The following is a 57,671-nucleotide window of genomic DNA, read 5'->3' as shown; positions in this document are numbered from 1 at the left end:
CGTCCTCTGCACCATCTAAGCTTGGCATAGATGCGATTAAGCCCCATGTGTATGGATGTTTTGGATTGTAGAAAATTTCATCAACAGTTCCAATTTCAACAACTTTACCAGCGTACATAACCGCAACTCGGTCTGCAACGTTTGCCACTACACCTAAGTCATGCGTAATGAAAATGATTGCTGCTTCTGTTTTTTGCTGAATGTCCTTCATAAGTTCTAAAATTTGCGCCTGAATTGTAACGTCTAGCGCTGTTGTCGGCTCATCGGCAATTAATAATTTCGGGTTACAAGCTAACGCCATCGCAATAACTACACGCTGTCTCATACCACCTGAGAATTGGTGAGGATATTGTTTTAAGCGCGCTTCTGGATTCGGAATACCTACAAGGTCGATTAATTCTAACGCAACTTTACGTGCATCTGCTTTACTCATCCCTTGGTGTTTAATAAGGCCTTCCATAATTTGATTTCCAATTGTCATCGTTGGGTTTAATGATGTCATTGGATCTTGGAAAATCATCGCAATATCTTTACCGCGTACTTGTTGCATTTCTTTTTCTGTTAGTTTCGTTAAGTCACGACCTTCAAATACGATTTCACCGTTTTTAATACGCCCTGGAGGATTCGGAATTAATCCCATTAACGCTTTAGAAGTAACTGATTTACCAGAACCAGATTCTCCTACAATCGCTAATGTTTCTCCTTTTTTCAAATCAAAAGTAACACCGCGTACAGCTTGTACTTCACCTGCATGTGTATCAAAGGAGACTTGCAAATCTTTTACCTCTAGCAATGTTTTCATTTTTACTTCTCCCCTCTTTTACTTACGCATTTTTGGATCTAACGCGTCGCGTAATCCGTCTGCAATTAAGTTGAATGCTAAGATTAACATACTGATGACAACCGCTGGGATGAACATCATATGTGGATACGTTTGAATTGATTTATAACCATCATTTACAAGAGAACCAAGTGATGCGAATGGTGGCTGAATACCTAGTCCGATGAAGCTTAAGAATGCTTCACCAAATACCGCTGTTGGAATTGTAAACATTGTCATTACGATAATTGGTCCCATTACGTTCGGAATTAAGTGCTTCACAATTAACTGTGTATTCGTTGCCCCTAATGTACGAGATGCTAATACATATTCTTGGTTTTTTAATTTTAGGATCTGTCCACGAACGATACGCGACATCCCTATCCAACCTGTAATTGCCATCGCAAGTGTAATTGACCAAATACCTGATCCCATAATGATTACCATTAAAATAACGATGATTAAGTATGGAATACCGTTAATGATCTCCATAATACGTTGCATAATATTATCTACTCTGCCGCCATAGAAGGCTGAAACACCTCCATATGCAACCCCAATTACTAAGTCAATCGCTGCTGCTAAAAGAGCGATATATAATGATACTCGTGTACCTTCCCATGTTCTTGTCCATAAATCACGGCCAAGATCATCTGTACCAAACCAGAAGTACTCTTTAATATCACGTTTTTCATATTGGTCAACACCATATTGATCTGTACCGTCAAATGGTAGCCAATGAACATTTTCAATCACTGGAATTTTCGGTGGCATTTTCGCACGACCTAAATCCTGCTCTTTATAAGAATGCTTACTTACCATCGGTCCTAAAATTGCTAGTAGTACAATAAGCATTAATAATACGAAACCAAACATTGCACCTTTATGTTGGAACAAACGTCTTCTTACATCTTGCCAAAACGTTAAGCTTGGACGGGCAATGACTTCATTATCAACATTACTCTGATTGGCTGGTTGAAATAAATCTGGAGATAATTTTTGTACATCTTTCATCATTTTTTCCCTCCCGCTAAACGAATACGAGGATCAATAATTCCGTATAAAATATCGACAATGAAAATAACTAAGATGAAGATCGCACTATAGAAAATTGTAGTTCCCATAATAACTGTATAGTCATTCACTGTAATCGATTTAACGAATTGTTCCCCAAGTCCAGGTACAGCGTAAATTTGCTCAATAACTAGTGTCCCTGTAATTAATCCTGCAACCATTGGTCCTAAAATTGTTACAACTGGAATTAATGCGTTACGCAGTGCGTGCTTGATAATGATAACGCCTTGGCTAATTCCTTTCGCTTTCGCTGTTAAAATGTAGTCTGCTTGCATAACCTCAATTAACTCTGCACGAGCGAAACGTGCAATTGTTGCGATAACTGCCATCGATAAGGCAATTGTAGGCATTACTGTAAACTCCGGTCCTTTCCAGAATGCTACTGGGAACCAACCAAGTTTTACCCCTACGAAATATTGTAGTAATGCGGCGAATACGAATGAGGGTACCGACATCCCGAGTACGGAAATAATTGTCGCCCCATAATCGACCCACGTATTGTTACGAAGCGCCGCAACGATTCCTAAAATTAAACCGATAAATGTTCCTAATATAATCGCTTGTAAACCAAGTTGTGCTGATGGTCCAATACGATCCACAATCATATCTGTTACTGGGCGGTTATCATATTGGAATGATACCCCTAAATCACCTTTTGCTAAGTTACCTAAGTAACGTGCATATTGAACTGGTACTGGATCATTTAATCCATATTTTTCAAGAATGATTTCTTTTTGTGCCGGTGATAGCTTCTCCTGGTTTTTAAGCGGAGAACCCGGTAGTAATTTCATCAAAAAGAAAGTCAGTGTAGTAATTAAAAATAATGTCAAAGCCATGTACACGAAACGTTTTAATACATAACGTCCCATAGTCAAGCACCTCCCCGTTTTTCTCAAAAGCAATAAGATAGTTTAAAATATTCTTACTTTTATTTTTTTAAAATAAGAGCATATGCCCATCATAGGCATATACCCTTGTAAACGATGGAAAAAAGATTATTTTTGTTCAACAGATGCCCATTTGTAAGTTAATCTACCACCATAGTTAATTGGGATAATATCTTTTACGGCACCTTTTACCACATATGCTGAACCTTTTTGGAAGATCGGAGTAATAACTGCATCCTCTTTAATTAATATTTTCTCTACTTCTAAAAGGTTGTTCCAGCGAGCTTGTAAATCTTTTGTATCTGTTTTTGCTTTTAGAATTAGCTCATCATATTTCGGATTAGAATATCCTGTTTTATTTTGTGAACCATTCGTAACAAACATATCTAAATATGAGACTGGATCTGGGAAGTCTGGACCCCAAATACCAAACGCCATATCATATTCTTGAGAGTCTTCTAACTTATTTTTTTGTGCGAATGGCTGCTGTTTAATTTTGATCGTTAAACCAGGTAAGTTCTTTTCCATCTCACCTTTTAAGAATTCGCCAATTTTTTTCGCATCTTCATTATCGAAGCTTAAGAATTCTAGTTCAATTTTATCAGTGCCAAGCTCTTTCTTTGCTGTTTCCCAAAGTTTTTTCGCTTCTTTTGAATCCGTTTCAACTAGATTTCCATTTTCAGCACGGAAGTCTTTTTTATTCGGACCTTCAGCGAAATCTTTTCCAACAAATCCGTAAGCACCGATTGCGCCGTTGTTTAAAATAACTTTTGCAATGTTATCACGGTCAAAGGACATTGAAATTGCTTTTCTTAAGTTTTTATTACTCAAATACTTATTATTTTGATTAAATCTTAAGTAGGCAACTCCAGCTTCTTTTCGTGTTTGGAACTCTGGAGTTTGTCTAAATTTATCAACAAATTCCGATGTTAGAGCCGCACGATCAATCGAATTTGTCTCATATAAATTTACATCAGTCGATGTATTTTTCACAATATTGAAATTTATCTCTTCGATTTTAACCGTCTTGTTATCCCAATATGATGGGTTCTTCTTAAATTGGAAGCTTTGTTCATGTTTCCAATCACTCATAACGAATGGCCCGTTATATAATGTTGTATTTGCCTCTAAACCAAACTTATCACCTTGTGATTTCACAAAGTTCTCATTTAGTGGGTAGAACACCGGATAAACCGTTAAATCAATAAAGTAAGGAACGGGATTGTCTAATTCCACTTCTAATGTATAATCATCAATCGCCTTTACACCTAATTGGTCAGCAGGTAATTCTTTTTTATGAATTTTTTCTGCATTTTTAATATCGAACATAATGTATGAATACGTCGCTTTTGTATCTGGATTTACTGCTCTTTTCCATGAATACACAAAGTCTTTCGCTGTTACAGGTTCCCCATTCGACCATTTCGCATCTTTTCTTAACTTAAATATGTATTTCTTCCCATCATCTAGCTTTTGGACATCTTCAGCAATCCCAGGCATTCTCTTTTGATCTTTGCCAGTACGATATAAACCTTCCATCGTATTATTTAATGCTGTTGAAGATGCAGAATCTGATGCTAACGATGCATCCATTGATGGAATTTCAGATAACTCTGTTAAATTAAGAATCTGTTTTCCGTTACTACTACTAGTAGTGTTTTCTTTTCCTTTTGCTTTAGCGTCCTCTTTCTGGTAGCTACACGCGCCAAGCAACATACTTGCCGTTAAAGTTGATGCAAGTAATAACGGTATCTTTTTCTTCATGTTGTGTTGCCTCCCCTAATTGCACTTACTGTACCCTCACTTGTAGAAAAGTAGAATTGAAAGAATAATCTCCAAGTTTCTACAATTTTCATTATACATATAATATGACGATTGTGAATATAGTTTTTTGTTTTTTTGTTAAAATTTTTAATAAAATGTTTATATTTTAAATTTTTTGTAAAGGGATACGGTAACATTGCTACCATCATCTTGAAATTAGAACCTCAATTGCGTATAATTTTCAAAAAATTATTTATATTACTTATTATAACTTTTATAGTATAATAATTCTAGTAATATTTTGACGGAGGGGAATATTTTGAATAAAGTTTTTTTTCATACTTGTATACTATTTTTGGTTGCGATAATCGCTTCTAGTGTGGGCGCATTCCTCGTTTCATCTCATTTTTTGTTGAATTTTGTCAACATCTCATTCTATATTGCATTGTTTTTTATTCTTATAGGTGGTTTTTTATTCATATTTCAAAACGGATTTTTTAACGTAACAATTTACGCATTCCAAAGAGTATTTGGTACGAATAAAAAAATTGACTCTTTAATTGAAGAAGCAGAGGAACCTATCGATAAGAAAGAACGTATTTATAAAACATATTCATTCAAATGGACGTATCCGATTTGTATTACCGGTATCGTACTTGGGTTGTTCTCGATCCTCATTAGCTTTACTATTTTGATGTAGTTTGCAAACACTATTCCATATGATATAATAATCAGCAAAACATTTTGTTATAAAACTTTAGTCCTTTCATATAAAAGGGCTCAGTTAACAATAAATAAATTTATATGTATGCGATGATAAAGAAGAGTACATATTGGAGCAATTTCAGAGAGCTTGTGGCTGGTGTGAACAAGTAATTGTACAGTATGGAATGGGCTTTTGAGCACCAAACCGAACCGAAAGTAGTAGGCTTTGGCGTTATATCCAGACGTTATTATGGATCTTGAGAGATTTCACAGCTGTGAAATAATTAGGGTGGTACCGCGGTCCATTCGTCCCTATGTAATTTGGGATGAATGGGCTTTTTTGTATGCCTTCTCTTCCCCATCGCACATTCAATTTTAGGAGGAATTACTTATGTCAGTTATCTTTTCTGGTATTCAGCCAAGCGGAACAATTACACTTGGAAACTATTTAGGAGCTATGAAGCAATTTACAGAGCTTCAAAATGAACACGACTGTTATTTCTGTATTGTAAACCAACATGCGATTACAGTACCTCAAGATCCCGTACAACTTCGTAAAAACATTCGCAGTCTTGCTGCACTTTATGTAGCATGTGGCATCGATCCTGAAAAAGCTACTTTATTTGTACAATCAGAAGTACCAGCACACGCTCAACTAGGATGGATTATGCAATCAGTTGCTTACGTTGGAGAATTAGAGCGTATGACGCAATATAAAGATAAATCTTCTGGTAGAGATTCAGTTCCAGCTGGATTACTAACGTATCCACCATTAATGGCTGCTGATATTTTACTTTACAACACTGAAATCGTACCTGTTGGTGATGATCAAAAACAACATATGGAATTAACACGCGACCTAGCAGAGCGTTTCAACAAACGCTTCCGTGAAGTGTTCACTGTTCCTGAGATTCGTATTCCAAAAGTAGGAGCTCGCGTTATGTCATTAACAGAACCTACGAAAAAAATGAGTAAATCTGATCCGAATCCAAAAGCAATGATCAGTATGCTTGATGAACCAAAAACAATTGAAAAGAAAATTAAAAGTGCTGTAACTGATTCTGAAGGTATCGTGAAATTTGATAAAGAAAACAAACCTGGAATCTCTAACTTATTAACAATCTACTCTTCATTCTCTGGAAAAACAGTTGAAGAGATAGAAGCAATGTACGAAGGAAAAGGATACGGAGACTTCAAAGGCGACCTAGCACAAGTAGTCGTAGAAGCAATTCGTCCAATCCAAGAAAAATATAACGAACTAATCAACTCACCAGAACTAGACGAAATTCTAGACAAAGGTGCAGAAAAAGCAAACCGCGTTGCATTCAAACAACTACGCAAAGTAGAAAACGCAATGGGATTAAGTAGAAAACGTAGGTAACTTATAAAGCGGAGGCAGCTCGTTCAGCTCTGACTGGCTAAGGTTCTTTCGCATAGAAGACGCTTTTTGTCTTCTTATGCGGAAGGTTCTTAGACACGAAGAGCTTGCTGCCAGAGCTGGATTACTACATAAAGCGGAAGCGGCTCGTTCAGAATGTGAGGAGGATGGAGTTCCTGACGCAGAGGCGTTTTTTGCCTCGCAGGAAGGCGCGAAGCCACCGAACATTCTTGGTCACCTCCATAAAAAAAACCGCCAATTGGCGGTTTTTTTAATTTACCTTCTGCTCATTTTCCATTTCCCATAACTTTTCAAAAAACGGCTGTCCTTTTACAAGGCGCTCACATAATTGCTCGTGCTTCTCAGACCATCCAGTTTTCGCTTCATCATAAAGTTTAGCCCAAACATCTTCAAACTCCATATGTTGGACCATTCCGTACGCTGATGGATCCCACTCTGTGAACCAATAGCGAATTTCAGCTGGATTTTTCGTTGTATGTAATTGATCTAATGCCATAAATAATAATTGTTTTAACTGTCTTTCTTTACGAGTTAGGCCGTTCATAATGAAAGGCGACGGCGATAAAATATGATGTTCTTTTTCAATCTCTTCCACTTGGAACTCATACTTTTCTGCTTGCACATTCTCTACCATCTCATATACCATCTGTTCTTGACGCGGTATAAGCCTACTTTTTCTAATTGGCACATTATAGCCGATTGAATCAATCGCAATAATTCCTTTTCCATCTGTAACTACAAAACAATATTCTTGTTGCAAACGTTCGTGATTTTTACGAATATAAGCCTTATGATATACGTCTTCCAATAATTTTTGCGGAAGCTCTAATAATTCGTTCTCGATGTAATGATATAATGTGGCATCTACTTTTAATAATGGCACTTGATCTAATAGCTCAATCGTATCATCTTTCCGCCATTCGTAAAAATGACAAACGTTATACCCATTCTCTTCACCTTCAAACCAATTTACCCATACATCATGTAGATATAACATTCACTACCCCTCACTTCACTACTGTTTGTACCAATCATTATGTTCAGTTTTGCTTAACTTTATTCCACTTGAGGAAATATATTCTAATTATTATTTTTTCTTCTATAATATTAAAAAAACAGGAGATAGCTCCCCTGTTTTTCATGAAACATGAAATGTATTTGCTTTATTCAATATTTCTTTCGCATCTATAGATAATAAAGAAAGTGTATTTTCTCCTTCAAATGCTACACAATCTTTCACAATATGAAATCCAAGTGCATAGCCAAGCATTTTCGGATACGAGTGCAGTCCATTTAATAAAACATCATGCTCCCTCGTACCTCTCTTTACGCCTATTCGTTCTTGTATTGAATTCCTCCAATAATAAATAGCATCTTCTTTTGAAATGTAAGTAGTCCACGGTGCACATCTTTTTTCTGTATACCTTTCATACACAGCTTGCTCAGCTAACCCTTCCATAATCATCGTATCAAGTAATGTATACTCTGTTTCTTTCGTCTCAATTTGATGTAACCTACATATATGATGGTATTCATGCGTTAATAAAGCTTTTAGTTCCTCTACTGAATTACGTCCACATACGAATAAGAAAATAACGTGACGCATAGATAAGCCAGCCTTCCCGTTATATTCCTCTTGTACAGTTCGATTGTATGAATCTGATAATAAAATAAAGATAGGGACATCTGGACCTTTTAGCCAACCTTTCAATTTTTCATACTCCATGCTAAGTTCTTTCCAAATTTCTTTCTTCTCTAACTCTTTAATTTCCTGCTCCCCCCGCATTACTGGGCGATACATACCTTTAGAGATTAAAAAGCGATACAGCCTCTCTTTTGGCAATGGAATATACTTTGTAAATTTCTCACAAAGCTTCTCTGGACGTCCATAATACAGATGTAACCATTCTGCCGTTTCAACAACCCCCACCTTCATCCCTCCTTTTCTTATGTATATGCAAAAAAGAAAGGAACGTAAAGGTGATTAAAAATAAATAAGGTGTCTTTTCGTAATACTTTACGAAAAGACACCTTATTGTACATATTATTTATATGCTTTAAATACTAATACTGCGTTATGACCACCGAATCCTAATGAATTACTTAATACAGCTCGCACTTCTTGATGCCTCGCTGTATTTGGTACGTAATCTAAATCACATTCTGGATCTGGTGTTTCATAGTTAATCGTCGGAGGAATTACTCCGTCTGTAATTGATTTAATAGAGAAGATCGCTTCAACAGCACCAGCTGCTCCTAATAAATGACCTGTCATTGATTTCGTTGAGCTAATCGCTACTTTATATGCATGCTCACCGAAAGTTTCTTTAATTGCCATCGTTTCATACTTTTCATTTGCATCTGTACTTGTACCATGTGCATTAATGTAATCAATATCTTTTGGCTCTAGACCTGCATCAGCTAAAGCTTGACGCATCGCACGAACTCCGCCTTCACCGCCAGGAGCAGGCATTGTAATATGGAACGCATCACCAGTTGCACCGTAACCAGCAATTTCCGCATAAATGTGAGCACCACGTGCTAATGCGTGCTCTAATTCTTCAAGAATAAGAATTCCTGATCCTTCACCCATTACGAAACCGCTACGATTTTTATCGAATGGGCGGCAAGCCGTTGCTGGATCTTCATTGAATGTTAATGCTTTCGCTGAGCTAAACCCAGCGAATGCCATACTTGTTAATGGCGCTTCTGCTCCGCCTGTTATCATCGCATCAGCATCACCGCGCTGGATTACTTTAAACGCATCACCAATTGAGTTTGCTCCAGATGCACAAGCTGTTACAGAGCAAGTATTAATTCCTTTCGCTCCTGTAGCGATTGACACTTGACCTGCTGCCATATCTGGAATCATCATTGGTACGAAGAATGGGCTCACGCGGCGCGGACCTTTTTCAGTAAAAATCTTAAATTGTTCTTCGTATGTTTCCATACCACCAATACCAGAACCAACCCATACACCAATGCGTGGTGCATTTTCTTCTGTAATTTCAAGCTTCGCATCCGCAACTGCCATTTTCGCTGCTGCTACTGCATATTGCGTAAAGCGGTCCATACGGCGCGCTTCTTTTTTATCTATATATTTTTCGACTTCAAAGTCGTTAATTTCTGCTGCTACTTTTGCAGGAATTTGTTCTGAATCTATTCTTGTAAGTCGTCCGATTCCGGATACACCGTTTTTAATGTTTTCCCAAGCTGTTTCAACATCTGTTCCGATCGGTGTAACAGCTCCTAGCCCTGTAATTACGACCCTCTTTTTTTCCATACAAAATACACTCCTTTTTTTCTCTCAGTCCTTATTTACCCCAACGAAGAGCTACTGCTCCCCATGTTAACCCGCCGCCAAAACCGACTAGTATAATTAAATCACCATCTTGAATACGTCCATTTTGCAATTCCTCTACCATTGCAATTGGAATTGAAGAAGCCGATGTATTACCGAACTTTTCAATTGTCATACTCATTTTTTCTTTCGGTAAATTTAATCTTTCTCTTGCAGATTCCATAATACGAATATTCGCTTGATGTGGTACTAAGAAGTCCACATCCTCTTTCGTAAGTCCCGCTTTTTCTAACACGCGAAGACAGGAATCACCAAGTTGGCGAACAGCAAATTTAAAGACTTCTCTGCCGTTCATCATAACATACTCGTCTTGATAAAGATGCTTACCGCCACTTCCGTCCGCTCCTAATTCAAAAGAAAGTACACCTTTTCCTTCCGAAACAGCTCCCATTACGATAGCACCTGCTCCGTCCCCAAATAGTACTGCTGTATTTCGATCGTTCCAGTCTACAATTTTAGATAGTTTGTCACTACCAACTACTAATACATTTTTATAAGTTCCCGTTTGAATAAATTGCTGCGCTGTAATCATTCCGTACATAAAGCCAGCACATGCTGCACTTAAATCCATTGCTGCTGCGTGTTTTGCGCCAATTGCTTCTTGGATTACACAAGCTACTGCTGGGAATGCGCGATCTGGCGTTACTGTTGCCACTAAAATAAGATCGATATCCTCTCCGCTAATCCCGGCATCTTCAAGTGCTTTTTTAGAAGCCTCTACCGCCATATATGAAGTATCTATTGTATCATCGGCAATGCGTCTTTCTGCAATTCCCGTTCTCGTACGAATCCATTCATCAGATGTATCTACGATTTTCTCTAAATCGTGATTTGTGACTACTTTTTCTGGCACATATCTTCCGATCCCTAAAATGCCCACGTTCACATCGCAGCCCTCCGTTTTATATCAATTATTATGACTTGGTACTAATTTTAAAACATAAATGTACTTTTGTCTAGAATATATTTCAGCTAAAAAAATAAGACAGCGTATTACTAACTTTATTTTTCATTAAAAGAAACAGAAAAATCCCTATCCTTTCAAAAGATAAACTTCCCAATACTTTTGACCTTACTCCGCTCGCAACAAAAAAAGCCCTTACCGCTTCTATCCACAGCTCGAGCCTCTCTCCCATCAAAAAAGAAGGATTTGGTTTTATTCTTTATCTGCTTTCCCTTCAAAACTAAGACCTTCTCCTCATAACCTTTCCCTTTAACCTCATCATCTCTCTGGTATTACCTCGCTCGAAATAAAAAAAGGCCCTTACCGCTTCTATCCACGGTTCGAGCCTCTCTTCCATCAAAAAAGAAGGGTTTGGTTTTATTCTTTATCTGCTTTCCTTCAAAACTAAGACGTTCTCCTCATAACCTTTCCCTTTAACCTCATCATCTCTCTGGTATTACCTCGCTCGAAATAAAAAAAGGCCCTTACCGCTTCTATCCACGGTTCGAGCCTCTCTTCCATCAAAAAAGAAGGGTTTGGTTTTATTCTTTATCTGCTTTCCCAAGCTCATATGCTTCGCCCATTACTTTCATCAATAGCTCTAACACCGGCTGTGCTTTCTCCATATCAAGTGCAATTCCATTAGAATCTAAAATTGCCTTTGCTTCTGGTAAATGCTTCATTGCGATTTGTAAAAATTGCATACTTTTTTCGTTCATGTAATCTCTTCCTCTCCATTAAAGCTTTTCAATCAATTATCCATACAATAGTGTAACATGCATGCTACCCTTCGTATAACTCTTTATATTTTTTCATATGTGCCAATTGTTTATTTAAACCGAATTCTACTGGTGTATTTTTTTGAATAGAAATAACCTCTACAGCTTCATCCCTTACTTCCACATTTTTGTTATTTACTTTATCATCTGCATGTAAAAGACTCATACCTTTTTCCCATAACTCTTCTTTTCCACTAAGTAAATTATATATACCGAGGTGTTTTACATTCATTCCATTTTCCCATAAATATTCACATACATCTTCAACGTAAAGTAAATCACTTCCTTTTTCTCCATTTATACAACGGCACTCTTTTTCATCAAGTTCTGATAAAATAAGCTGATGATACATCATAAACGACGGTTGCCACGGCCCATATAATGTAGGAACTCGATATGCACTATATTGTAATTCGCCTTTTTTCAACCCTTCTTCCACTTTCGAAAATAGATGTTTGTTTTCGGATTCTTCAGTGCTTCCTATTTCAATAGAAGAAATTAGATTTAACTTTACTTTATTTTTTTCACACATCCTTACGATTCGTTTTAAATATTGTAATATGACCCTTTCATTCCGAAATCCACTTTGCTGATTCGGCTCATACAAGCAAAAATAAACTGTATCGAAACTCTCTTCCTCTACCGATCGCCATCCGTCTTCATCCCTTATAGAATAGTACGTAAATAACGCATTCCGCCCAATCAACAATAATTTCTCTTCATTAATTTTTGTCATACTATCAAATTCATCAAAATCAAGACCATATACTTCTACTTCTTCTGCAATCATTTTATTCACAAGGTGATAACCTACAAACGTAAGTGCACCTATAATCAGCACGCGTTTCATACCACCAACCCTTTCCCCTTGAAACAAATAGCTCCTCATTTATGTATATGGGAGCTTCACAATTCTTCTTCATATTTTTTAAAGAAATCAGTCGTTTGTCTAACCATTTTATATTTCACATCTTGCAGATGGAATAAAACAGAAGTATCGCATTGATTGAATTGCCTCATTTTCTCGTATTTACGTAACAATTGTTTTCTTCCTCTTTTTTCCTGTGTTGAGACAAAAACTTTAACAGGTACACAAGACGGCAGAAGCGCAAATGATTTCTTATTTATTTTTGATTCTAATTCTTCTTCTTTGGAATCATACGCCAAACTTAATTCCTTCACTAATCTTTTGTAAAAAAACTTATGCTCTTTCTCAAAATCCACATATTCTGGTAAATCTAAACACGGATTTAACATAACGACAGAACGTATACATTCAGGGTATTTGTTCATCATCTCCAGTGCTACAAGCGCTCCCATACCATCTGCCATAATGTGCATTTTCGCATTCAACGTCTCTTTTCTTAGAACGACATCATACAAACGTTTTGCAAGACGAACAGCTCGATCGTTTCCCCAATGCCTTCCGTATAAGTTAGATGAAAAGACCGTATAGCCTTTTTCAATAAGGCCCTGTAAAAAATAAGCTCTCCCTGCATGCTGTGTCCATAAACTTGTACCATTCTCAATAAAATAGTTATAATCTCCTAGGAGCATAACAGAAAATCCATTTGGCTTTTCCGGTAAATAAATTACACATGGTTCTTTTTCTAAGTAAAAAAAACGTTCCGTAATACTCATTTTTCCCCCGCCTTATTTTCTAAACGTATAAAAGTACTCTTTTATAATGTATGAACAGAATGCAAATTTGCGTTGAAAAATCTACAAATATTTTTCTATATTCTTTTTTCAATTGTGTTACAATAAGGACAGATTGAACGAATAGAGGTGTAAAATATGCGTTTCATTTGGGCATTAATTTGGTCGTTCGCACTTGTACATATGATGAGCTATGTAATCGGCTCTATGACTGGCGGTACATACGATTTTAACCAAGCGTCTATTTTCTCAGTTGTTCTTGCGGTATTAGTATTAGCGATTGCAGCTGCGATTCCAAACGAGCCAGTAGAACAACACTAAAAAAAGAGTCCGGATTTTATCCGAACTCTTTTTTTACTTTACATGAACGACTAATTCGTTATTTTCTACATCAACCACTACGTGACTATTGTCAGTAATCACTCCTGCAATTAATTCTCTCGCTAATTTCGTCTCAACTTGACGCTGTACGTATCGTTTTAACGGACGAGCTCCGTACAGCGGATCGAATCCAGCTTCTACAACAAATTCTTTTGCAGATTCCGTCAATTCTAATGATATGTGGCGATCTGCTAAACGCCCTTGTAATTCTTGTACAATCTTATCAACAATATCTTTAATTTCATTCCTTGTAAGAGGTTTGAATAAAATAATTTCATCGACACGGTTTAAGAATTCTGGTCGGAAATGTCCTCTTAATTGTCCCATTACAAGTTCTCTTGACTCTTCTTTAATAGAACCATCTTCTTCTAGCCCTTCTAATAAGTGAGCAGATCCAATATTTGAAGTCATAATAATAACCGTATTTTTAAAGTCTACTGTACGTCCTTGTGAATCTGTAATGCGTCCATCGTCTAACATTTGTAATAAAATGTTGAATACTTCTGGATGTGCTTTTTCGATTTCATCTAACAAAATAACAGAATACGGTTTACGTCTTACTGCTTCTGTTAATTGACCACCTTCTTCATATCCAACATATCCAGGAGGCGCTCCAATTAAGCGTGACACCGCGTGTTTCTCCATATACTCAGACATATCGATACGAATCATTTGCTCTTCACTGTCAAATAATGTTTGCGCTAACGTTTTTGCAAGCTCAGTTTTACCAACACCTGTAGGGCCTAAGAAAATAAATGAACCAATTGGACGATTCGGATCTTTAATACCAGCGCGAGCACGAAGTACTGCGTCTGATACAAGGCTTACCGCTTCCTCTTGACCGATAACACGCTCTGATAAAATTTGTTCAAGACGTAATAATTTCTCACGTTCACCTTCAACAAGTTTTGCGACAGGAATACCAGTCCACCTTGAAACAATGTCTGCAATTTCTTCTTCACTTACTTCCTCGCGTAATAAACGATTCTCTTGTTTATTATGTGCACCCATCTCTTCCGCTTCTTTTAACTCTTTTTCGATAGCTGGAATTTTCCCGTGGCGAAGCTCAGCCGCTTTATTTAAATCGTAATTTCCTTCTGCTTCTTCTAACTCACGGCGCAAGCGCTCTAAATGTTCACGTAAGTCACGCACTTTATGAATGTCTTCTTTTTCTTTCTCCCATTTCGCTCTCATACTACTTGCAACTTCTTTTAAATCCGATAATTCACGTTGCAATGTTTTTAGGCGCTCTTGACTACCTAAGTCCTTTTCTTTCCCAAGAGCAGCTTCTTCAATTTCCAGCTGCATAATGCGGCGCGTTACTTCATCTAGTTCTGTTGGCATAGAATCAATTTCTGTTCGAATTGTTGCACAAGCTTCATCAACAAGATCAATTGCTTTATCGGGCAAGAAACGATCCGAAATATATCGATCTGATAAAACAGATGCCGCTACAATCGCGCGATCATGAATATTTACACCGTGATAAATTTCAAAACGCTCTTTTAAACCACGTAAAATGGAAATTGTATCCTCAACAGTTGGCTCTTCTGCTAACACTTGTTGGAAACGTCTTTCTAACGCTGGATCTTTCTCAATATATTTACGGTATTCATCTAATGTCGTTGCCCCGATACAATGCAGTTCACCACGCGCTAGCATTGGTTTTAACATATTTCCCGCATCCATCGCTCCTTCTGTTTTACCAGCGCCGACGATTGTATGAAGTTCATCAATGAATAATAAAATGCGACCTTCACTCTTTTTAATTTCATTTAATACAGCTTGCAGACGTTCTTCAAACTCACCGCGGAATTTTGCTCCGGCCACAAGTGCACTCATATCTAAAGCGAAAATTGTTCTATCTTTTAATCCTTCTGGGACATCTTTTTTCACAATACGCTGCGCTAATCCTTCAACGATTGCTGTTTTACCAACACCTGGCTCTCCGATTAAAACGGGGTTATTTTTCGTTTTGCGTGAAAGAATGCGGATCACGCGGCGAATTTCACTATCTCTGCCAATTACAGGATCAATTTTCCCCGCTCTTACTTCAGCCACTAAATCACGGCCATATTTTTCTAACGCTTCATAAGTTGCTTCTGGATTTTGACTAGTCACTCTTTGATTCCCCCGAACTGTCATTAAAGACTGTAATAAGTTATCTTTCGTAATATAAAATTTTGCGAATAATTGATTTATATCGCCTTTTTCTTCAGAAAAAGCAAGTAATACATGTTCGATTGAAATGTAGTCATCTCGCAATTTCTCCGCTTCTTTTCCTGCTCTTACAAGCAGTTGTTGCAAAGCACCTGTTACATATAATTTCCCTGCCTCTGCCCCGCTTCCAGTTACAGAAGGCTTTTTCTTAATTAAACTTTCTACACCTTGCTTTAACGCTTCTATATCGACATTCATTTTTTGAAAAATACGTACCGTTAATCCGTCTTGTTGCTCTAATAACGTAAGCAATAGATGAACAGTATCTACTTCTTGATGATGATGAGATACCGCTAAAGATTGAGCACTCATAATCGCTTCCTGTGTTTTCGTTGTCATTTGATTTAAGTCCATCTTTACAGCCCTCCAAATGTTTGACTTTCTTTGACCTTTGATTTGATTATACGCCAACTGACTTTTTTATACAATAATTTTGCTTATGTAGTTCAAACTTATTATCGGAAAAAGAAAAAAGTAACATTCATTTTCCTAATCAAAAAAGCCGCAATAACGATTGCGGCTTCTGTTACGGTTTTCTTTTATATGTCCACTGACGGTTATGATTTGCGTTCTCTGGAAACTTTTCACCGGCAGTTAATTGTACCATTTGCGGATTTTTCACCATACTTCCCGTTTCACCAATTTCTACGTAAATGCCATCATTTGGCGCTTTTTGCCCTGAACGAAACCTGCGATTTTGTCCCATTTCCATTCTCCTTCCATGACGTCTTGCCTCATTAGTATATCCATTTTAAAAGAAAGCTTTTCTGTCATGTTTAGGAAACAAGTACTACGGTTTACCCATGTACATATATATAATTACACAAGCTTAAGCAGGAATTATTGGCATATTTGTTGAAAAAAAAGAAACCAACCTACTTTAGGCCAGTTTCAAAGGAGAGTCAAACATATACGAGAAGATTACATGTTCATTATAAGTCGCATCATTCAAACAATGTAACCCTTTTCACAAATTGTACATAATGAAAGAAACATTGTTTGAACTTTCTAAAAAGATATTGACTTTTCCTAATTTCCAACGAGAAATAGTAGACACCACAGCGCTTCGCGACGTAAGATGGATATATAGTGAAACTTTCATCTACAGTAGTTTCACCCAGTCTAACCTCTTATTTCTGCATATTAAAAACGGAAATACAGATAGAATCAAAAAAATTATTATAAGAGGTGAAATTATGAACAAACAACATTTAATCGCATTAGACTTAGACGGAACTTTATTAACAGACAACAAAATAATTTCTCCAAGAACGAAAAACACAATTGCAAAAGCAAAAGAACAAGGACATATTGTCGTTATTTCAACAGGGCGTCCATTCCGCGCTAGTTACGATTATTATAAAGAACTTAGCCTTAACACACCAATCGTAAACTTTAATGGAGCTTACGTGCATCACCCTCTTGATTCAAGTTGGGGAACACATCACTCTCCTCTTGAACTTTCAACAGCGCAAGAAATCGTCCGAGCTTGCTTTGATTTCGGCGTGAAAAATGTCTATGCTGAAGTCATCGATGATGTGTATGTCCGTGAAATTGATGAAGATAAAAAACATATTTTTGAATTCGGTTCTCCAAAGATATTCACAGGAGATTTATTAAATATTTTAAACGACCATCCAACTTGCTTATTAATCGATGCACATGACGAGCATTCTGCTGCAATTCGCCAACATTTAACAGATATGCATGCTGAAGTCATCGACCATAGAAAATGGGGTGCGCCTTGGCCAATTATTGAAATCGTAAAAAGCGGATTAAATAAAGCTGTCGGATTACAAAAAATTTCAGGCCATTATAATATTCCTAAAGAGCGAATTATCGCTTTTGGTGATGAGGATAACGACTTTGAAATGATCGAATTTGCTGGTCATGGAATCGCAATGGGTAATGCGATTCCTGAATTAAAATCACTTGCAAATCATACGACATTAACGAATGAAGAAGATGGTATCGCTCTATATTTAGAAGAGGTTCTTGGATTGTAATCTAAAAATTCCCTGCTTATAGTTTCTCGCCAAACGCTCATACTATTATTAGACGCAAGAGAAAGCGCGTCAATTGTTTTCAGCTAAATAAAGGGGGTTTTTCGAATGGGTAAAAAGAACAAATCAAAGCGTTTTATCCAGCAAGGAGCCGATGCTGTTATGAAGCATGATGCAAGATTCCCGTACAGAGGTACATTAGCTGAGGCAGAAAAAGCGAGAAGTAACTCTTCATTTGGAGGGGTTTAAATGGGGAACTTACTATTCCAACAAGCTAGAGACGCTGTTTCAAGTGCCGTTTCTTGTTCAAGTGGCGCTGAACAACAGGAACTCGTTTATAGAGCAAAAAACTCTTTGCACTCTGCTTATGCAAACTCTTCAACTGCTGAAAAAGTTCAGCTACGTGAAATGCAGGAGCAATTGCAAAACATTACGAATTCGCATTAAAAAAGGAGGACCAGCTTTGGTCCTCCTTAATCTTTTCTAAACAATCCAAACACACCGACCGTTTGCAGTATATTTGTAAATGCACCTGGGTCCACTTGTTTAATAACCCTCTCTAATTCGTACAACTCGTAACGAGTAATAACAATCATTAACATTTCTTTATTTTCATTTGTATAAGCACCTGTTGCTGGTATAGTTGTAATCCCCCTCACTAAGCGAGAGTGAATCGCTTTTCGCACATCTGCCCCGTTCTTTGTAACAATTAATGCCGTAATCTTCACATGACGGGTATGAATCGCATCAATAATTCTCGTTGATACATACAAAGTGACTAAAGTATATAATGCCTTTTCCCATCCATACACGTAGCCAGCAGCGATAATGATAAGTGCATTAAAGAAGAAAAAATACGTGCCGACAGGCTTATCTTTTATTTTTGATAAAATCATAGCAATAATATCTAGACCACCTGTAGAAGCCCCCCACTTTAAAGCAACCCCTACCCCAATCGCTGAAATAATCCCACCAAAAATCGCATTCAATATAATATCGTGCGAAACCGCTCTAACTGGGATAATTTCTAAAAACAAAGTCATAAATACAACACAAAGAAAACTAAAAAATGTAAAGGCCTTCCCAACCTTTTTCCACGCTAAAATAACGACAGGAATATTAAACAAACTAAACAATACCCCCGTAGATATATGAATAGATAAAAAGTCACCTAATATTTGTGACAATAATTGAGACAATCCAGCAAAACCACTCGCATACACTTTCGCTGGTGTTAAAAATAAATTCATCCCAATCGCATTTAATAAACCCGCAATAATTACAACGACTAACTTCTTAATAAGTTCAGTATAATTCAGCTTCAAATCCATTTCTAATCCACCTTTAGTATTCATGAATGCACCGCTATACATAGTCTTTACGAAAAAGGAAATGATAAACATACAACGTTTAGAAATGGAGTTGATACATATGCCACATACTAGCGATAACGACAAAAAAGCACGCGACAATAATGCAAAGCGCACTCAAAAAAATGAACAAGAGCAAAAAAATATTCAGCAAGGAAAACGTGCATATTCTAAGAAAACCGATCACCTTTGATTACATCGTACATCAACGTTAATGTTGATGTACTTTTTTTACATTTTACAGGGAAAAAACATTAAAAATTCACTTCATGTTCACTTCTATATTCTACAATAGCGATAACATATTCGGATGAGGTGTTAGCATGAAAGGAAAAAGTACATTCATTATCACTGCACTAATAAGTATATTAATGCTATCTGCTTGCGGACAAAAAAATGACTCGGCCACAATCGCTACAACAACAAACTCAACCATTACAAAGAGCGATTTCGAAAAACAATTGAAAGATCGATACGGAAAAGACACGCTATACGAAATGGTAGCACAAGATGTTATTACTAAAAAATATAAAGTATCTGATGATGCAGTAGATAAAGAAGTAGAAAAAGCAAAAGATCAATATGGAGAACAATTCAAAGCAACACTAGAAAATAATCGTTTAAAAGATGAAGAAGATTTCAAAAATCAAATTAAATTCAAACTTGCATTGAATGAAGCGATTAAACAAAGCGTTACAGAAAAAGATGTGAAAGACCACTATAAACCAGAAATTAAAGCTAGTCACATTTTAGTAAGTAACGAAAATGAAGCAAAAGAGATAAAGAAGAAATTAGATACCGGCACTTCATTTGAAGAATTAGCAAAACAAGAATCTCAAGATTTAGCATCAAAAGATAATGGCGGAGACCTCGGATACTTCGGGGCAGGAAAAATGACACCTGAATTTGAAAAAGCTGCCTACAAATTAAAGCCCGGCCAAATTAGCAATCCCGTAAAATCACCAAACGGCTATCACATTATTAAACTAACTGATAAAAAAGATTTACAACCTTACGATAAAGTGAAAGACTCTATACGTAAAGACTTAGAAGAAGAACGTCTTGCCGACCCTTCCTTCGGTCAAAAATTATTACAAGGTGAATTAAAAAAGGCGGATATTAAAATAAACGATAGTGACTTGAAAGATACATTTTCTCATCTTTTTGGGAAAGAGAACTAAAATAAAGCACGATCTTATTGAAAAAATAAGATCGTGCTTTTTTAATCTTCTATCAACATTTTTAACTTTTTCTTCAAGATTTTATAATGCCAAGTGATATGATCTAATTCTACCTCCATTTTAATTCGATGCTTATACCTCTTTCTCTAACAAGTTATATGCATTTCAAAATTAACCACGGATACCACAATACCTCTTCTGCCTCAATTTCCCCATCATCAATTAAATGGATAATCTGCTTTGCATCTTCATACTTATCAACAAATGATAATTCATTTAATTTCTTACCAAAATCCTCTTGTAAATTATTATGAATAAAAGAATAAAAATTATTGTTACTAAAACCACATATATCAAATCCTAATATTTCATCGTTCTCAACATCAGCAGGTAATGCACTTTCGATAAAATCATATATAGAAACTTCAAAATCATTTTCTTCTCGCTCATTCATTAAGAAATCCGTCCGATACTCTTCTGAAAGATGCAAACTAATAATCTCTAAATTTTCTATCCCTTTTAAATAATTTCGCTTAAAGAATCTCGCATCTTCTAAATTTTTAAAAGCATTCGGCCACGAGAACTTTTCTTCTTCCATTAGTGTATCTAAAAAAGATTGTCCACTTTCACGTTCCTCTTTACTAATCTTCAACCTTCCATTTATCATCTGAGCAATAGGATCATTTTTATTTGAATTACACCAAGGGAAAAACTAATAATCCGGAAATGTAGGCCGAATCCCATTACATATTGTTAAAATCTTTTGTGATAGCCCCTCAATATTGCATTCTTTATAGATAAGTTCCCTATCGTAGGAAATTATGAGGTATCCGGAACTATAATATTTCATTTACATACCTCATTTCTTTTCAATCAAAATTAAATTCAAACTCTCTCTCATATAGATATAACTATCTATCCCTTCTATATTTTTAAAAATATTCCTCTTCCAATGATTCTCTTACTCCCTTTCTCCTTTTGTGCCGAACGTAAAAAGAACTACCTCCTCCCTAATAAACTTAGAGAAAAAATAGTTCTTTTTCATTTATCTTATTTCTTAAAGTAAGTCCAGCCTTCTTCTTGGTAAATCTTTTCTTCTTTCATCAGTTTACCAAGTGCGCGCTTAAAGGCAGCTTTACTCATATTGAAACGTTCTTTAATGTCTTCTGGGTTGCTCTTATCCCAAAACGGCATCGCTCCGCCTCGTTCTTCCATATATGCATAAAGTACTGCTGCATCATCTTCCATTCCTTCTTCTTTACGAGGAAGAAGTGAAATGTTAATTGTACCGTCATCTTTTACGTCAATAATACGACCTGTTACGCGCTCACCGATGCGGACTTGTTCTTTTCTTTCTGTATGGTGTAAGAAAGCACGGAAATGCTCGTCAGTTAGTATGAATGAACCAACTTGAAGTGAGCGATACACACGTCCATTTACGTTTTTATTACGCATAGATGGCGTTGCATCTACGATAATTTCTTGCATATCACTGTCTCTTGCCGGAAGAGCAATTAAACGATCACGATTCGTTAATTTTAACGTACAATATAATTCGTCGCCTTCTTGAGGCCATACTGGCATATAAATTGGAAACTCATCAAGTGGAATTAGTATATCTTTTGATACACCAATATCAACAAACACACCTAAACTAGGAATAACTTCTACAACCTTTACCCAATTCCAATCATGTGTTGTAATAATTGGTTCCTTCATTGTTGCTGAAATACGATTTTGGTGATCAAGGTATAAGAATACATCAATCGTATCGCCTTCTGCAATTTCTCCAGCTAATTCGTTTTTATGTAGGAAGATTTCTTCCTCTTCGTTTCCAACCATATATCCGATTTCCGTTTCGCGTAAAACAGTTACCTGTTCAATCGATCCTAATTGCAAATACATATTTTTTAATTCCCTTCTCTATATATAAAGTTATCTTTTTTATCATTCCAAACAAAAGTTAATTATAACACGATTTTTCCTTTATTTGTCCAACTGCCCAAAATTCACTATAATTAAATAAAGACTGTATCTATAGGACTATATTCCCCTACGGATGATCCGTCAAAACACTTAAGTTGCAACGCTCTATCTAATCGATGTATTTTCCGCTATACTTTAATATGTATATTACATAGCCTATTTAGGTGCATGAAAAGATAGAAATTTATTTGGAGGTGCTAACTATGGCAAAAGAGAGTTCTTTTGACATCGTTTCGAAAGTAGAATTACCTGAAGTAACAAACGCAATTAACATCGCATTAAAGGAAATCCAAAACCGATATGACTTTAAAGGTAGTAAAAGTGATATTAAATTAGAAAAAGAAGTACTTGTTTTAACTTCTGATGACGAGTTCAAATTAGACCAAGTAAAAGACGTTCTAATTTCTAAACTTGTAAAACGTAACGTTCCAATTAAAAACTTGGACTACGGAAAAGTTGAAACTGCATCTGGTAATACTGTTCGCCAACGTGCAACTCTGCAACAAGGTATCGATAAAGATAACGCGAAAAAAATTAACAACATCATTAAAGAAATGAAATTAAAAGTAAAAACGCAAGTACAAGATGACCAAGTACGCGTAACAGCGAAAAGCCGTGATGACTTACAAGCAGTAATCGCAGCCGTTCGCAGCGTCGACTTACCAATCGACGTACAGTTCATTAACTACCGCTAAGAAAAAAAGATCCTCTATCTATACAGAGGATCTTTTCTTTTTAACCGCAATTAAAAAAGCAATAAATAATACGTTCACACCGACTATTAAGGAGATAAACAACCAATTCACACCTGTTTCTTCGCTAACTTTATACACATTCGACTCTTCGCGCTTTAAAACAAGATAAAACTTTCCGTTTTCTTCTCTTATAATTTCGTCTTCTAACAATCCTCTTAACTCTTGTTTTTCACCAATTGCACTTACAGGTAAGGAAACCTTTTTCGTCTCTTTCGTATTATTAATCGCTACTAGTGTTACTTCATCTTTATACTTTCGTTTTAATATACTCATTCCATCTTTATCATATAGAAGTTCAAACGTACCACGTCGTAAAGATGGTCTCGTTTGTCTAAGTTCACCTAGCTTCGTTATGTGCTGCATAAACTTTTCATCCGATTTAAAATCCATTAATCGTCTATTATCTGGAGCATCTCCCCCGTCTAATGCAATTTCAGTCCCGTAATAAAAATTCGGTATCCCCGGGGATGTATATAAGTAAGTGAGCGCTAGTTTTAAACGAGACGGCGGGTAATACATATTTTCTTTTGCAATACGTGCAAATCTCTTTGTTTCTTGATTATCTAAAAACGTAGCGAATTCCTCTTCTTTTCCGCTCACATCATATAAAGGTTTCACAGACATATCTGCTTTTGAAAATGACTCTACTATTTTTTTATAGTACTCATTATCTTCCTTTGTCATAATGCGAAAATCTTTCTTTACCTTCTGCAAATCCTTTTGCACTTCATCCCAAAAAGCACGCGGCTTTTTTTCACTATGTATCACATAACTTCCGTCTAAATCAACTTCTTTTATCCACCATTTCATCGAGTCTATTAATTGTTGCTCATTTTCTGCATACGGAAATTGAAAGACAACTTTCATTCCTTTTTGATGAGCCACTTTTACAAGTTCTTTCACATCATTTTCTGTTCCGAAATGTTCATTTACTTTTTGAAAGTTTCGAACGCCTAATCCATCATACTTTTCACTTTCAAAAAGCGGCGAAAGCATAATAGTAGTAAATCCCATTTCTTTTATGTAGTCCAATCTTTTTATAATCCCTCTTATATCTCCGCCCTGATACCCTTCTAAATTACCAACGTCTAACTGTTTGTCATTTTTCGATTCTCCGTTATTAAAGCGATCAATCATAATGGAATATATAACTTCATCTCGCCATTCCCTTTTTTCTTCCGCAAAAGTATGTACTGGTACAAACAAAATAACAGCTAAACAAAAACAAATGAATAGTTCCTTAGTCCATATTTTTTTCACACGCATCCCCCAAACTTCTAATTGTAAGAATATTATACCAATTATTAGAACAAATCGCATACGTTGATTTTATCCATCCAAAATACCTAATGTTAGATTTTCTAACATTACTTAAAAAGTTTTCTGAATTTTTAGTTGATTTTTCTTTTTATTTCGAATATGATATGAAACATAACAAGACGATGTTATTTTTTCTAACATCATAGGAGGAGAGAGAATGAATACGGGAGATACAGTTTTTATGTTTGTAACGACAGTAATGGTCATGTTGATGACACCAGGATTGGCACTTTTTTACGGGGGCATGGTTCGCAGTAAAAACGTACTCAGCACGACAATGCATAGTTATAGCGCAATGGCTATCGTTTCGATTCAATGGATTGTTATCGGCTATTCTTTATCATTCGGACCAGATTGGCACGGACTTATCGGCAATCTCGATTGGTTCGCTCTAAACGGAGTTACCTACGCACCAAATCCAGACTACTCATCTACTATTCCTCACAATTTATTTATGATGTTCCAACTCATGTTCGCTATTTTAACTCCCGCTTTAATTTCAGGTGCATTCGCCGAAAGAATGCGATTTTCTGCCTTTCTTATTTTCATCCTTCTTTGGACAACAATCGTTTACAATCCTGTCGCTCATTGGGTATGGGGCGTTGGCGGATGGCTGAGAGAACTCGGCGCGTTAGACTTCGCTGGCGGTAATGTCGTTCATATCACATCTGGTGTTGCCGGTCTTGTATTAGCTATTTTCCTAGGAAAACGAAAAAACATAAGCGGCACCTCTCCTCATCATTTACCATTTACAATGTTAGGCGCAGGCTTACTCTGGTTCGGCTGGTTCGGTTTTAACGTCGGTAGTGCATTATCTTTAAATGACGTAGCTTTAACTGCATTTATTAATACAAATATAGCCGCCGCTGCCTCAGCTCTAACTTGGATGCTTTCTGAATGGTTCTTCCAATCGAAGCCGACTGCGATGGGAGCTGCTTGTGGGGTTGTTTCTGGTTTAGTCGCAATTACGCCGGCTTGCGGATTCGTTACACCTTTCTCCGCTCTTCTTATCGGAGCAATTGGCGGTATATTATGCTTTGGCGCTGTCTTCTTCTTAAAAACGAAGTTCGGATACGACGATACACTCGATGCATTTGGATGCCACGGCATCGGAGGAACTTGGGGTGGTATTGCAACTGGACTATTTGCAACCACTACTGTAAACGGTGATGGCGCTAACGGATTATTTTACGGAAACGCAGCTCTCCTTTTCAAACAACTTGTAGCAATAGGAGCAACATATGCATTCACAATCATAATGACGTATGCCATTATTAAAGCGATCAACTTCTTCCTCCCTGTTCGAGTCGATGAGCATGAGGAACATATGGGGCTTGATATTTCGATGCATGGGGAGAAAGCTTATGAGTATACTGAGCGAGTGAACTAAAAAAAGAGAGGCAATCTATTGGTAGTAGATTGCCTCTCTTTTTATTGTACAGGGCGGCAGCATACCCCGCCTTGTATTTTCGTAAATATATCAACGTTTTTTCAAATATATCGATTTACCAACAAATTCCGACATAACTAAAACGAAAAATACCCTGCATGATTTTACACAAAAAAGACGACCGTTTAACAGTCGTCTTTTCCTATTTATTTCGGAGTATTCCCTACATATTGCGTAATATCAACATTTAAAGCTTGCGCTAAGCGTATTCCATACTCTTGATCTGCACGGAAGAAATTACAAACAGCTAATAATTTCGTGCGCTCATTTACGTCTTTTAAGTCATTTGTTAAGTTTGCAATTAAGTTATCTTGCTCTTCTTTAGAGAATGAACGGTAACGCTCACCCGCTTGCTTGAAATCATTTGGTTTGTCAATTTTTTCACGAGATACGTAGCCTTCTACTTTCATAGTTGAATCGCGGTAAGTTGGGTCTTCAACTGGATTTTCAGTATGACGGCTCGGTTCGTAGTTTATTGTAGATGGGTTTTGATCCACTTGCATCGCACCATCACGTTGTTGATTACGAACAGCTGCGTATGGGCAGTTTACAGGAATTTGTAAATAGTTTGCACCAAGGCGGTAACGCTGTGTATCTGGGTAAGAGAATAAACGACCTTGCAATAATTTATCTTCAGATGGTTCAATACCATTTACAGTTGCACTTGGAGAGAACGCCACTTGTTCTACTTCCGCAAAGAAGTTTTTCGGGTTACGATTTAACGTCATCGTCCCTACTTCAATTAATGGGAAACGATCTTCTGGCCATACTTTCGTCGGATCTAATGGATCGAAATCTAAAGAATCCGTTTCTTCTAGTTGCATCACTTGTACGTGTAAATCCCACTTCGGATAATTTCCTTTTTCGATTGCATCGAATAAATCACGAGTTGCATGATTGAAGTCTTTTCCTTGCACTTGCTCGACTTCTTTTGCACTTAAGTTACGCACACCTTGCTGTGGCTTCCAATGATATTTAATGTAAACAATTTTACCTTCTGCATTAATCCATTTAAATGAATGTACGCCGAATCCTTCCATTTCACGGTAGTTTGCCGGTGTACCATAATCAGAAAATACCCACGTCATCATATGTGTAGATTCTGGAGTTAACGTCATGAAATCCCAGTAACGATCTGGTGTTTGAACATTTGTATCAGGTGCTGGCTTTAATGAATGCACCATGTCAGGGAATTTAATTGCATCACGAATGAAGAAAACTGGTAAATGGTTACCTACGATATCGTAGTTTCCTTCTTCTGTATAAAATTTAACAGCGAACCCACGCGGATCACGAGCTGTCTCTGGAGAACCTTGGCCATGAATAACCGTTGAGAAACGAACGAATACAGGTGTTTCAGTTCCTTCATTTTGTAAAAACGCTGCTTTCGTATATTGCTTCATGCTGTTTTTCGTTACGAATACGCCGTGAGCACCTGCACCACGCGCATGCACAACACGCTCAGGAATACGTTCACGATCAAAGTGAGCAAGTTTTTCTACTAAATGATAGTCTTCTAACAATACTGGTCCACGGCGACCAGCTGTACGAGAATTTTGGTTATCTCCAACTGGAGCACCTTGATTTGTTGTTAAGCGATTATTTGGATTCATCAGGGGGATCCTCCTCTTTCTTTCATAGTAATTATTATTTATTTAAAGTTATTATAAACTAATTATTATTCAAAATTAAATCCTTGTCAACTATTTCCTTTATTTTTTTGGAAGCAATTTCAGCTAAACAATCAATAAATACAGATTGTGAATTGGGCATATTTAGTCTAAAATATGTGCCATTTAATTCATCAGTTACAACTTTACATTCATAATCGGTGTCATATAAAACTTCTAAATCGAGCAATGTGTTTTAAACCTAAGTAACAAACAAATTCATACTCTGTAAACATTTTATTCATTGAATCTGTTAATTTATGCGCCTGCTCTTTCATTATTTTCCCAAGCGGTGAAATTCCACTAATTGCTTTATACCGTCCGATTAAATTTTGGAGCGCTTCTCCAGAGATGGCTTACGCCCATGACGAATGTGAGTATAATAAGCTTCTACATCATCTAATGACTCCGGTGTTCCATATGCCATTACAAGCAAACCTATTTTCTTCTTCGTCATCTATATAGCACCTCAATTTTGGAAATGAGAATCTTTTTCAAGAACATTTGTTTCCAATTATAACAAGCAATAATAAGTACGTCAAAATAATAATTCTAAATAAATATTATTTCTAATATGTTTTTGAATTTTATATGACAATTTATTTAAGAAAAAGAGCGGCTCACATAAATATAAGCCGCTCTTTCCCTATTCCTTAATATTCACCCCATACTCTTTAAACCAAACATGAATTTGCGCTAAATGAGCTAAAAGCTGCGGCCCAGTCATTAATTGACCAAACCACGGTTTTTGAAATGCACTGCCGCCAGACTGGATCAATCCGCTCAATTGCTCCTTATCGAACAATTCATGCAAAATTGAGCCTTTATCCGTTAATAAATCTTGGAGCCATACTGTGACTGCTTTCGTATAGTGCGGGTTATGCGTTTTCGGATACGGACTTTTCTTTCTATACAATATATCATTTGGAAGTAATCCTTCTAAAGCCTTACGCAATAGACCTTTTTCGCGGTTTTTATACATTTTCATTTCCCAAGGAATATTCCACGCATATTCGACAAGTCGGTGGTCCGCAAATGGAACGCGTACTTCTAAGCTTGCCCCCATACTCATACGGTCTTTTCTGTCTAATAATGTTGTCATAAACCATACCATGTTTAAATAAAATAATTGTCGTCTCTTCGCTTCTAATGGGCTTTCTCCCTCTAAAATAGGAACTTCTTGAATGGATTCTTCATAGCGTTGTTGTACATATTGTTGTAAATTTAATTTATTTCTCCATTCTTTCTTCAGAAGTTGTTCACGCGCTTCTGTAGAACGCATCCACGGAAATGCACTTGATTGTAAATCATCTTCTCTATAAAACCACGGATAACCGCCGAATATTTCATCTGCACATTCTCCAGATAAACCGACGACAAAATCTTGTTTTATTTCACGGCAAAACCATAATAATGAAGAATCAATATCTGCCATACCAGGCAAATCGCGAACGAGTACTGCTTCTGTTAAATACTGTGCTAGTTGTTCATTAGAAATGACGCAGCGATGATGAATTGTTTGAAATGTCTCTGTCATTAAATTAATAAATGGTGCATCTGAATTCGGCTGAAACGCATTCGCTTTAAAATATTTGTCGTTATCTTCATAGTCAACAGAATACGTGTGCAATTGACCTTTCCCTGATCTTTCATACTCTTTCGCGGCAATTGCTGTGATAGCACTTGAATCTACACCTCCTGATAAAAAAGTGCATAGTGGTACGTCAGAAACTAATTGTCTCGTAATCGCATCTTGTAATAAAAAACGAGTTTTCTCTACTGTTTCTTCAAATGAATCTTCATGTTTTTTACTTTCTACATTCCAATATCTCCATATGCATAAACCGTCTTTTGAGAACGTCATTGCATGACCCGGACGCAGTTCTTGAATACCAGCATATACACCGTGACCAGGCGTTCTAGATGGTCCGAGGCCAAATATTTCTGACAACCCTTCTAACGTTACTTCCGCCTTCACATCTGGATGCGCTAGTATCGCTTTTAACTCTGAACCAAATAATAATCGTCCGCTATCATATTTATAAAAAAGCGGTTTTACACCTAATCGATCTCTGGCAATAAAGACTCGTTCATTTTTCTCATCCCATACTGCAAACGCATATATACCGTTTAAATGATCGACACATTCTTCTTTCCATTCAATATAAGATGCCAATAGTACTTCTGTATCGGAATGCCCTTTAAATGTATAACCTCTTCTTAATAACTCTTTGCGAATATCTTCTGTATTGTAGAGCTCTCCGTTATAGCAAATCGCATAACTCGTTTCGTTTTTTAAACAAGTCATGGGTTGTTTACCACCTTCAGGATCTACAACGATTAACCGTTTATGCCCAAATGCGACGTTCCCTTTAATCCAAACTTTATTATCATCTGGACCGCGTTTCGCTAGCGTTTCCGCCATCTTCGTCACGATGTCCCTTTCCCCTTCTAATGAGCGTTTATAATCCACCCATCCTGTAATCCCGCACATAAGAATCATCCTTCCTAATCTAATATCTGTTTCTGAACGTGCAGTAATCCCCACCCTATGAGTGCGGATACATAAAAACAACAAACTTGACGATAACTAACTATCCATATATGGAATAGCAGTTTCACAGTGTAAAGCGTGTTTTATTGTATGCCCATCTATCTTTAGGTGTGTCTAGTTATAAAGAACGTACGAACTGTCCATAACAAGAATAACTATTTCTATAAAAGGAGAAATGAACTATGATACAACGCAAACATATTTTGTATAACCAACCGCGCGCTCATACAGTCGGTAATGTAGAATATATAAACAAAGAATGGGTATTCTTTGATGATGAAAATGATGAGGCTTTTCTATTAGAAGATATTGCTGAAGATGGTTTTGAAATTTTATATAACAACAATTGGCTACCAGCTCGTTTTTATGAACAAGACATATTACAAATTGCAAATGAACAACATTCTCTCCAAAACGGAGAAATGATACGAATTCGTAAAAAATTACTTCTTAGCTATAATGAATGGCTTGAGGAATTACCTGACTCTGTCTTTACATTATTAACTGAGGCATTACAATCGCTTCATTACTCTTTATATGATTGCATGTATTGTCATAATTATTTATCCTTCTTGCCAAAAGAGGAAGCATGCGAAGGAGTAAATATTCTTTTATTTGATAATGAAGAGATGATTTGTACATTGCAGCATCATTTTGTACGCCACTCTTCCTCTAATAAAAATATTTTGCGATTTACGAAAGTAAACGGAGAAGAGTTGCATATTGATGCGACATAAAATAAAAACCACCTTATCTCCCAAATATTTGAGATCATAAGGTGGTTTTATTTTTATTTGAATACGTACCAGCCAAGCGGTAATTTTAGTCCTAAGTATAATACCGCTACTAGCGCGACAATAAATAAGCCCCAAACCGCCCCTGTTGGTTTGTTTTTGCTCATTTTCACAAGAACCATTTCCATTCCAGCGATTACTAATATACCAGCTAGCATTTTCATGCCGTACCACATGTGCATGCTACCTGTTGCCGTCTTCACAATACTCATGTACAACATGAAACCTGTCACAATAATGATGATATACATAAGGCGAAGCCCCATATGTACACCTTTACCTTTTCTTCCTGCTGAATAAAGTGAATACGCAACGAAGAATAAAATTAATCCTAACGCCCATGCTGTAATATGCATATGTACCATCGTATCCCTGCCTCCTCTTTTTCACACTTTTTCACTCTATATGATAACATGTTCATATATTTTCAGGAAATGTTTCGCTTTTTTATATTTAAATGCTATAATATTTAGAGTATTTACAAACTTCTTGTAATAACAAAAGGGGGAACAATCATGATTCAAACTAAGGATATTATCGAACTTACAGACACATACGGGGCAAATAACTACCATCCACTTCCAATCGTTATTTCTAAAGCAGAAGGCGTTTGGGTAGAAGATCCTGAAGGAAACCGCTATATGGACTTATTAAGTGCATATTCTGCAGTAAACCAAGGTCATCGTCATCCAAAAATCATTAACGCTTTAATTGACCAAGCTAATCGAGTGACGTTAACTTCTCGTGCTTTCCATAGCGATCAATTAGGTCCTTGGTACGAAAAAGTTGCGAAACTAACAAATAAAAATATGGTACTTCCTATGAATACAGGCGCAGAGGCTGTTGAAACTGCAATTAAAACAGCTCGTCGCTGGGCTTATGATGTGAAAAAGGTAGAAGCAAACCGTGCAGAAATCATCGTTTGTGAAGATAACTTCCACGGACGTACAATGGGTGCTGTTTCTATGTCATCAAACGAAGAGTACAAGCGCGGCTTCGGTCCAATGCTTCCTGGCATTATTGTAATTCCTTATGGTGATTTAGAAGCGTTAAAAGCTGCGATTACACCAAATACAGCTGCATTCATTTTAGAGCCAATCCAAGGTGAAGCAGGAATTAACATTCCACCAGCTGGTTTCTTACAAGAAGCTTTTGAAGTATGTAAAAAAGAAAACGTTTTATTCGTAGCAGATGAAATCCAAACAGGCTTAGGCCGTACGGGTAAAGTATTTGCTTGCGACTGGGACAATGTAACTCCTGACATGTACATACTTGGTAAAGCACTTGGCGGCGGCGTATTCCCAATCTCTTGTGTTGCAGCAAACAGCGACATTTTAGGTGTATTCGAGCCAGGTTCTCACGGTTCTACATTCGGTGGTAACCCACTTGCATGTGCTGTTTCTATTGCAGCTCTTGAAGTATTAGAAGAAGAAAAATTAACAGAGCGTTCTCTTCAATTAGGAGAAAAACTAGTTGGGCAATTAAAAGAAATTGATAACCCAATGATTACTGACATTCGCGGTAAAGGTTTATTCATCGGTATCGAATTAAACGAGCCAGCTCGTCCTTACTGTGAACAACTAAAAGCAGCTGGGCTATTATGTAAAGAAACACACGAAAACGTAATTCGTATTGCACCACCTCTAGTAATCTCTGAAGAAGATTTAGAGTGGGCGTTCCAAAAAATTAAAGCTGTACTATCTTAATCATAGTGAGGTTGTCCTAAATATAGGACAACCTCTTTCTTTTTTTAGTAGTTTATCATAAAATAAAATTGAATATTCTGTTTTTGTTAAAAAGGGGGTAACTGTATGCTATTGAAATACGGTAAACACATTAACAATTTAGCTACAATTTTTATTTCTATGACATTCATCGGCTTCATATTATCTACAACTTTACTCAGTCATTATTCAACTCCTAATACATTCACACTACTCAAAACATCATTTTGGGCTGCTGTTTTCCTTACAATTATCGGTTTTGGCCGTGAGAGAAGCGCACTTGCAGTTATGCTAATTGGAATTTGTACTTTAGCATTAATCGGATTGTATATTTTCGCCATCATAGATTACTCCGTTAATCCACGCCCATAGAAAAGAGCTATCTTTTCACAAGATAGCTCTTTTTTCATTTCACTATATTTCTTAACGTACCAATTCCCTCTACTGTAATAACAACTTCATCACCAGCATGTAAAAACTTCGGTGGTGTAAAACCTTTACCAACACCAGCTGGTGTCCCTGTTGCAATGATATCTCCTGGCTCTAATGTCATGCCTTTACTTATAGTTGAAATAATTTCTTCTACTGAAAAAATCATTTCTCTCGTATTTGAAGTTTGCCTTACTTCTCCATTTACCACTGTTTCAATGTGTAATGCATTCGGCGTTCTAACCATCGATTTATGAATTAAATACGGTCCCATCGGACAAAATGTATCGAAACTTTTCCCTAGGAAAAATTGTTTATGTTTTCTTTGAATATCCCGAGCAGTTACATCATTTATAACTGTATATCCAAAAACATGATCAAGAGCTTTTTCTATTTTTATTTGTTTCCCTCGCTTACCGATAACGATTGCTAGTTCACCTTCATAATCAAGTTCATTCGTCGCGTGAGGGTGACCATTAATTTGCTCATCAATTCCAATCACTGTTGTTGGCGCCTTTGTAAAAATCATTATATTTTCAGGGATAGACTCTACTCCGCCCATTTCTACCGCATGCTCACGATAGTTCTTTCCAACACAAAGAATATTTTTTCTCGGCCTTGGAATCGGTGCTAATATTTTCACCTCTGCTAACGGATAATACGCCGATCCCGCATTTTCCTTCGCCCAATTTACAATATCGTACACTTTCTCAAGACATTCGCTTCCTCTTTCAATACACTCTAACATGGTAATTGGGATAGTAACCTTTTCCCCTTTTTGTCTTTGCGCTTCTCTTAAATGTAATACCTTTTCTTCCTCTTCATCCACAATACCTACAAATACTTTTTCTTCTTTCTTCGCCGTTACAAAACGCAACATTTCCACTCTCCATCCTAAAACTCATACCCTATAATTGTATTCGCATCCTTAAGAAAAAAACCTTCTTACACACGCTAATTTTTACAATATTCAACCATTCTTACATTTGTTCCTCATCCGTTATTTGACATAAAATGTAGAAATTATACTTTTTTTAGCGAAGATGTTTCTTTTTTATGGGATTTTTGTATAATATGTACTACATATATACATAAAATTTATTGAGAGATGGAGCCGATTTCAATGTTTGAGCAAGCTATCGAAAAAAAACGCGAAAAAATGATCTATTTTGCTGAACGCTACGGAATGACTTCTCAAAAAACAGTAGATTGTAGCCAGGAATTGGACAGGCTCTTAAATGTTGTTTGGCCTATACATACAGATTGCACACATACTCAAATGTTCGAAACACATACGCAATAACGTATGTGTTTCTTTTATTTCGAAAAAATACACATTTTATTGAAAACGCCCATACAATAGTAGAAAAGAAAATTTTAAAAACGAAAGGTGTTTTGTATGCCAGCTATGGTCGGACATATTCGTATCGTTAACATTGGATCAAGTGGTATTTTTCATATTGGAGATGTATTTGCGATTAGGCCTATTAGTTATTCACGCGCTTTTGCCGGAGCCGGTTCATTTAATGTTGGGGATAACGTCTCTGTCTACAATTATCAAAGCTCAACGACCGTCAATGATTCAGATGTAATTGATCAAGCAATAATTGGTTCGAACTAAAGGGGGCGATTGCATTGAATTTTTATGTGAACCAAAGTATCATCATTAACAGCATTAAAATCGATAGCATTACGACCTCTTCCGTTTTTCAAATTGGAACTGCAGGTAGTATTAAGGCTCTTTCTAAATTCTCAAATTCTGGCGGATTTACAGAACCGCTTCGCCCTTTACATGCGAAAGGACAAATTATTTCCATCAAACCATCAACTAGTTCTTCTTAAGGTATCCTTGTCATAAATATATAGCAGGAATATATTTCCCCTCCCTATTGAAAAGGAGGTTTCACAAATGAATCAAGATATATATACTTACCTACACCAACTTCAACAAGCTCTCCAAATACAGCAGCAAACTATTCTAAACCTTGAAGAGCAAGTTCGCCTACTACAAGAAGAGCTTAATGAGTTAAAAAGTCGTCCCTCCTCTTCTATAGGAAAAGTGGAATATAAATTCGATCAATTAAAAGTAGAAAATTTAAACGGCACTTTAAATATTGGCTTGAATCCATTTTCAACAAAAGGGCAACAAATTGAAGATTTTCAAGTGGATACAGAAACATTAAAAGTAAATCCTGAAACAGAAACAAATCCAGACTTTTATCAAGGTATCCTCCAAGAAATGCATCGCTATTTAGATGAAGAAGCATATAGTCGAATTCTCCATTTTGAACAAGAAGAGAGAACGCCGCTTGATGAGATGTATCGACAAATGATGGTGGATGACATAAAAAAACAGATGGAACATAGACTTCCATATTATTTATCACAAGTTCAATCGTATGAGGGTATTTCCACAGATCCCGATTATTTACGAGACATCATTATTCAAGCGATGAAACAAGATATTGACAAGGCGTTCCTTTCCTTTATTCAACACATACCGGGCAATTTCCGAAAGGAGTGAGTATGCATGAATTTAAATGTTGTAAACCGTGAGTTAAAAGTAGGCCAGATTAAAATGAACGGGGTTTCTTCTTCCGCATTATTTTTAATTGGAGATGCAAACCTTCTCATCCTTTCTTCTATTCTTGATACGCCATTCGAATCTGTTACAGAGGGACCATTTGTACCATTAGTAACAGATGTCCCTCCGACTCCAGGTTGAGGAGAGGAAAAATTATGCTCCGTCATACTTCAATTGTACAAAATGTTTCTATCGTTTCTATGGGGGTTGCGGCTGTCTTCCAGGCCGGGGATTCTAATCAAATAGAATTAAAAAATAGAGCACTTATCGTTCATCGAGAAATCCCTTGTTATATAAAAGGTGAAGGTCGTTTTGATGCGTTTGAAATCTTTACAGATGAGTACATTACAATTCCAAAGCGAACGACAGATGTAAAACTAAATATTGTAAATGAGTGCCCTTTTATTGAAGTAAATGATGTTCACTTGCGAACCCTTTTAAATTCCGCGTGCTTCCAAATCGGCAATGTTGACTATGTTTTTAATAATTCTCGCACGCTACAAATCCGCCAATTTATTACTGATGAACCTTCCTCTAAATAATTCATATAGTAATTAAAAAGCTTAGTAAAGTAGGTGGATGGTATGCCTTCGGTTGTAGGAAATCTTGTCGTTCAAAACAGTAACGGCTCTTTCAACTTAGGAGATTTTTATAACGTGTCTCCGAAAGAAAATACGAAAGCTTATAACGGCTCTGGGGCTTCCAATGTCGGATTTGTCGTCAACACTTTTAGCGGCGTTAGCGCAACAAATACATTTGATTCGGACGTTGCAGACCAAGATCAAATTGGAACAGCGTAAAAAAGAAACAGCTTTAGCTCTATTTTGTGTAGAGCTAGGGCTGTTTCTTTTAATTTTAACATCTTACATATTTACGTTTGAATCCGAGTCTTCCTCTATCAAGTTCTTTATGAATACTTTCGTAAGCATTTAGAAAACTACTTTTCTTGTTATCCCGTTTTAGTTCTACTATGCCTACTTCCTTTGCGGTTTCAACTGCCTTTTCATGTAGCGGCACATATGAAATCCCCACAGTGTTTAGAAAATTATTCATAGCGGATTTCGTACGTTCTGGCGCATCATGAATTGTATTTTTTACAACTTCTAGCATATTGGCAATCTTACTTTCGGAAAATTCATGGTCTTTTCGATTCCCTAAAAGCCAGCAGTAGCAACTCCATCCCGCTGACATTCTTAGTTCGTCACCACTTGCAATCCATTTATCAGCAACGTCTTGTGCAAAATCTGACTCTGATAAAGTTACTGCTACCACATAATCGGACAGCATATAAAAGTACGCCCCATCCATCCAACGATCAAAATCCGATTCGTTCATAGTTTTTGGATCTGCAATAATGCCTGCAAAGTACATCGCATCATAGTTACCTGTAGCATAAAGCTCTTCAGCTAAACTTTGATTGATTTTTATTTTCTTCGCGATTGGTTTCATAGCACCTGTAGCTACGCCAAAAAGTGGCTCCTTTGCACCATTGGATATGTATATTTTTTTAGTTCGTTCCTTGCCGAGAGTTTCAAGCTCTTGCATTACTGTTTCAAAATCCATCGTGTTGCACTTCCTTCCTTAATATTATAATCAATCCGCTTATATTCTTGATCCATCTTTTAAATCGTTTTGTCCATCGATTTACGATTTTCAAAATGGGATTTCGTTATACGCGTTTATCTAGCTAATTAATACCGATTATAAAAACTAATCATTAATGAAGATGCTACTCCCCGCTAATGATTAGTTTTTTTATTTAAATGATAATCCCTTATCTTCTAAAGCCGCTCTCAATTTAGGTAAAGATGCTGGTCCTATACCGTGCAGTTTCAAAATTTCTTTTTCACTATACTTTGAAAGTTCTGCTTCAGTCGTTATTCCATGGTGCTCTAACGCTCGCCTTGCTGGTGCTGAAAGAAGAGAAAGAAAGCCTTCTTTTGGCTTTCTCTCTTTCTCACAGGTTGGGCAAGTTGGACAATCGCTACTTTTGTAGTACTCGTGTCCTTGATCACAAGTTCTTAACGTCGCCATAATCCATAACCCCTTTCTAAGCTCTATTCGTCAATATTTACAACATGATTTCCATCAAAGAAATATAAAGATTTCTCTTTCACAGGATGTTTTAAGCTTTTCTCGAGTGCTTTTGCATATAGTGAAAGCTGTACTTTGTATCGGTCTTCTAAAATTGGTTTCGCTTGATCAAATCCGCCTAGGAACTTTCCTTCAATCGTATCTGTTTTAAAGTCGATTAAAGTAATTCCGTCTTCCTCTTCGATCATGCAGTCGATAACCCCTTGGACAAGTATTGATTCGCCTTTCTTCCCTTGCCAATCTTGATACGCTTCTTCTGCTGAAAGCATCATCGTAAATGGTACTTCGCGCTCAACACTTTTTGCTGCTAATACCCTTTTACCTAAGTCACTGTCAAAGAATGAAATTACCTTTTCGATCGCTATTTCTTCAGCTTGTTCAAATGTTAATAGTTCTTTATTTACCATTCTTGCAATTTGTTCTTGAAGAACTTCAATCGTAATTGGTTTCTTCAAATCTACATGCTGCATAACGGCATGGACTGCTGTCCCTCGCTCTGCGTATGTTAGCCCTTTTTTCTCCATAAAGCGCGGACGTGTTTTAATTGGTGCACGAAGTTTTTTAATAAAGGTGTTATCGCTACCTTCTTCAGATTGATAATTTCTCTTTATTTCTGTAACAGACTGTTTCGCACGGTGAGATGTCGCGTCCGCATACCCGTATTCCCACATCAATCTGTCGTACACTTCTTCTTTCCGTTCACTTTCTAACGGAACAGCTTTTTTATCGCGAAGCGCTTCTAATAACTCTTGTTTCTCTTCTTGAACTGGTTCTGGTGCAAGTAAATCTTTTCCTTCAACAACTTCTACTTTCCAGCTAGCACTATATTCATAAATTTCGCCTGGAATATTTCCTTGTCCTAATTCAAGAAGCATTTCACTATCACGGTGTCTATATAAGGAAGGTGCAATCCAGTCTAAGTAGCAAGACGCTCCGGCACGAATATGGTCTGGTAATAACCATTCACTATGCTCTCTTGCATCGAGCCATTTTTCCATTTCTTTATTGGCATCTTTAACTGTTCCAATTAAAATTAACTTCTCTTTTGCACGTGTTAACGCTACGTATAGTACGCGCATTTCTTCCGCAATTAATTCCATCTTCATTTTACGCTTAATCGCTAGTTGCGATAATGTCGTATATTTAATTCGTTTACGAGGATCGATAAATTGTGAACCGAAACCGAAATCTTTATGAAGTAAGAAACGCTTCATTAAATCTTGTGTATTAAAACGGCGACCAAGTCCAGCTACAAATACGACTGGGAACTCTAGCCCTTTACTTTTATGAATCGTCATAATGCGAACAACATCTTCTTGTTCTCCGAGGGCTCTCGCCGTTCCCATATCATCTCCGCGTTCTAAAATACGCTCAATAAAGCGCAAGAAGCGGAATAATCCTCTAAACGATGTTGCTTCATATTGTCTTGCACGGTCATATAGTACGCGTAAGTTTGCCTGCCTTTGCTTTCCGGCTGGTAAACCGCCGACAAAGTCGTAATAGCCTGTCTCACCGTACACTTTCCAAATTAAATCAGAAAGAGATTGTTGACGCGCAAATTCACGCCACCCTTGCAGTAAGTTATAAAACCACTCTAATTTATCATGCAGTTCTTGTTCTTCTTCAAGCGGCGCTCCCTTTAAGAATGAGCTCATCACTTCATAAAACGAGCCTTTCTTTCCATGAGCACGAAGCGTCGCAAGTTCTTCGTCATTTAGTCCAACGATCGGTGAACGAAGTACAGCTGCAAGCGGAATATCTTGCATCGGGTTATCAATGACGCGGAATACGTTCATCATAATATTTACTTCTGTCGCTTCAAAGTAACCAGTCGCAAGGTCAGCATATACCGGAATTCCTTGTAGTTTTAACTCTTCCATAATTTGCGGCGCCCATGGCATCGAGCGAAGTAAAATAACGAAATCACGATATTGCACTGGGCGCATACTATCAGTTTTACGATCATACACTTCATAGCCTGAATCGACCATTGCTTTAATACGCTGCGCCATAAGACGAGCTTCAAGCTGCGCTTTTTCTACTTCGGCACCTTCTTCACCGTCTTGCACTTCTTCCTCAGTTTGCTGAATACATAATAGCTCTGCCGCTACATCTTCACCTTCTGGATAGCTAGCACCTAGCTTTAATTCAGCGTCAGCATCATAATCGATTTCGCCGACTTCTTCGCCCATAATTTGTTTGAAAATAAAGTTCGTACCTGCTAGCACTTCATGACGGCTACGGAAGTTTTTCGCTAAGTCAATCTTCATTCCGCCGCCCGATCCTTCTTGTGTGAAACGTTTATATTTTCCTAAGAATAAACCAGGCTCTGCTAGTCGGAAACGATAGATTGACTGTTTTACGTCACCAACCATGAACAAGTTTCCTTCACTCTCAGAATCTTTCGTTACGAATTTAATAATTGATTCCTGTACGAAGTTCGTATCTTGATATTCATCAACTAGTACTTCAGCAAATTTATTACGATATTGAAGTGCTACTGCTGACGGCTTCATTTCACCGCCTTCACTTTGCTCGCTTAAAATTTGCAAACAGAAATGCTCTAAATCTGTGAAATCGACCATTCCTTTATCTCGCTTAATCGCTTGGAAACGCTCTGTAAATACTTTTACAAGCTTCACGAGTTTTTCTAATACAGGATGCATATCTTGAAAATCTCGTAAGAAACTTTCGGGTCTGCGGCTAAATAGCTCTTCTTGTAATTTCTTCACTTCATCTTTCGCTTTATTACGAAGAGAATCTACTTGTTTTACAACATCTTCGTTGTAATCACTTTTTTTAATACGCTTTAACGTTTGCCACGATACATTTTGCATCGCTTCATAAACGCTTGTCCACGATCCACGGGCTGCTGAGGATAACGTTCCAAGTAAAGCTAAATCCGCTTGTAAAGTTTCAACGCGAGGCGCTGGACCATCAGGAAGCATTGCGAGTTCAGTCGCCTTACGAATATGCTTTTCCGCTGTTTCAAGCTGAAACTTCACATCTTCTAATAAGTAAGAAGCGTACACTAAATCTTCAATCGTCTTTCCTTCAACGTCGTATGCTTCTACTAATTTATCAAGCCACTTCTCCGGGTTTGGATGCGCTCTTGATTCTGTATGAAGCGCTAAAATCATTCGTTGTAAGTCATCGTCACTACGGTCACTCGTATAACGATCAACTAGTTCAAAGAAAATACTATTATCTTCGATTCCATATTCTTCTTCTAATATGTCATCTAGCACTTCTTCTTTTAATAACTCATTTTCTGTTTGGTTCGCAATACGAAAACGAGGATCGACATCAAGCATGTAATAATATCCTCTAATAACTTGTAAACAAAATGAATGAATTGTAGAAATGGAAGCTTTATTTAATAAGCTAAGCTGCTTTCTTATATGCTGTGAACCTGGCCCATCAATTAATACTTTTTCTAAAGCTTCCCCAATTCGATTTTTCATTTCTTGCGCTGCTGCATTCGTAAATGTTACAACGAGCAGGCGGTCGACATCGACTGGATTTTCCTCACTTATAATCTTTTTAATAATACGTTCAACTAATACCGCTGTTTTCCCTGATCCAGCTGCCGCTGCGACTAAAATATCACGTCCGTTCGCTACAACCGCTTTCCACTGGTCATCTGTCCATTGACTACCTTCTGGTTTCTGAGGCCAATTTTCTATCATTCTCCGCCAACCTCCTCTCTAATTTTCTCCATCGCTTCGCTATCTTTCATATCTTTTAACGTACGGAATTGGTTATCTTCAAGTGATTCATCAAATTGACAAACAGATTTGAAGTTACAGAACGTACATGCCGCTTTATTCCCCTTTTTGTAAGGAGCAATATCGATAACACCTTCTGTAATGTCTTTTCCGATATTTTCAAACGAGTGGTGTACATATTTTTGAAGTACGTTAAACTCTTGTTCACTTGCAATGCTAGAACGCGCACTAAAGCTACCATCTTTTTTCAGACCAGCAGAAATAATATCAGAGCTTCCTGTTGAAAGTTTATTATCCATTAAACGCACAACGTCAGCATCTCCTAGTACGAGACCTTTCATTTTAAATTTCTTTAAAATTTCTTTCTCAATTTCTTCTTCAGATGCATCGCCTTTCATCTCAACAATCGGGTTATGAATATGGAAATACAATACACCCGCCGGTGATGCAGTACTGCCCTTTTTCATCCACGTATGTGCATTTGAAGTAACAACATCTAAATACGTTAACATTTGAAGTGCGAGTCCGTAATACACTTCTGTTAAATCTAACGCTTTCGAACTTGATTTATAATCAATAATACGAAGGAACGTACCACTCTCATCTTCCGCCTTATCAACACGGTCAATACGGCCAACTACTTCCATCTTCACACCATTTGGCAACGCAAATTCCATTGGCGGAAGAGATCCAGTCCCGCCCATACCGAACGGTACTTCTAAATCAACTGGTACAAATCCACTCGACTTCGCATGTTCACGAAGAATAAGTGACGTACGGAAAATGATTTGTTGTAGTTTTTGCTTTAAATAGAAATGACGGTTCGAACTTAATAAAATTTGTCTTTGTAATAACGGTGCAATTTCTTCTATTACTAAAGCAGAAAGGTGTTCACACTCTTTTATTGATAAATCCGCCCAAGTCCGATTTTCACGTAATAGCTTGTCTGCAATTCTCTTCAGCGCTGCATGGAATAGTTCACCGATATCTGGCGCATCAAGTTTGAAAATATCACGCTCTCTTAGTGATAAACCGTGCTGAGCAAAATGAGCGTACGCACAGCGATTAAATAGTTCCATACGAGAAACGCTTCCCTTAATTGTATCTCCATATAAATCCCTACTTACATCTGTACTTAGTTTCTGTGCACGATTTCGGTAGAATAAACTTGATAACACACGGCTACTTTTTTGCTTCCATTCATCTGAAGTAACGTAGAAGTTATATACGTCCCACCAAAAGTCTAAATTCCCTTCAAATCCGTATCGCTTCCACGTTTGCAGTTGCTGCATGACATAAGACAAAGTTACTTCTGGCGTTGCTACGTATGAAATTTGTTCCGAACGCGATAAGTCATTTACATCATTCGTAATAAACGATTCTTTCACATCAGGGAACATTCTTTTTATTTTCTTAATAAAGCTAGACGCAAGTAACGTCTTTCCTTCTTCATCCGCAAGCGGACAAGAAATGTATAACTTCTCAGATGCTCTCGTCACCATTTGATACATAACGAACTGTTCTTCTAATAAAGTTTGTCTCGTCGTTGGTGCTAATTCGATACCTGCAGCGGTGAGAACATTTCTTTCCTCATCAGAAAGCATACCTTCATCCATAGGCGCTGCTGGAATCACACCTTCGTTTACTCCAATAATGAACGTCGCTTTAATATCTGATAATCTAGAATGATCAATATTAGCAACTAACACTTGATCTAGTGACGGCGGAATGTTCGCAAATTGAAGTGCCTCAAGACCTGTCGACATAACCTCCGTAAACATTGAAAGGGACATCTTCTCTTCGCCAAGCATCTCAACGAACGTATCAAGAAGATTCATCACTTCTTCCCATACTTGCTCATGGTCTGTCGCAAATAAGAAATCTCCATTTTCTTCTGCACGAACACGTAATTCTTCTAGTTTTTTCGGAACGTCAAGCTCCTCTAAAAATAAATATACCGCTTCGCACATTTGCATAACTGTTCCAGCACGCTTCAGTCTTTTTTGCATACGAATAACTGGCGTTCTTACAACGTCGCGAAGTCGATTTATTTTCTCTTCCATTTCACGCTCACTGTCTGTTATCATTTCGCTCGCATCATCAAGAGAACGATAACGACGATACATCCACGGATCTTCAGAAGTCCATCTCTTCCCTTGTACACCGTACGCTAAACAGTAGTTTTCAAACTCATCCATCTCTTCGCGCATCGCTTCTTTTCTTACATCTAATGGATATAAAAGCTCTGTTTTCACGCAGCGGAATACTGCATCATAACGCCAATTCCCGCTAATAATCTCGAGTGCAGAACGAATACATTCTACTAGCGGATGATGTGACATTGGGCGTTTTTCATCGATGAAATGCGGGATATTATAATCCGTAAATAACGTTCGCATTACGTCGTAATAACTTTCTCCGTTACGAAGAAGGACTGCGATATCTCGGTAACGATAGTCTTCATCCGCCACAAGTCTTCTAATTTCACGAGCTACACCTTCTACTTCAGCTCGTAAATTAGCTGCTGTACTAATTGTTACACTCGCTTCACCATGATACTTTTCATTCGGACGCGCTTCATAATACGTTTCTAAATGAGCTAATGCTGGAGAATGAAAACGCGGTTGTTCCATAAGTGGAATTGTTTTTTCAATTTCTATTTTCTCTTCACGCGCTACTTGTTTTATTTTTTCATACGTTAACGTCGTTTCATAAAATAAATCTAGTTCATTCACTGGCTGCGCTAACGTTTTTTCATCTATCGTTAATGTTATTGTTACTCTTGTTCCTAATCTCATTAGCCCTCTAACGATTTCTAGCTCTTGAGGAGAAAATGAATGGAATCCATCTATATAAATTTCCGCGCCTTTTACATACTCAGAGTCTGAAAGCTTCTCAATTAATAATTGTAAGTAGTCTTCTGAATCTAAATACTTTCCGATTAAAGCACGTTCAAAATCATCATATAATAACTGTAAATCATACACTTTATTCGCTAGTAGCTTTTGCTCTGCACTACTGCTATGCGTGTCTAATTGTTGCCACATTTCATATACGTTAGACGGCGTCACATTGTAACGTTTAAACTCAGCAATCATACTACCAAGATGTTCAAAGAAACCGTTTTGCTCCGCTGCTTTTTGAAACACAGATAGTCCATCTTTACGAGATTCTACAATTTTACGAAGCAACATATGTACACCAGCTTCATCAATATGAAGACGACTCGCTCCACCAACTTCTTGCAGCACCTTCCACGCTAATCGCGAAAAACTAAAAACTTGTGCCCGAATAGAACCTCTTACATCTTCGCTCCCAATTAACGCCTGCTGCGTTTGGAATGTCATCTGTTCTGGCACAAGATATAATATTGTTTTCCCTCTTGGGCGCTGTTTTAACTCTTCTTGCACTTCGTGTAAACAAAGTGTACTTTTTCCACTTCCAGCTCTACCAATCACAAATCGAAGTGACATGAAACCCCACCTTTCACTTACATAACGAACGTTAGTTTGCTACCACAATTGTATTATAGGACGATAAAAAAGACAAACATACTCGTTTGTCTTTTCCTTATACTTCATTTTATTATATCAGCCTTTTGAGAAATTCGTTTGTACCTCTTGAATCGGCCAATATCGTAAATCAACTTTACCGACAACTGTATCAGCTTTCACAAAGCCGAAGTGCCTACTATCCCAGCTACCAAGGCGGTTGTCACCAACTACAAAAATAGAACCGGGTGGTACAAACTTTTCTTTCGTTAACTCTTCTAGTTTAAAATCGCCTGTTAATTGCCGTCCATTTGTCTCTTTCTTATACGTCTCTAAATAAGGTTCATCCACGAATTGTCCGTTTATATATAATTTATCATGCTTATATTCGATATGATCCCCAGGTAAACCGATAATTCGCTTTACATAGTCCTCTTTTTTATTCGCATGAAAAACGACGACATCAAATCGATTCAAGTCCCCTACTTGATAACTCACCTTATTCACAACGAGCATATTTCCATCTTGCAATGTCGGCATCATTGACTTCCCCTCTACAACGTACGTTGAAAAGAAAAACGTTCGAAAAAATACAGCTAATAGTACACCAATTAAAATTGTTCTTACCCACTCTAGCCCTTCTTTTTTCAAAGTTTTCTTCATTCGCTTCTCCCCTCGCCCTTTAATGATGAAGCTTGCATTTATAAAGTGAAACTTAATCGGTGGGGGTTTTGTTCATCCCCCACCGATTATTAGCCCGCACCAATCGGGCATTTACGGGCAGTTTGATCTCTCACCTAACTTCTTTGCTTCAGTCGAATTTTTTGGTGGGAGTTTTACTGCCCTCAAATAGCGGGACAAAGAAGACTTTTCCTAATGTAGTTCTAACTTTACTTCAATTTTTTTACCGACATACCATAAAATAAAAATAACAACGCCCACAATAACCGATTTCACCGGCTTATGAATAAATGACACTAAATCATGACCGATATACGTTAAAATAAAGATCATAATAAGCTTTCCAAATGCTAATGCTAGTCCAAACTGTTTTACGCTAATGCGAGATAAACCAGCTACAACGTTTATAAGCGCAGATGGTGTGAACGGAAAACAAAATATAACAAAGATTGGCGCGAACCCTTTTCTTTCAATCCATCCCATCGCTTTTCGCACTCTCTCATGCTTATTTACAAAAGAAAAGAAACGACTTCTTCCAAAGCTACGAATAATGAAAAATACAAGCATTGCACCAATTACTGACCCAATCCATGAATAAAGAAAACCGAACCAAAAACCAAATGCAACAGCATTCGCCAACACAAACACAATGAGTGGCAATGCCGGAATAAGCGCCTCTATCATCGGTAAGCCAATACCGAGAAGCGGTCCGAACGCACGATAACTTTCAACAATATGATCCATATTTTCTGGTGAAAAATACTCTTTGATCGTTTGAAAATCCATTCTACACTTTACCCCTTTACTCTAATTACTACCTCTACTGTATCATTGCTTAAATGAAAGAGGAAATGGTAGATACGACATATGGAGATGTATTTATTAAAGTTTCCATATCATTCGCTAGAATTCCTTCATTATTATGCTATGATAATCTTTCAATATTCGACAAGGTTTGTTGTACGTTTGGTTGTTTGAGGAACAATATTTTTTGATGATTTTTTCGGTAAATGAAATTACACCGGTGATTTTCTGAATACATCGACCACAATTTGATTTTTATCGATTTTCCGACAAAACAGACAAATAAAAAGGATGAGTCTCCCCATCCTTTCCCTCTCACACTTCGCCTTCCTTCACAAAATACACTTTCTCATATGCTGGTGTTAATTTAGATTCTTCATTTTTATCAATCTCTTTAAAGCAAGGATTTCCTTGTTTTTTCTTACGATCTTCATACTCTGTCCGTAATTTCGCTGTACGATTTTGCTGATTTTCAAAGCTACTTTTTGACATTTCTAGTTTCACAGCGAAACCATTTATAAATCTAATAATAAGATTTCCATCTTTTAATTCTTTATTATCTTCAATATGAAAATGAGACAACCACGCACACTCTTTTCGAGAATAAGAATACGTAGGGAAAAAATAAAGTTGATCTGTCGGGCTAATTGCGATAGGAGCTTTATGTGTAATACGAGTTAACTCCTTCGTTCCTTCTTTTCTTCCAAAGAAACTAGAACCATGCTTCCGGCAACTTCTCTCTATAATATCAAGAGGCTTTTGAAATACGAAAAAAGAATCTTCCATTTCAACAATTCGCGTAACAACTTTCTTTTCTCCTAGAACAACAGGAAGTAAGGCCATTGTATTTTTGCTTACAACATAGTTTTCGACATAACGTTCTACTTTACTTTCCATAGTCTACTGTCTGCTACTACAAATATAGGAAAATGTATATCCTTAGAGTATGTAGTTTTTGCACGCTAAGAATACTTTTATCTATACTCGCTCTTTTGTTAGTAACAGATTTTTCACCTCTCTTTTTTTAATTTTCGATTGCTATTTAATTTCCCTTCTTCATTTCCCTTTTATAGTAGCACCTACGAAAAGGAAATGGTTTACATTCCACGATTCTTTACAAATACTTATAATAAATCAAATATAATATAAATTTGTTAATAATTATATATGAATATTAAAGGAATAATCTGTATAAAAAAAGGATTCTATATACGAAAAAAGAATTTATATCATTTGTAATATGTTTAACACATTCCCCTTTTCATATAATTACAGCAATTAATTTTGCTATAATTAAAATATAAATCAAATATACGGAGGTCTCTCATGGAAGAAAAGCAAGATCATCCAACAATTCAAATGAAAAATAGTAGCATTGTTATCGTAAAAAATTCAGCGAGTATTATATTCGGTTTATTTTTTATTTTACTGTTCTTCGCGAAGCCTTTTCGTAAATCTAAATGTCCAGAATGCAAGAAACGTGAAAAGAAAAAAGCTGTGAAAGAACACTAAAAGGCCTTCCTTTACGGAAAGCCCTTTTTACATACTGATTGCCATTTCCTTCATTCTTCTTCATCCTCAAAAAACCTACTATTTTTTCTTCCAAGATTCTCTGTATCTCTTTCAACCTGTAATATGGTTCTTGATCTAAATACCGAGAATGAGACTTCCTCAGATCAATTACCGTCACTTTATCATTTTCATAAGTTTTCGAGTACGCCTTTATTTCTTCAATCGTACTTTTTAGGCTGTCTTTATTACTAATATAAATATCGTATATCTCAACAACAAAAAAAGGATGGCATAAGCCATCCTTTTTTCTATAATAAACTATAAAATTATAGTTTGATTACGTTTTTAGCTTGAGGTCCACGGTTGCCATCTTCGATTTCGAAGCTAACTTTTTGGCCTTCTTCTAAAGATTTGAAACCATCAGTTTCGATTGCAGAGAAATGTACGAATACATCGTTTTCGCCTGGAACTTCGATGAAACCGAAGCCTTTTTCGTTGTTAAACCATTTTACTTGTCCTGTAACTGTCATAATTATTTCCTCCTACGAAAATACATTTTATTTAGTCTTCATGTATAAAAAAAGAATCCACACATTATCAAATTCGAAAAATAAACTAGTTCTCACATACTTTTTCCCGTTTGTTTTCGGCATTTGATAATATATGGATTGCTTAATTTAATTATTCAACTGGTATTATCATAACATACTTAAAATAGAATGTACAATCCTTTTTAAAAATAAAATTTCTAAATTTTATTATTTCTTATAAAATATAACCACACCTATTCTAATAAGGAGGCGTGTATGACAGAAATAATCCCTAAAAAAACATTAAAGAGAATTGAAAAAGATATTGAAAATAACAACCTTGGAAAAGCAAGAGATAGATTACACGGATTAATCACTACTTATCCGAATGAATTAGCACTTAGGAAAAAACTCGGTGACATTTACTTTACATTACAATACCCAGAAATGGCTGGACGGTATTGGTATCTTGAAAAAGAGAAAACAGATGTTATGCACGCGGCATGTCTACAATTTGAAAAATCGATGGGAAACGACTCTTATCATATTGTACGTGCTTTAAAATTCAAAGGAGATCGTAACATTATTACAGGACTACACACCGAACGTCCCTTACAGCCATTGCAGAAAAAAGTGATAGAGGAACTAATTGATGATTATGAAGAAACATGGAAAGACAAATTATTTACATGGGGCTGTCTATCATTATTCGCATTCCTTCTTTTTACTGCTATCGTTGGTATATTCACTATATTGGATTGGATATTTTAAATAGAAGTGAACGTCCCACAATACGACGACAAATAAAATTACATCAACTTTCCGACAAAGTTTAACAATGTCAGCGACGTAATAATAAATAAGAAAAGTGCCCCAAAAATATTTTTTGGGGCACCTACTTATACCTTTATTTCGTAAACTGTTCTTCTTCTGTGGATCCCTTTAGAGCAGTCGTTGATGAAGTACCGCCTGTAATCACTTGTGCTACTTCATCAAAGTATCCTGTTCCTACTTCGCGTTGATGGCGCGTTGCAGAGTAACCGTATTTCTCTGCTGCGAACTCTGCTTGTTGTAATTCAGAGTACGCTGCCATGCCGCGCTCTTTATAACCACGCGCTAATTCAAACATGCCGTAATTTAATGAATGGAATCCAGCAAGCGTTACGAACTGGAATTTATAACCGTACGATGCAATTTCTTTTTGGAAGCTTGCAATCGTTTTTTCATCTAATTTTTGTTTCCAGTTAAAAGAAGGGGAACAGTTGTAAGCAAGTAGCTTCCCTGGATATTTCTTATGAATTGCGTCCGCAAAGCGTTTTGCATCTTCTAAATTTGGCTCCGACGTTTCACACCAAACGAGATCTGCATACGGCGCATACGCTAAACCACGTGCAATTGCTTGATCAAGACCTGCTTTCGTATGATAAAACCCTTCTGGCGTTCTTTCACCTGTAATAAACTCTTGATCAACTGGATCGATATCGCTCGTAATTAAATCTGCCGCATCTGCATCTGTTCTTGCGACGATAATTGTTGGTACACCCATTACATCCGCAGCAAGACGTGCTGAAATTAAATTACGCACCGCTGTTTGCGTCGGTAATAATACTTTTCCGCCTAAATGCCCGCATTTTTTCTCTGAAGATAATTGGTCTTCAAAGTGCACGCCAGATGCACCCGCTTCAATCATCCCTTTCATTAATTCAAATACGTTTAACTGTCCACCAAACCCAGCTTCAGCATCCGCCACAATTGGAACGAAATAATCCGTATCACCGCTACCTTCCATATGCTGAATTTGATCAGCACGTTGAAGTGTTTGGTTAATTCGTTTTACAACAGCTGGCACACTGTTCGCTGGGTATAAGCTTTGGTCAGGATACATATGTCCAGAAAGGTTCGCATCTGCCGCTACTTGCCAACCGCTTAAATAAATTGCTTTTAATCCAGCCTTCACTTGTTGCATCGCTTGGTTTCCTGTTAATGCCCCAAGTGCATTAATATAATCTTCTGTATGAAGTGATTTCCAAAGCTTCTCTGCACCGCAGCGCGCTAACGTATGTTCAATATCAATCGATCCGCGCAGACGAATTACATCTTCAGCTGTATATGGACGTGTTATCCCTTTCCAGCGCGTATCTAATTCCCAGCTTTCCTGCAATTTATCAATTCTTTCGTTTTTCATATGTTCCATCCCCTTTTCTTGTTTCTTATAAAATTTCATAACCCGGTAATGTTAAAAACGGCATGAACTCGTTATTACGAACAAGGTTTGTAAACAGTTTTGTAGCTTCTTCAAATCTCCCCTTATTAAATGCTTCCTTACCAATCTCTCTTTCTATTTTTGCTAGTTCTTCTTCTTTCAATTCTTCCATTAATTTAAAAGTGATATTACGGCCATCACTTAGCTTTCCACCCTCATGACGAATCCACTGCCATACTTGTGCTCTTGATATTTCTGCTGTTGCTGCATCTTCCATTAAGTTATAAATTGGAGCTGCTCCCCGCCCGCTTAACCAAGATGCAATATATTGAATACCGACGTTAATATTCGTGCGAAGACCACCTTCTGTAATCGTTCCCATCGGTACTTCTAATAAATCCTTTTCTGTTACACGTATTTCTTCACGCTTTCTAAAAATTTGATTTGGCGTTTTCATTATGTGATTAAATACTTCCATTGCAACCGGTACAAGTCCCGGGTGGGCAACCCAAGTCCCATCATGACCGTCTAAAGCTTCGCGCTCCTTATCAGCACGCACTTTCTCGAAAGCTGCCTCATTTGCTTCTGGGTCATTTTTAATTGGGATTTGCGCCGCCATCCCTCCGATTGCTGGCGCGTTACGACGATGACACGTTTGAATAACTTTCAAAGAATACGCGCGCATAAACGGCGCTGTCATCGTGACTTGCGCTCTATCCGGAAGTAAAAATTCATTATGATTACGGAAGCTCTTTAAGAAACTAAATATATAATCCCATCGTCCGCAGTTTAAACCAGCAGAATGATCTCTTAGTTCATACAAAATTTCATCCATTTCAAATGAAGCGTGAATCGTTTCTATTAACACAGTCGCTTTAATCGTTCCGTTCGGAATACCGATATACTTTTGAGCGAATACGAAAACGTCATTCCATAATCTTGCCTCTAAGTAACTTTCCATTTTCGGTAAGTAAAAGTATGGGCCACTTCCTTTTGCTAAAAGCGTCTTCGCATTATGGAAAAAGTACAAACCAAAATCTACTAAACTGCCAGACATGTTCTTGCCATCAACTTGCGTATGTTTTTCTTCTAAATGCCACCCTCTCGGACGCACAATTAATACAGCTGTTTTACTATTTAAACGATATTCTTTTCCGTTTTCATTTTTATGTGAAATCGTTCCCTCATTCGCATCTCGTAAGTTAATTTGACCTTCGACAGCATTTCTCCAAGTTGGTGCATTCGAATCTTCAAAGTCTGCCATAAAAAGATGTGCTCCTGAATTTAAAGCGTTAATGACCATCTTTCTATCCACCGGACCAGTAATCTCCACGCGGCGATCCTCTAAATTTTTCGGAAGCTGGGCGATTGTCCAATCCCCTTCACGTATATGCTTTGTTTCTTCTAAAAACGTAGGAAACTCCCCTGCATCAATTCTTTTTTGTTTCTCCACACGCTTTTGTAAAAGTTCCGTGCGGCGTTCATTGAAATTTTCATGCAGTTCCTTTAAAAAACTAAGCGCCTCAGGTGTCAATATTTCGTTGTACGCTGGTAACATTTCTCCGGCCAGTGTAACCCGTGAAGTTTGCGTCGACATATTAGCATCCCCTTCTTAAACTGTCTTATAACAGATTTGATTTTATGTTTTATATTATATAACAAATCTTTGGAAAAGGAAGTTTTTTTTGAAAATTTAATCACTTTTTTTACAAAACTGTATTCTTCCACCGGCATTACACATAAAAAAGAAGCCAGTGTTATACAACACCGGCTCCTTTTTTATTATTTATTCAAACATTGAGTTAAATAAGAACTGTGCATATTGTTCACGTGTTACTTTCATGTTCGGAGCGAAGTTACCCTTTCCATCTCCTACTGAAATACCATTTGAACCTACTGCATTAATAGCATTTTCTGCCCAATGTCCCTTTGGTACATCTTTAAATCCTGCTGGTCCTTGTACCTGTAACCCAAATGCTCTCGTAAGAACTTGCGCCATTTCTGCACGTGTTAACGTAGCTTTTGGTCTGAAGTTTCCATTCTCGTCACCTGTAAAGATACCTAATTCTGTTACTGCTAAAACTTCAAAAGGAAACATCGTTGAGTTGTCATCAACAATATCATTATACGGGCTTTCTAATACCTCATCTTCACCAAATTGTTCATCAAGATCTAGTGCGCGATAAATTAAAGCGGCTACTTGTTCACGATTTACGTTATGTCCAAAACCGAACACACCATTTCCGTAACCAAGCATAATTTCATGTTCTGCTAAAGTTTGAATTGCTTCATAAGACCAATGTCCTGCTGGTACATCTTTAAATGTAACAGGAGCAGCTTGTTGTTGTTTCACAGCTACTTCAGCATTTGCTGTAGTACCTTGTCCACTTAATCCAATTCCACCCATAATTGTTAAAGCTGTTGCTACTTTTAAAATCTTTTTCTTCACTGTATTCTCTCCCTAAAAAAACATATTTTTTTCTAATATAAAGAATTTATGGAAAAGTAACAATACACTTATCTATATAATGTTTGTCTAATTTGTGAACTGTATTTCACATACTTATCTTTATACTTAATTAACAATAAAGTTACTAAATCGTACTTTTCCCCCATAAAAAGTAACTATAATTAACCTGTTTTTTCCATAAACACTAACCGCAGAACTATGAACAGCAGAATAAATATACAGATAAACAATTTAAAATAAGAAAAAAGCGCGTAATTCCCGCGCTTTTTTTAAAAGAAATATGATATATTAATATAATTTTATTTTTCTTGTACTATATTTTTAAAAACTTCCGTTTCATGTTATTCATCTTTCAAATTAAAATTAATAATAGCTTTATTTAAAAATGTTGCATATTGCTCACGTGTTACAACTTTATTTGGTTCAAACTTTCCATTCCCTGTTCCTACTATGACATTATTAGCTTGCAGAGCACTAATTGCATTTTTTGCCCAGTAATTATTTGGTACATCTTTAAATGTATGCTGTTGCTTCGCTTCAAAGGAATATGTCTGTGTAAGAACTTGCGCTACTTCTGCACGTGTTATTGTTTCTCTTGGTCTAAAGTTCCCCTTCTCATCACCTTTAAAAATACCGCGCTCTGTTAATGCTAAAATTTCATTTGGAAACATTGTTGATCTTTCAGAAATATCCTTATAAGGATTTTTTAATGGGCCTTCATGTTTTATATTAAGTGCGCGATACAGTATTGCCGCCACTTGTTCACGGGTTACATTATCACCTACACCAAACTTTCCATTTCCATAACCTAGCATAACTTTATGATACGCCACTTCTATAATATATTCATATGCCCAATGGTCTACTGGAACATCATCAAATACAATCATTTCTGGATATTCTTCTGCTTTTATATTAGGAACATTTGCGCTTACCAATACTCCACTCATAATAGTCGCTGCCGCCATTATACGGAACATTTTTTTCTTCATTGTCCTCTCTCCTTCATTTCCACTTTATTAAAAGTGGAAAATAATAGACTAAATTCTTTTCCCATATTACATATGCTGCATTTGCAAACCGTATGTAATATATTGCATTTTTAACATCTATTATTTTGAAGATTACTAGGTGAGCCAATTCGCTCTCAATTCCAATTGGTATTCTGAATTGCATGCAAATCATTTGAAGAAATATTCTTATCTTTGCGCTCTAGTTTCTCTATTTAATTTTCAAAAAGGATAAACAAAAGCTTTTGCAAAGATGTTATATATACAATATTCTACTATCTACTAATCAAGTCCTTCACTTATAAAAATTTCACTTTATAGACAAAAAAAGCGCAAATATCATATTTGCGCTTTTTTCGAGCTTCATAGATTAATCGTTTACGTAGAATCTATGAAGTGCATTATTTAAGAACTTCGCATACTGTTCACGGGTTACAAGTTTTTCTGGTTCGAATAAAGTGAAACTTTAATCAGTTGGGGTTTTGTTCATCCCCCACTGATTATTAGCTCTCACCAATCGGGCGTTTACGGGCAGCAGGGCTTCCCCCTAACTTCTTTGCTCCATCTAAATTTTGAGGTGGGAGTTTTATTGCCCACAAATAGCGGGATAAACCATTACCAGTTCCAACTATAGCTTTATTAGATTGTAAGGTGCTTATCGCATCTTTAGCCCAATGGTCTTCTGGTATGTCAGTAAATGTATGTTTTTCTTTCACTTAGAAAACCTTTATTTCTAAAAACTTCACCTTTCAGACAAAAAAGTACAAGTATAATCTACTTGTACTTTTTTATACTCTTATTTATTCCCATTTCCCTGGTGAATTATAAATTGCTTGTTGTAGAAACTTAGCGAATTGCCCACGTGTAACGAGCATTTCAGGCTCGAACTTACCATCTCCGGTTCCTACTACGACTTTATTAGACTGCAATGCACTAATTGCATCTCTTGCCCAATAGTTTTCTAGTATATCTGTAAATGTATGCGGATGCTTTGCTTTTAACGTATATGCTTTCGTTAAAATTTGTGCTAATTCTGCACGAGTCAATGTTGCTTTCGGACGGAAATTCCCATTTTCGTCTCCTTTAAAAATACCAAGGCTTGTTAAATGTAAAATTTCGTAAGGGAACATTGTTGATTTCCCACTAATATCTCCATATGGATTCTCTTCAAATGGACTTCTTTTTAAATTGAGTGCGCGATGTAGTACTGCGCTGCTTGTTCACGTGTTATATTATCTTCTACCCCAAACTTACCGTTTCCATATCCATACATAATACGGTGATATACTAAATTCATAATTTCATTATAAGCCCAATGATCATTTGCTAAATCATCAAATTCTAGCATAATATCAGGTGGAGGTGGAGATTGTTGAATTCCATCTGTATTTGCTGAAACAATATTACCGCTAACAAATATCCCCCCTATTAAAGTTAATGATGTCGCTATCTTTAATAACTTTTTCATCTCTCTCATCCGCATCTTCCTTTATTTTCCTACTTTTATATTGTACAAAAAATAAGAAAATTCTCAATACGTTAGGAGGTAATTTTTCACACTTCATAATACGTATTTTCTTTTACCACCACTTTTTCATCCTTCGTTTTTCGAAAAGTAAACGCCATTCCTACAAATATAAGAATAATCCCTACAATTTGCATACTAGTCGGTCTAAAACCGGTAAAGACCGTATCTAACAAAATTGCAACCGCAGGATCTAAAAACACTAATACCGAAATTAATCTCGTCGATAAACCTCTTAAACTGTCAAAAAACAAGTAATATACAAATCCCGTATGTATAAGTCCTGTCGCTGTGATCATCATCCAGTTCATCTCTGTTAATCCTTGAAACTTCCCGAAGTCTACGAATGGTAGCAATAAAAATATACCCAAAAAAGTTTGTAAAAATGTCATCGCATATGCACTCGTATGCTTAATTCCTTTTCCGAGCAACGTTGTAAATGCATAAAATAAAGCTGCAAGAAGCGCCCACACCATTCCAGACGACATAAGTTTCTCAAGCGACATACTTCCATCTACCCCAGCTACTAAAACTGTACCGATGAAACATATGGTAATGGACAGAACCGCAAATGCTGTTAACCTCTCTTTAAATACAATACTACCAATCATTAATACGATGATCGGTGCAAGATGATATACAGAAATCGCAATTGTAATCGACATGACTTCAAACGCTTTAAATAAAAACACCCAGTTAAAAACGAGAAATACGCCACACGCTAATATTTGTACAATTTCTTTTTTATTCCATTTCTCATTTTTATATTGTCCTGTTGCAAACCAACATAGCGTTAAAAATAAAGTCGCACAAATACAACGAATAAATACTAATTCAAAAGATGGTAAACCCGTTTGGACAGAAAAAAATCCAATCGATCCGAAAATAGACATCGAAAGGATCATTTTTATAGCCGGCATTGATTTTGAATGAAACAAAATATTAACCTCCTAAATATTTAACTGAATATTCTACGTATTATACACTATAATTTCCCAAAACTCGAATCATCCACAATAAAAAGAAGCAGTACACTACTGCTTCTTCTCTTTTTCATATTGTTCAAATGTATGAATTCTTTCAAAAATTGGTGGATGTGTATATAAGAAAAACTTCACTAACGCAGGCGGATTCACTTGGCTTAAGCTCGTTTTTGATAAATATTGAAAAGTTTTCACACCTGATTTTCCATCTTTCGTCATATCTAAAGCATATTGATCTGCCGCTCGTTCCTCTATACGAGAAACGTAGTTTGTTGCTGGTTGTGACGCAAAGGATAGTACAGAAGAAATTAAGAAAAATAAAGGTAAAATCGAGAAACATGCTAATTTTGAAATTTGCAGCGTATCTCCCCATTTTCGAATACACATATTTAAAATACGACTAATTAAATACATACCTATAAACGATATGAAAATATAACTCGCAACGCCCCAATATATATGTTTCATTACGTAATGTCCCATTTCATGGGCCATAATAAATAAAATCTCTTTATCTTTTAATTGCTGAAGTGTTGTATCCCACATTACAATACGAAGGTTTTTTCCAATTCCTGTTACATATGCATTTAACGCATTCGTTTTTTCCGACATATTTACTTCATATACATGTTCAGATGGAATATCAGCTTTATCTGCGATCGCTAAAATTTTCGTTTCTAATTCCTTATTTTTCAGCGTTGAAAAATCATTATAAAGTGGATCAATTACAACAGGTTGCACAAACGTTAAGAAAATCGTAAACGGAACAGAGAGCGCCCATCCTGCTAGCCACCATCTCTTCGGGAATTTACGGATGAGCCATAACAG

The 57,671-nt window shown here is 36.7% G+C and carries 57 protein-coding genes, 5 pseudogenes and 1 other annotated feature (2 of these 63 cut by a window edge); of the genes and pseudogenes, 22 read left to right on the top strand and 40 right to left on the bottom strand.

Going from position 1 to position 57,671, the window contains the following annotated elements; all coding sequences use genetic code 11:
• From MHH59_RS05995 to MHH59_RS05980, 4 genes are all read right to left on the bottom strand, one after another.
• Nucleotides 1-802: the 5' portion of an ABC transporter ATP-binding protein gene (locus MHH59_RS05995; protein ID WP_002011337.1), read on the bottom strand. The gene continues 242 nt to the left of window position 1, outside the view; only the first 802 of its 1,044 coding nucleotides appear in the window; its start codon is at nucleotides 800-802; its stop codon lies beyond the left edge, outside the window.
• An 18-nt stretch (nucleotides 803-820) separates the two neighbouring features.
• On the bottom strand, nucleotides 821-1,837 hold the full coding sequence (opp3C, locus tag MHH59_RS05990; RefSeq protein WP_002188756.1) for an oligopeptide ABC transporter permease: 1,017 nt from the start codon (nucleotides 1,835-1,837) through the stop codon (nucleotides 821-823).
• Entirely contained in the window at nucleotides 1,834-2,763 is a 930-nt protein-coding gene (opp3b, locus tag MHH59_RS05985) for an oligopeptide ABC transporter permease (protein ID WP_000534165.1), read from the bottom strand. Before opp3b ends, opp3C begins: the two co-directional genes overlap by 4 nt.
• A 126-nt stretch (nucleotides 2,764-2,889) precedes the next feature.
• Complete coding sequence (locus MHH59_RS05980) at nucleotides 2,890-4,545, bottom strand: peptide ABC transporter substrate-binding protein (RefSeq protein ID WP_002125925.1); 1,656 nt, start codon at nucleotides 4,543-4,545, stop codon at nucleotides 2,890-2,892.
• Nucleotides 4,546-4,864: 319 nt separating this feature from the next.
• On the opposite strand from MHH59_RS05980, the gene MHH59_RS05975 reads away from it, so the two are divergent.
• Both MHH59_RS05975 and trpS read left to right on the top strand, forming a co-directional pair.
• Nucleotides 4,865-5,245, top strand: a complete 381-nt coding sequence (locus MHH59_RS05975; protein ID WP_002125921.1) for a DUF3899 domain-containing protein — start codon at nucleotides 4,865-4,867, stop codon at nucleotides 5,243-5,245.
• Between the two features lie 104 nt (nucleotides 5,246-5,349).
• Nucleotides 5,350-5,567 (top strand) — a binding site (T-box leader).
• Between the two features lie 74 nt (nucleotides 5,568-5,641).
• The gene (trpS, locus tag MHH59_RS05970; protein ID WP_088044783.1) at nucleotides 5,642-6,631 is read left to right on the top strand and encodes a tryptophan--tRNA ligase; all 990 of its coding nucleotides are present in this window, start codon (nucleotides 5,642-5,644) and stop codon (nucleotides 6,629-6,631) included.
• A gap of 268 nt (nucleotides 6,632-6,899) precedes the next feature.
• Here trpS and MHH59_RS05965 read toward each other — a convergent pair whose 3' ends face one another.
• The 7 genes from MHH59_RS05965 to MHH59_RS05935 all read right to left on the bottom strand — a co-directional run bounded on the left by MHH59_RS05965 (nucleotide 6,900) and on the right by MHH59_RS05935 (nucleotide 13,373).
• The gene (locus tag MHH59_RS05965) at nucleotides 6,900-7,646 is read right to left on the bottom strand and encodes a YjbA family protein (RefSeq protein WP_002030367.1); all 747 of its coding nucleotides are present in this window, start codon (nucleotides 7,644-7,646) and stop codon (nucleotides 6,900-6,902) included.
• A gap of 141 nt (nucleotides 7,647-7,787) precedes the next feature.
• Entirely contained in the window at nucleotides 7,788-8,579 is a 792-nt protein-coding gene (locus MHH59_RS05960) for a DUF2268 domain-containing protein (protein ID WP_002030365.1), read from the bottom strand.
• 114 nt (nucleotides 8,580-8,693) lie between these two features.
• Complete coding sequence (fabF, locus tag MHH59_RS05955) at nucleotides 8,694-9,932, bottom strand: beta-ketoacyl-ACP synthase II (protein ID WP_002030364.1); 1,239 nt, start codon at nucleotides 9,930-9,932, stop codon at nucleotides 8,694-8,696.
• Between the two features lie 31 nt (nucleotides 9,933-9,963).
• Entirely contained in the window at nucleotides 9,964-10,896 is a 933-nt protein-coding gene (fabH, locus tag MHH59_RS05950; protein ID WP_001100550.1) for a beta-ketoacyl-ACP synthase III, read from the bottom strand.
• Between the two features lie 599 nt (nucleotides 10,897-11,495).
• On the bottom strand, nucleotides 11,496-11,672 hold the full coding sequence (locus MHH59_RS05945) for a ComZ family protein (protein ID WP_002011319.1): 177 nt from the start codon (nucleotides 11,670-11,672) through the stop codon (nucleotides 11,496-11,498).
• Nucleotides 11,673-11,736: 64 nt separating this feature from the next.
• On the bottom strand, nucleotides 11,737-12,609 hold the full coding sequence (locus MHH59_RS05940) for an NAD-dependent epimerase/dehydratase family protein (RefSeq protein WP_002086991.1): 873 nt from the start codon (nucleotides 12,607-12,609) through the stop codon (nucleotides 11,737-11,739).
• A 29-nt stretch (nucleotides 12,610-12,638) separates the two neighbouring features.
• On the bottom strand, nucleotides 12,639-13,373 hold the full coding sequence (locus tag MHH59_RS05935; RefSeq protein WP_002030268.1) for a hydrolase: 735 nt from the start codon (nucleotides 13,371-13,373) through the stop codon (nucleotides 12,639-12,641).
• A gap of 156 nt (nucleotides 13,374-13,529) precedes the next feature.
• Here MHH59_RS05935 and MHH59_RS05930 point away from each other — a divergent pair, with 156 nt between their 5' ends.
• Entirely contained in the window at nucleotides 13,530-13,712 is a 183-nt protein-coding gene (locus tag MHH59_RS05930) for a YjzD family protein (protein ID WP_001211111.1), read from the top strand.
• Nucleotides 13,713-13,745: 33 nt separating this feature from the next.
• Here MHH59_RS05930 and clpB read toward each other — a convergent pair whose 3' ends face one another.
• Together clpB and MHH59_RS05920 are read right to left on the bottom strand one after the other, a co-directional pair.
• Nucleotides 13,746-16,346, bottom strand: a complete 2,601-nt coding sequence (clpB, locus tag MHH59_RS05925) for an ATP-dependent chaperone ClpB (protein WP_088038114.1) — start codon at nucleotides 16,344-16,346, stop codon at nucleotides 13,746-13,748.
• Between the two features lie 172 nt (nucleotides 16,347-16,518).
• Nucleotides 16,519-16,698, bottom strand: coding sequence for a YjzC family protein (locus MHH59_RS05920; RefSeq protein WP_002086997.1), 180 nt, complete (start codon nucleotides 16,696-16,698; stop codon nucleotides 16,519-16,521).
• A gap of 490 nt (nucleotides 16,699-17,188) precedes the next feature.
• On the opposite strand from MHH59_RS05920, the gene MHH59_RS05915 reads away from it, so the two are divergent.
• From MHH59_RS05915 to MHH59_RS05905, 3 genes are all read left to right on the top strand, one after another.
• Nucleotides 17,189-17,998 (top strand): Cof-type HAD-IIB family hydrolase, encoded by an 810-nt coding sequence (locus tag MHH59_RS05915; protein WP_002030271.1) that lies wholly within the window; start codon nucleotides 17,189-17,191, stop codon nucleotides 17,996-17,998.
• Nucleotides 17,999-18,103: 105 nt separating this feature from the next.
• Nucleotides 18,104-18,244, top strand: a complete 141-nt coding sequence (locus tag MHH59_RS05910; protein WP_000516816.1) for a hypothetical protein — start codon at nucleotides 18,104-18,106, stop codon at nucleotides 18,242-18,244.
• On the top strand, nucleotides 18,245-18,442 hold the full coding sequence (locus MHH59_RS05905; RefSeq protein ID WP_002011309.1) for a DUF3813 domain-containing protein: 198 nt from the start codon (nucleotides 18,245-18,247) through the stop codon (nucleotides 18,440-18,442). It abuts the gene before it with no gap.
• 26 nt (nucleotides 18,443-18,468) lie between these two features.
• On the opposite strand, the gene MHH59_RS05900 is transcribed toward MHH59_RS05905, so the two are convergent.
• Nucleotides 18,469-19,326 (bottom strand): YitT family protein, encoded by an 858-nt coding sequence (locus MHH59_RS05900; protein WP_002125914.1) that lies wholly within the window; start codon nucleotides 19,324-19,326, stop codon nucleotides 18,469-18,471.
• A gap of 100 nt (nucleotides 19,327-19,426) precedes the next feature.
• Here MHH59_RS05900 and MHH59_RS05895 point away from each other — a divergent pair, with 100 nt between their 5' ends.
• Nucleotides 19,427-19,558, top strand: coding sequence for a DUF3941 domain-containing protein (locus MHH59_RS05895; protein WP_001120851.1), 132 nt, complete (start codon nucleotides 19,427-19,429; stop codon nucleotides 19,556-19,558).
• Between the two features lie 130 nt (nucleotides 19,559-19,688).
• On the top strand, nucleotides 19,689-20,546 hold the full coding sequence (prsA, locus tag MHH59_RS05890; RefSeq protein ID WP_002125911.1) for a peptidylprolyl isomerase PrsA: 858 nt from the start codon (nucleotides 19,689-19,691) through the stop codon (nucleotides 20,544-20,546).
• A gap of 154 nt (nucleotides 20,547-20,700) precedes the next feature.
• On the opposite strand, the pseudogene MHH59_RS05885 reads toward prsA, so the two are convergent.
• Nucleotides 20,701-21,396, bottom strand: a pseudogene (locus tag MHH59_RS05885) (hypothetical protein).
• A 200-nt stretch (nucleotides 21,397-21,596) separates the two neighbouring features.
• Complete coding sequence (locus MHH59_RS05880) at nucleotides 21,597-22,451, bottom strand: CvfB family protein (protein ID WP_002011240.1); 855 nt, start codon at nucleotides 22,449-22,451, stop codon at nucleotides 21,597-21,599.
• A 284-nt stretch (nucleotides 22,452-22,735) separates the two neighbouring features.
• Between MHH59_RS05880 and MHH59_RS05875 the strand changes: the two genes are divergently transcribed.
• Nucleotides 22,736-23,227: a YajQ family cyclic di-GMP-binding protein gene (locus tag MHH59_RS05875; RefSeq protein ID WP_002030284.1), complete on the top strand. Its 492-nt coding sequence runs from the start codon at nucleotides 22,736-22,738 to the stop codon at nucleotides 23,225-23,227.
• 18 nt (nucleotides 23,228-23,245) lie between these two features.
• On the opposite strand, the gene MHH59_RS05870 is transcribed toward MHH59_RS05875, so the two are convergent.
• Nucleotides 23,246-24,607 (bottom strand): alpha-amylase family glycosyl hydrolase, encoded by a 1,362-nt coding sequence (locus tag MHH59_RS05870; protein WP_340850955.1) that lies wholly within the window; start codon nucleotides 24,605-24,607, stop codon nucleotides 23,246-23,248.
• Between the two features lie 157 nt (nucleotides 24,608-24,764).
• Here MHH59_RS05870 and MHH59_RS05865 point away from each other — a divergent pair, with 157 nt between their 5' ends.
• Nucleotides 24,765-25,997 (top strand): ammonium transporter, encoded by a 1,233-nt coding sequence (locus tag MHH59_RS05865; RefSeq protein WP_003187921.1) that lies wholly within the window; start codon nucleotides 24,765-24,767, stop codon nucleotides 25,995-25,997.
• 206 nt (nucleotides 25,998-26,203) lie between these two features.
• On the opposite strand, the gene katB is transcribed toward MHH59_RS05865, so the two are convergent.
• From katB to asnB, 3 genes and pseudogenes are all read right to left on the bottom strand, one after another.
• Nucleotides 26,204-27,670: a catalase KatB gene (gene katB, locus MHH59_RS05860; protein WP_002125906.1), complete on the bottom strand. Its 1,467-nt coding sequence runs from the start codon at nucleotides 27,668-27,670 to the stop codon at nucleotides 26,204-26,206.
• 58 nt (nucleotides 27,671-27,728) lie between these two features.
• Nucleotides 27,729-28,184 (bottom strand): annotated as a pseudogene (locus MHH59_RS05855) (ferrochelatase).
• 189 nt (nucleotides 28,185-28,373) lie between these two features.
• Nucleotides 28,374-30,221, bottom strand: a complete 1,848-nt coding sequence (gene asnB / locus MHH59_RS05850) for an asparagine synthase (glutamine-hydrolyzing) (RefSeq protein WP_016126693.1) — start codon at nucleotides 30,219-30,221, stop codon at nucleotides 28,374-28,376.
• 242 nt (nucleotides 30,222-30,463) lie between these two features.
• On the opposite strand from asnB, the gene MHH59_RS05845 reads away from it, so the two are divergent.
• Nucleotides 30,464-31,018 (top strand): DUF2777 domain-containing protein, encoded by a 555-nt coding sequence (locus tag MHH59_RS05845; protein WP_002030292.1) that lies wholly within the window; start codon nucleotides 30,464-30,466, stop codon nucleotides 31,016-31,018.
• Between the two features lie 53 nt (nucleotides 31,019-31,071).
• Here the strand turns inward: MHH59_RS05845 and MHH59_RS05840 are convergent, their stop codons facing one another.
• Complete coding sequence (locus MHH59_RS05840) at nucleotides 31,072-31,440, bottom strand: YisL family protein (RefSeq protein ID WP_002011256.1); 369 nt, start codon at nucleotides 31,438-31,440, stop codon at nucleotides 31,072-31,074.
• 150 nt (nucleotides 31,441-31,590) lie between these two features.
• On the opposite strand from MHH59_RS05840, the gene rocD reads away from it, so the two are divergent.
• On the top strand, nucleotides 31,591-32,781 hold the full coding sequence (gene rocD, locus MHH59_RS05835; RefSeq protein ID WP_000616665.1) for an ornithine aminotransferase: 1,191 nt from the start codon (nucleotides 31,591-31,593) through the stop codon (nucleotides 32,779-32,781).
• Nucleotides 32,782-32,886: 105 nt separating this feature from the next.
• On the top strand, nucleotides 32,887-33,171 hold the full coding sequence (locus MHH59_RS05830; protein WP_000925332.1) for a hypothetical protein: 285 nt from the start codon (nucleotides 32,887-32,889) through the stop codon (nucleotides 33,169-33,171).
• 34 nt (nucleotides 33,172-33,205) lie between these two features.
• Here the strand turns inward: MHH59_RS05830 and MHH59_RS05825 are convergent, their stop codons facing one another.
• Entirely contained in the window at nucleotides 33,206-34,108 is a 903-nt protein-coding gene (locus MHH59_RS05825; protein ID WP_002125896.1) for a fumarylacetoacetate hydrolase family protein, read from the bottom strand.
• A gap of 243 nt (nucleotides 34,109-34,351) precedes the next feature.
• Here MHH59_RS05825 and MHH59_RS05820 point away from each other — a divergent pair, with 243 nt between their 5' ends.
• From MHH59_RS05820 to gerPF, 7 genes are all read left to right on the top strand, one after another.
• Entirely contained in the window at nucleotides 34,352-34,531 is a 180-nt protein-coding gene (locus tag MHH59_RS05820; RefSeq protein ID WP_002087032.1) for an aspartyl-phosphate phosphatase Spo0E family protein, read from the top strand.
• Between the two features lie 96 nt (nucleotides 34,532-34,627).
• The gene (gene gerPA / locus MHH59_RS05815) at nucleotides 34,628-34,849 is read left to right on the top strand and encodes a spore germination protein GerPA (protein WP_001111190.1); all 222 of its coding nucleotides are present in this window, start codon (nucleotides 34,628-34,630) and stop codon (nucleotides 34,847-34,849) included.
• A gap of 14 nt (nucleotides 34,850-34,863) precedes the next feature.
• Complete coding sequence (gene gerPB / locus MHH59_RS05810) at nucleotides 34,864-35,070, top strand: spore germination protein GerPB (protein WP_001012505.1); 207 nt, start codon at nucleotides 34,864-34,866, stop codon at nucleotides 35,068-35,070.
• A 67-nt stretch (nucleotides 35,071-35,137) separates the two neighbouring features.
• Nucleotides 35,138-35,752 carry a spore germination protein GerPC gene (gene gerPC, locus MHH59_RS05805; protein WP_001070757.1) on the top strand — a complete coding sequence of 205 codons (615 nt, stop codon included), beginning with the start codon at nucleotides 35,138-35,140 and terminating at the stop codon, nucleotides 35,750-35,752.
• A 6-nt stretch (nucleotides 35,753-35,758) separates the two neighbouring features.
• Nucleotides 35,759-35,953 (top strand): spore germination protein GerPD, encoded by a 195-nt coding sequence (gene gerPD / locus MHH59_RS05800; protein WP_001052805.1) that lies wholly within the window; start codon nucleotides 35,759-35,761, stop codon nucleotides 35,951-35,953.
• A gap of 14 nt (nucleotides 35,954-35,967) precedes the next feature.
• Nucleotides 35,968-36,354: a spore germination protein GerPE gene (locus tag MHH59_RS05795; RefSeq protein ID WP_002125894.1), complete on the top strand. Its 387-nt coding sequence runs from the start codon at nucleotides 35,968-35,970 to the stop codon at nucleotides 36,352-36,354.
• A gap of 42 nt (nucleotides 36,355-36,396) precedes the next feature.
• On the top strand, nucleotides 36,397-36,612 hold the full coding sequence (gerPF, locus tag MHH59_RS05790) for a spore germination protein GerPF (protein ID WP_001141570.1): 216 nt from the start codon (nucleotides 36,397-36,399) through the stop codon (nucleotides 36,610-36,612).
• A 55-nt stretch (nucleotides 36,613-36,667) separates the two neighbouring features.
• Here gerPF and MHH59_RS05785 read toward each other — a convergent pair whose 3' ends face one another.
• From MHH59_RS05785 to MHH59_RS30810, 8 genes and pseudogenes are all read right to left on the bottom strand, one after another.
• Complete coding sequence (locus MHH59_RS05785; RefSeq protein WP_078184077.1) at nucleotides 36,668-37,375, bottom strand: DNA alkylation repair protein; 708 nt, start codon at nucleotides 37,373-37,375, stop codon at nucleotides 36,668-36,670.
• Nucleotides 37,376-37,567: 192 nt separating this feature from the next.
• Nucleotides 37,568-37,846: an RNA polymerase alpha subunit C-terminal domain-containing protein gene (locus MHH59_RS05780; RefSeq protein WP_002011271.1), complete on the bottom strand. Its 279-nt coding sequence runs from the start codon at nucleotides 37,844-37,846 to the stop codon at nucleotides 37,568-37,570.
• Between the two features lie 23 nt (nucleotides 37,847-37,869).
• Nucleotides 37,870-41,595, bottom strand: a complete 3,726-nt coding sequence (gene addA / locus MHH59_RS05775; protein WP_340850954.1) for a helicase-exonuclease AddAB subunit AddA — start codon at nucleotides 41,593-41,595, stop codon at nucleotides 37,870-37,872.
• Nucleotides 41,592-45,107 carry a helicase-exonuclease AddAB subunit AddB gene (addB, locus tag MHH59_RS05770; RefSeq protein ID WP_002186441.1) on the bottom strand — a complete coding sequence of 1,172 codons (3,516 nt, stop codon included), beginning with the start codon at nucleotides 45,105-45,107 and terminating at the stop codon, nucleotides 41,592-41,594. Before addB ends, addA begins: the two co-directional genes overlap by 4 nt.
• Before the next feature lie 117 nt (nucleotides 45,108-45,224).
• Nucleotides 45,225-45,788, bottom strand: coding sequence for a signal peptidase I (lepB, locus tag MHH59_RS05765; protein WP_002011277.1), 564 nt, complete (start codon nucleotides 45,786-45,788; stop codon nucleotides 45,225-45,227).
• Nucleotides 45,789-45,998: 210 nt separating this feature from the next.
• Nucleotides 45,999-46,592, bottom strand: a complete 594-nt coding sequence (locus tag MHH59_RS05760) for a TVP38/TMEM64 family protein (RefSeq protein ID WP_340850953.1) — start codon at nucleotides 46,590-46,592, stop codon at nucleotides 45,999-46,001.
• 333 nt (nucleotides 46,593-46,925) lie between these two features.
• Complete coding sequence (locus MHH59_RS05755) at nucleotides 46,926-47,507, bottom strand: competence protein ComK (RefSeq protein ID WP_002011279.1); 582 nt, start codon at nucleotides 47,505-47,507, stop codon at nucleotides 46,926-46,928.
• Nucleotides 47,508-47,556: 49 nt separating this feature from the next.
• Nucleotides 47,557-47,634 (bottom strand): annotated as a pseudogene (locus MHH59_RS30810) (RNA-guided endonuclease TnpB family protein); the annotation flags it as partial.
• A gap of 302 nt (nucleotides 47,635-47,936) precedes the next feature.
• On the opposite strand from MHH59_RS30810, the gene MHH59_RS05750 reads away from it, so the two are divergent.
• Nucleotides 47,937-48,122 carry a hypothetical protein gene (locus tag MHH59_RS05750; protein WP_002011281.1) on the top strand — a complete coding sequence of 62 codons (186 nt, stop codon included), beginning with the start codon at nucleotides 47,937-47,939 and terminating at the stop codon, nucleotides 48,120-48,122.
• 50 nt (nucleotides 48,123-48,172) lie between these two features.
• Here the strand turns inward: MHH59_RS05750 and MHH59_RS05745 are convergent.
• Together MHH59_RS05745 and cspA are read right to left on the bottom strand one after the other, a co-directional pair.
• Nucleotides 48,173-48,390, bottom strand: a pseudogene (locus tag MHH59_RS05745) (hypothetical protein).
• Between the two features lie 58 nt (nucleotides 48,391-48,448).
• Nucleotides 48,449-48,652, bottom strand: coding sequence for an RNA chaperone/antiterminator CspA (gene cspA, locus MHH59_RS05740; protein WP_002011282.1), 204 nt, complete (start codon nucleotides 48,650-48,652; stop codon nucleotides 48,449-48,451).
• Between the two features lie 276 nt (nucleotides 48,653-48,928).
• On the opposite strand from cspA, the gene MHH59_RS05735 reads away from it, so the two are divergent.
• Nucleotides 48,929-49,423 (top strand): DUF6584 family protein, encoded by a 495-nt coding sequence (locus MHH59_RS05735; protein ID WP_002011284.1) that lies wholly within the window; start codon nucleotides 48,929-48,931, stop codon nucleotides 49,421-49,423.
• A 136-nt stretch (nucleotides 49,424-49,559) separates the two neighbouring features.
• Here MHH59_RS05735 and aceA read toward each other — a convergent pair whose 3' ends face one another.
• The 8 genes and pseudogenes from aceA to MHH59_RS05695 all read right to left on the bottom strand — a co-directional run.
• A complete protein-coding gene (gene aceA / locus MHH59_RS05730; protein ID WP_002125874.1) occupies nucleotides 49,560-50,837 on the bottom strand; it encodes an isocitrate lyase in 1,278 nt (425 codons plus the stop codon).
• Nucleotides 50,838-50,862: 25 nt separating this feature from the next.
• Nucleotides 50,863-52,452: a malate synthase A gene (gene aceB, locus MHH59_RS05725; RefSeq protein ID WP_078179197.1), complete on the bottom strand. Its 1,590-nt coding sequence runs from the start codon at nucleotides 52,450-52,452 to the stop codon at nucleotides 50,863-50,865.
• A 189-nt stretch (nucleotides 52,453-52,641) separates the two neighbouring features.
• Nucleotides 52,642-53,304 (bottom strand): S-layer homology domain-containing protein, encoded by a 663-nt coding sequence (locus tag MHH59_RS05720; RefSeq protein WP_002168913.1) that lies wholly within the window; start codon nucleotides 53,302-53,304, stop codon nucleotides 52,642-52,644.
• Between the two features lie 362 nt (nucleotides 53,305-53,666).
• Complete coding sequence (locus MHH59_RS05715) at nucleotides 53,667-54,317, bottom strand: S-layer homology domain-containing protein (RefSeq protein WP_002168914.1); 651 nt, start codon at nucleotides 54,315-54,317, stop codon at nucleotides 53,667-53,669.
• Nucleotides 54,318-54,838: 521 nt separating this feature from the next.
• A complete protein-coding gene (locus MHH59_RS30805; protein ID WP_002168915.1) occupies nucleotides 54,839-55,051 on the bottom strand; it encodes an S-layer homology domain-containing protein in 213 nt (70 codons plus the stop codon).
• 84 nt (nucleotides 55,052-55,135) lie between these two features.
• A pseudogene (locus MHH59_RS05705) lies at nucleotides 55,136-55,812 on the bottom strand (S-layer homology domain-containing protein).
• Nucleotides 55,813-55,889: 77 nt separating this feature from the next.
• Nucleotides 55,890-56,798, bottom strand: coding sequence for a DMT family transporter (locus MHH59_RS05700; protein WP_002125864.1), 909 nt, complete (start codon nucleotides 56,796-56,798; stop codon nucleotides 55,890-55,892).
• 96 nt (nucleotides 56,799-56,894) lie between these two features.
• Nucleotides 56,895-57,671: the 3' portion of a M48 family metallopeptidase gene (locus MHH59_RS05695; RefSeq protein ID WP_340850951.1), read on the bottom strand. 489 nt of this gene lie beyond the right edge of the window; 777 of the gene's 1,266 nt are visible here — the last part of the coding sequence; the start codon falls outside the window, past its right edge; it ends in the stop codon at nucleotides 56,895-56,897.

The organism is Bacillus sp. FSL E2-0195 (assembly GCF_038003645.1).
In the GTDB taxonomy this organism is placed as follows: Bacteria; Bacillota; Bacilli; order Bacillales; family Bacillaceae_G; genus Bacillus_A; species Bacillus_A mycoides.
This window is presented reverse-complemented; position numbering and strand designations above follow the sequence as displayed.

Bases quoted from the DNA above. Each gene is read 5' to 3' on its own strand.
- MHH59_RS05715 (WP_002168914.1), bottom strand. From the start codon at position 54,317: ATGAAGAAAAAAATGTTCCGTATAATGGCGGCAGCGACTATTATGAGT.
- MHH59_RS05830 (WP_000925332.1), top strand. From the start codon at position 32,887: ATGCTATTGAAATACGGTAAACACATTAACAATTTAGCTACAATTTTT.
- MHH59_RS05735 (WP_002011284.1), top strand. From the start codon at position 48,929: ATGACAGAAATAATCCCTAAAAAAACATTAAAGAGAATTGAAAAAGAT.
- MHH59_RS05915 (WP_002030271.1), top strand. From the start codon at position 17,189: ATGAACAAACAACATTTAATCGCATTAGACTTAGACGGAACTTTATTA.
- MHH59_RS05780 (WP_002011271.1), bottom strand. From the start codon at position 37,846: ATGGCGACGTTAAGAACTTGTGATCAAGGACACGAGTACTACAAAAGT.
- cspA (WP_002011282.1), bottom strand. From the start codon at position 48,652: ATGACAGTTACAGGACAAGTAAAATGGTTTAACAACGAAAAAGGCTTC.
- MHH59_RS05845 (WP_002030292.1), top strand. From the start codon at position 30,464: ATGATACAACGCAAACATATTTTGTATAACCAACCGCGCGCTCATACA.
- addB (WP_002186441.1), bottom strand. From the start codon at position 45,107: ATGTCACTTCGATTTGTGATTGGTAGAGCTGGAAGTGGAAAAAGTACA.
- gerPF (WP_001141570.1), top strand. From the start codon at position 36,397: ATGCCTTCGGTTGTAGGAAATCTTGTCGTTCAAAACAGTAACGGCTCT.
- MHH59_RS05875 (WP_002030284.1), top strand. From the start codon at position 22,736: ATGGCAAAAGAGAGTTCTTTTGACATCGTTTCGAAAGTAGAATTACCT.
- MHH59_RS05900 (WP_002125914.1), bottom strand. From the start codon at position 19,326: ATGGATTTGAAGCTGAATTATACTGAACTTATTAAGAAGTTAGTCGTT.
- MHH59_RS05930 (WP_001211111.1), top strand. From the start codon at position 13,530: ATGCGTTTCATTTGGGCATTAATTTGGTCGTTCGCACTTGTACATATG.
- MHH59_RS05965 (WP_002030367.1), bottom strand. From the start codon at position 7,646: ATGTTATATCTACATGATGTATGGGTAAATTGGTTTGAAGGTGAAGAG.
- MHH59_RS05880 (WP_002011240.1), bottom strand. From the start codon at position 22,451: ATGTATTTGCAATTAGGATCGATTGAACAGGTAACTGTTTTACGCGAA.
- katB (WP_002125906.1), bottom strand. From the start codon at position 27,670: ATGAATCCAAATAATCGCTTAACAACAAATCAAGGTGCTCCAGTTGGA.
- MHH59_RS05920 (WP_002086997.1), bottom strand. From the start codon at position 16,698: ATGGGACAAAATCGCAGGTTTCGTTCAGGGCAAAAAGCGCCAAATGAT.
- gerPA (WP_001111190.1), top strand. From the start codon at position 34,628: ATGCCAGCTATGGTCGGACATATTCGTATCGTTAACATTGGATCAAGT.
- addA (WP_340850954.1), bottom strand. From the start codon at position 41,595: ATGATAGAAAATTGGCCTCAGAAACCAGAAGGTAGTCAATGGACAGAT.
- MHH59_RS05795 (WP_002125894.1), top strand. From the start codon at position 35,968: ATGCTCCGTCATACTTCAATTGTACAAAATGTTTCTATCGTTTCTATG.
- aceA (WP_002125874.1), bottom strand. From the start codon at position 50,837: ATGAAAAACGAAAGAATTGATAAATTGCAGGAAAGCTGGGAATTAGAT.
- MHH59_RS05785 (WP_078184077.1), bottom strand. From the start codon at position 37,375: ATGGATTTTGAAACAGTAATGCAAGAGCTTGAAACTCTCGGCAAGGAA.
- MHH59_RS05865 (WP_003187921.1), top strand. From the start codon at position 24,765: ATGAATACGGGAGATACAGTTTTTATGTTTGTAACGACAGTAATGGTC.
- asnB (WP_016126693.1), bottom strand. From the start codon at position 30,221: ATGTGCGGGATTACAGGATGGGTGGATTATAAACGCTCATTAGAAGGG.
- aceB (WP_078179197.1), bottom strand. From the start codon at position 52,452: ATGTCGACGCAAACTTCACGGGTTACACTGGCCGGAGAAATGTTACCA.
- opp3b (WP_000534165.1), bottom strand. From the start codon at position 2,763: ATGGGACGTTATGTATTAAAACGTTTCGTGTACATGGCTTTGACATTA.
- MHH59_RS05755 (WP_002011279.1), bottom strand. From the start codon at position 47,507: ATGGAAAGTAAAGTAGAACGTTATGTCGAAAACTATGTTGTAAGCAAA.
- prsA (WP_002125911.1), top strand. From the start codon at position 19,689: ATGAAAGGAAAAAGTACATTCATTATCACTGCACTAATAAGTATATTA.
- trpS (WP_088044783.1), top strand. From the start codon at position 5,642: ATGTCAGTTATCTTTTCTGGTATTCAGCCAAGCGGAACAATTACACTT.
- MHH59_RS05840 (WP_002011256.1), bottom strand. From the start codon at position 31,440: ATGGTACATATGCATATTACAGCATGGGCGTTAGGATTAATTTTATTC.
- rocD (WP_000616665.1), top strand. From the start codon at position 31,591: ATGATTCAAACTAAGGATATTATCGAACTTACAGACACATACGGGGCA.
- MHH59_RS05870 (WP_340850955.1), bottom strand. From the start codon at position 24,607: ATGCGATTTGTTCTAATAATTGGTATAATATTCTTACAATTAGAAGTT.
- lepB (WP_002011277.1), bottom strand. From the start codon at position 45,788: ATGAAGAAAACTTTGAAAAAAGAAGGGCTAGAGTGGGTAAGAACAATT.
- MHH59_RS05945 (WP_002011319.1), bottom strand. From the start codon at position 11,672: ATGAACGAAAAAAGTATGCAATTTTTACAAATCGCAATGAAGCATTTA.
- MHH59_RS05980 (WP_002125925.1), bottom strand. From the start codon at position 4,545: ATGAAGAAAAAGATACCGTTATTACTTGCATCAACTTTAACGGCAAGT.
- gerPD (WP_001052805.1), top strand. From the start codon at position 35,759: ATGAATTTAAATGTTGTAAACCGTGAGTTAAAAGTAGGCCAGATTAAA.
- fabF (WP_002030364.1), bottom strand. From the start codon at position 9,932: ATGGAAAAAAAGAGGGTCGTAATTACAGGGCTAGGAGCTGTTACACCG.
- gerPC (WP_001070757.1), top strand. From the start codon at position 35,138: ATGAATCAAGATATATATACTTACCTACACCAACTTCAACAAGCTCTC.
- MHH59_RS05905 (WP_002011309.1), top strand. From the start codon at position 18,245: ATGGGGAACTTACTATTCCAACAAGCTAGAGACGCTGTTTCAAGTGCC.
- MHH59_RS05935 (WP_002030268.1), bottom strand. From the start codon at position 13,373: ATGAGTATTACGGAACGTTTTTTTTACTTAGAAAAAGAACCATGTGTA.
- clpB (WP_088038114.1), bottom strand. From the start codon at position 16,346: ATGGACTTAAATCAAATGACAACGAAAACACAGGAAGCGATTATGAGT.
- MHH59_RS05825 (WP_002125896.1), bottom strand. From the start codon at position 34,108: ATGTTGCGTTTTGTAACGGCGAAGAAAGAAGAAAAAGTATTTGTAGGT.
- MHH59_RS05895 (WP_001120851.1), top strand. From the start codon at position 19,427: ATGCCACATACTAGCGATAACGACAAAAAAGCACGCGACAATAATGCA.
- MHH59_RS05750 (WP_002011281.1), top strand. From the start codon at position 47,937: ATGGAAGAAAAGCAAGATCATCCAACAATTCAAATGAAAAATAGTAGC.
- MHH59_RS05820 (WP_002087032.1), top strand. From the start codon at position 34,352: ATGTTTGAGCAAGCTATCGAAAAAAAACGCGAAAAAATGATCTATTTT.
- MHH59_RS05910 (WP_000516816.1), top strand. From the start codon at position 18,104: ATGGGTAAAAAGAACAAATCAAAGCGTTTTATCCAGCAAGGAGCCGAT.
- opp3C (WP_002188756.1), bottom strand. From the start codon at position 1,837: ATGATGAAAGATGTACAAAAATTATCTCCAGATTTATTTCAACCAGCC.
- MHH59_RS05760 (WP_340850953.1), bottom strand. From the start codon at position 46,592: ATGGATTTTCAAACGATCAAAGAGTATTTTTCACCAGAAAATATGGAT.